Source organism: Streptomyces sp. NPDC001507, from assembly GCF_042894765.1.
Classification (GTDB): Bacteria; Actinomycetota; Actinomycetes; order Streptomycetales; family Streptomycetaceae; genus Streptomyces.
Genome location: NZ_JBIAVV010000005.1, coordinates 418,217 through 473,235, shown reverse-complemented (window position 1 = coordinate 473,235; position 55,019 = coordinate 418,217). Strand labels below are relative to the sequence as shown.

Sequence of the window (55,019 nt, the reverse complement as noted above, 5' to 3'; positions counted from 1 at the left end):
GCGAACAGGTGGCCGAACGGCTGCTGGTCTCCTCCGCGAAGCACTCCTTCGACCCGGACAAGGAGCTGGACTGGGACGCACCCTTCGAGGAGGGCAAGTGGTTCTGGCCGCCGGAGCTGGTGTCGCTGTACGGCACGCCGATGTGGCAGCGGATGAGCGAGGAGCAGCGGATCCTGCTCTCCCAGCACGAGGCCGCCGCGCTCGCCTCGCTGGGCATCTGGTTCGAGCTGATCCTGATGCAGCTGCTGGTCCGGCACATCTACGACAAGGCGGCGACGACCGCGCACGTGCGCTACGCGCTGACCGAGATCGAGGACGAGTGCCGGCACTCGAAGATGTTCGCGCGGCTGATAGCGCGCGGTGACGCGCCCTGGTACCCGGTGAGCCGGGCCCACCAGAACCTCGGCCGCCTCTTCAAGACGATCTCCACGACACCGGGATCCTTCACCGCCACCCTGCTCGGCGAGGAGGTCCTCGACTGGATGCAGCGGCTGACCTTCCCGGACGAGCGGGTCCAGCCGCTGGTGCGCGGGGTCACGCGGATCCACGTGGTCGAGGAGGCCCGGCACGTGCGGTACGCCCGCGAGGAGCTGCGCCGGCAGATGGTGACGGCGCCGCGGTGGTCGCAGGAGTTCACGCGGGTCACCTCCGGTGAGTTCGCGCGGGTGTTCTCGGTCGCGTTCGTCAATCCGGAGGTGTACACGAACGTGGGCCTTGACCGGCGGGAGGCGGTGGCACAGGTGCGGGCGAGCGGGCATCGGCGGGAGGTCATGCAGACGGGCGCGAAGCGGCTGACCGACTTCCTGGACGACATCGGCGTTCTTCGGGGGGCCGGGCGGCGGCTGTGGAAGAGCTCGGGGCTGCTGGCTTGAGTGTTGGGTGCGGGTGAGTGGGGGCTTGTCGCGCAGTTCCTCCCCCAGCGCCCCTTAGGTGGGTGTCGGGGCTGTCGGCTGTCCCGTGCCGAAAGCTTCGTCCGAGCCCTCCGCCGCCGTCTGCGGGATCGTCGGGGGCGTGTAGTGGGGCAGGGAGCCGGCCTTCGGATCGGGGCGTACCGCGCCCAGGATCGGGTTGGCCGCGATCGGGGAGACCTTGATCTTCGCGCCGGGGCGGGGGGCCTGGACGACCTTGCCGTCGCCCAGGTAGAGGGCGACGTGGGTGGCCTCGGGGAAGTACACGACCAGGTCGCCGGGGCGCAGGTGGTTCAGGGGGACGTGGGGCAGGTGGGCCCACTGCTCCTGGCTGGTGCGCGGGATGGGGGTGCCGGCGTGGTCCCAGGCCTGTGAGGTCAGGCCCGAGCAGTCGTACGACACCGGGCCCGCCGCGCCCCACTGGTACGGCTTGCCCAGCTGCTGCACCGCGTAGCGCACCGCGCGGTCCCCTGCCGGGGACGGAGGCGTCGTGGTGCTGCTCAGGGCGCCGGACGTGGTGAGTTTCCGCTGGGCGTCCGCCGTCTTCGTCTTCTCCAGGCCGGCGATCGCGGTGAGCTGGTCGGGGGTGAGGGACACCAGCATGCGCTCCACCTCGGAGAGGCGCGTGCGGACCTCGTCGCGCTGCTTCCGCTGCTTCTCAGCGAGGGCGAGCCGGGTGTCGAGCGCCGCGCGGGCCCGGCGGGCCAGGTCGGCCTGGTTGCGCTCGTCGTCGGCCAGGCGGCCCACCGTCTTCGCCCGCTCGCGGGCCAGCTCGCCGATGACATGGCCCTCGTCGAGCGCGTGCTGCGGGTCACGGGCGAGCAGCAGCCGCAGGTACGGAGAGAGCGAGCCGGCGTTCTGGTACTGCTGCCGGGCCAGCCGGCCCGCCTCGGTGCGGCTGGCGTGCAGGGAGCGCCGGGCGATGGCCAGCTCGTCGTCCAGGCGGGTCACCTCGGCACGCTGCCGCTGCAGCCGTTCCGCCGTGGCGTTGTAGGTCTCGGTGGCCTGTTCGGCCTGCCGGTACGCCTGCTGGAGATCCGTCAGCAGGTCGGCGACCGATTGCGCGGGGGCGGTGGGTGCGGCGAGCGCGGGCGACGGCGCGAGGACGGCCTGGGCCGCCACCGCGGCCGTACAGGCCAGACGCAGGAACCTTCCTGACACGTCATCACCTCCGATGCGGGACGGCCTCTCCGTTCCACATCGCGATGATCACGTGATTATCAGACGTGTATGCGTGGTCCGCGCGGCACGTGTGCGCCGTCCGGCGCAGTCATGTCACCCGTCGGTGTCGTCGGGCCTCCGCGCCGGGTCCTGCTTCGACCACGGCCACTTCGGCCCGCCGCCGGCCCCCTTGCCCGTCGGGTCGTACGCGTACTTCCAGCCCTGGGACAGACCGAGGCGCCTGCTCTGCCCCCGGGGCACGCGGCGGTAGACCAGGACGGTGGGCGGGCCGCCCGCCGGGTCCGGGACCGGGATGCGGTACGTCTTCGGCGGGTGGCCGGTCATGCCCAGCAGCACGGGCAGCACCCGTCCGTCCATGGGGCCGCCCTCGAAGGGGGTGTCCTGACTCTTCACGGCACCAGTTTCAGCCATCCGCCGCGAGGGCGTCGACGAGGGCCGCGGTCTGCGGGTCGCGGCGCGCGGTCACGCTGAGCACGGCGACGAACTGGTCCACCAGCCAGTCCCGCAACTCCTCGAGCGGCGGCTGCTTGTCCTCGTCGAGCCAGATGAGCGAGGCCGCCTCGACGGCGGTGATCCACATCCGGACGGTCATCCGCAGCCGGGGGCCCGGGGCGGCGACGCCCAGGTGGCTGAGAATGTGCTGCGCGGCGGCCCGGCGTACGCCGTCCACGATCGCCGTGGTCCGCGAGGTCTCCACCACGCTGCCGCCCTGGAGCAGGGCGCTGAAGCCGGCGTCGTGCTGGTCGACGAAGGCGAGGTAGCGGTCGAGGGCGCGGGCGAGCCGGGGCAGGAGGGGGCCCTCACGAGGCTCGTCGAAGCAGTGTTCGAGTTCCTCGGCGGCCGACCTGAGGGCGGCCTCGTAGAGCTGCTGCTTGCCGCCCGGGAAGTAGCGGTACACCAGGGGACGCGAGACCCCGGCCGCCTCCGCCACGTCGTCGAGCGACACCTCCTCCGGCGCGCGGTGCGCGAAGAGGGTGAGGGCCGCGTCGAGGAGCTGGCTGCGCCGCTCCTCGACGGAGAGCCTGCGGTAGGCGGGGGTGGCGGCCTGCGGGGTCATGCGATCAGCGTATGCGGTGGGGCGGGGGCGCCGCGACGGGCACCGGCCGGTGGTCGGGTGCGGCGCCGTCGTGGCTGGTCGCGCAGTTCCCCGCGCCCCTTCAGGGGCGCTGTGGAGCCCCCTGCTTTCAGGGGCGCGGGGAACTGCGCGAGCGACCACCGCGCACCCGCGGCCGAGAACCGGTCAGGCGCCTGCGGTCACCGACGCCAGGTAGGCCTCGGTCTTCTCCGGCTCGTAGAAGAAGTTCTCGAAGTCGGCCGGGTCGTTGAAGGCGTTGGCGAAGCGGTCGGCGACCGGCTGGAGCTGGCCTGCCGCGCCGATGAGGTTGAGGATGTGCTCCGGCGGGGGCGCCAGCATGGCGTTCGTCCACTTGGTGACGTGCTGGGCCGTGTTCCAGTAACGGTCGAACGTCTCCTGCATCCAGGTCTCGTCGAACTCCTTCTCGCCCTGTTCGAGGATCGAGGCGAGGTAGGAGGCGGCGCACTTGGAGGCGGAGTTGGAGCCCTGGCCGGTGATCGGGTCGTTGGCGACGACGACGTCCGCGACGCCGAGGACCAGGCCGCCGCCGGGGAGGCGGCCGATCGGGTTGCGGACGGTGGGGGCGTAGCGGCCGGCGAGGGTGCCGCCGGCGTCGGTCAGTTCGGCCTTGGTGGCCCGCGCGTGCTCCCAGGGCGTGTACCGCTCCATGAGTTCCAGGGTCAGGGAGAGGTGCTCCGAGGGATCCTTGACGCCGTTGAAGACGTCCAGCGGGCCGCCGGGTATGCCCTCCCAGAAGAGGATGTCGGCGGGGCCGGAGGTCGTCAGGGTCGGCATGACGAAGAGTTCGCCGACGCCCGGGACCAGGTTGCAGCGGACCGCGTAGAAGTCCGGGTGCTCGGGGCGGGGGCCGAGCCCGTGGACGTAGGAGACGGCCAGCGCCCGCTGCGGCTCGCTGTACGGCGAGCGGGAGGCCTCGCGGCCGAACATCTGGACCAGCTCACCCTTGCCGGCCGAGACCAGCACCAGGTCGTAGGTGCGGGCGAAGTAGTCGAGGTCGCCGACCGCCGCGCCGTGGATGACCAGCTGGCCGCCGCGCTGCGCGAACGTCTCCATCCAGCCGGCCATCTTCACCCGCTGGTCGACCGACTGCGCGTACCCGTCGAGCCTGCCCACCCAGTCGATGGCGCGGGCCGCGGGGCCCTCGCCCCAGGAGCCGGGGGCCGCGACCGAGACGCCGAGTCCTTCGATCTTCGGGGCCTGGGACTCCCAGAAGTTCAGCTGGAGATCGCGCTCGTGCTGCAGTGCCGTGTGGAACATGCACTGCGTCGACATGACCCGGCCGGAGCGGATCTCGTCCGCGGTCCGGTTCGACATCAGGGTGACCTCGTAGCCGTGCGACTGGAGGCCGAGGGCGAGCTGGAGACCGGCCTGGCCGGCCCCCACGACGAGTATCTTCCGCATGCGGTGGTGGCTCCTAAGGGTTCAGAAGATCTACCCGGTGCTACTCGGGAGTTTCGTCCAGCGCGTGGGCGACCAGGGACAGCAGCGTCTCGATGGCCGAGATCCGACGGCGGGCGTCCATGATCATTACAGGTATGCGCGGCGGGATCGTCAACGCCTCCCGCACGTCCTCGGGCTCGAAGCGCTCGCTGCCGTCGAAGTGGTTGACCGCGACGACGTACGGCAGCCCGCAGCTCTCGAAGTAGTCCAGCGCCGGGAAGCAGTCCTTCAGGCGCCGGGTGTCCGCGAGGACGACGGCACCGATCGCGCCGCGCACCAGGTCGTCCCACATGAACCAGAACCGCTGCTGGCCCGGCGTGCCGAACAGGTAGAGCACCAGGTCGTCGTCGAGCGTGATGCGGCCGAAGTCCATGGCCACGGTGGTGGTCAGCTTGCCGGGCGTGGCGGTGAGGTCGTCGGTCTCCTCGCTCGCCTCGGTCATCAGCGCCTCGGTCTGCAGGGGCGTGATCTCCGAGACGGCGGTGACCAGCGTGGTCTTGCCGACGCCGAAACCGCCCGCCACGACTATCTTCGTCGCGATGGGGGCCCGGCTGCGGTCCGTCTGCCAGGACCGCGGCTGCTCCTCCTCTTCGAGGAGCGGGTTGACGCCGGTGGCGTCAGAGACGGCGTAGTCCACTCAGCACCCTTTCCAGCAGAGCGCGGTCCGGGCGGCCGACGCCGTGCCCGGTACCGGTTCCGTACACACGGATCTTTCCCTGGTCCGCGAGGTCGCTGAGCAGGACCCGGACCACGCCGAGCGGCATCTTCAGCAGCGCGGCGATCTCGGCCACCGTCCGCATACGGCGGCACAGTTCGACGATGGCCTGCATCTCGGGCATCACCCGGGTGCTGAGGGAACCATTCGTCAGTTCCTTGCGCTCCTCCGGGGCCTCAAGGGCGGCCACGAAGGTCTCCACCAGCAGGACGTGGCCGAAACGGGTACGGCCGCCGGTGAGGGAGTAGGGGCGGACGCGGGCGGGTTTTCGGTCGCCGCCGCGTACCGGGAGGTTCTGCCCGCGGTTCTTCGGCGCGCTGCTCATCGGCCGCTCCTCGTCGCGTCGGCCTCAAGGGACTTGCGCAGCTCGGTGCGCAGTTCGGGGGTGAGGACGTGGCCGGCGCGGCCCACGAACAGTGCCATGTGATATGCCACCACGCTCATGTCGCACTCCGCGCTGCCGTGCACGCCCAGCAGTGAGCCGTCGCTGATCGACATCACGAAGAGGCTGCCCTCGTCCATCGCGACCATCGTGTGCTTGACCGGGCCGAAGTCCATCAGCCGGGCGGCACCGACGGTCAGGCTGCCGATGCCGGAGACGACGGTGGCGAGGTCGGCCGAGGAGCCGCGGGGGCCCTTGCGCTTCTCGCCCCGTGTCTCGCGGGCCTCCTGGTTCCGGCTGGTGTCCGAGGAGAGCAGGAGCAGTCCGTCGGAGGAGACCACGGCGACGGACTGGATCCCGGGCACCTCCTCGACGAGGTTGCTCAGCAGCCAGTGCAGGTTGCGGGCCTCACTGCTCAGTCCGAAGGTACTGGGCGCGGTCAACTGCTTGCCTCCTCGGATGTGCCCCCCGTGGCTTCTTCGGATACGGCTGTTCCGGGTACGGCCCGTACGGTGCTCGGCACCTGGTTCTGGCCGGTCTGCTCGGCGATCTCCGCCTCGACGTCACGCCGTCCGGCGTCGGCTCCCCGGCGGAAGCCGCCGAGCCTGCGGCGGAGGGCGTCCGCGTCGACGCCGGTGCTGCGCTGGCGGGGTGCCGGGGCGGGGGCGGTGATCCTGGGGGTGCGCTTGGGGAGGCCCTTGCTGGTGACCTCGTCCTCGGCGTCACCGTCGTCTTCGGCCTCGGCGGTCGTGGGCAGGGGCAGCGGGCGGGAGAGCTCTTCGGCTATGCCGAAGTCGTTCCCACCCGTACCACCCGTGCGGGCAGCCAGGTCGGGTGCGGGTGGCCCCGGTGGGGCGTACTCGCCGTCGGCGGCCGCGGGTTGCGGACGCGCGTGCTGCTCGGCGTCCACGGACTGCGGCCTGGGCCAGTCGTCGTCCTCGCCCCGTCGGCGCCGCGGCCGGTCCTCGTCCTCGGCACCCGGCGACCCGGGCCAGTCGTCACCCTCGACCCGCCGGCGCCGCGGCCGGATCCCGGCGTCGGCGGGGTGCGTCCGCTCCTCGGCGGCACCGGCCTGCGTCCGCTCCTCGCCGGGAACGGTCCGTGGCTGCGGCTGGGTCTCCTCGGTCGGCTGGGGACCTTGTTCCGTGAGCGGGACCAGCAGTTCCATCGTGGTCTCGGCGAGCGTCTCCGCCGGTGCCTTCGGCCGCGCCGTCGGCTCGGCGTCCTGGGCCTTCGGCGCCGGCGCCTGCTCGTGGGCGGGCTGCTCGTCGGCCCGCCGTACCGCGTTCTCCGCCAGCGTCACCAGCGGGTCGCCGGACGCCGAGCGGCCGTACAGGACGTTGGAGTTGACCTCGGCGTCCGCGCCGGGGAGGGAGTAGGCGTGGGCGCCGCCCGAGGCCGTCGCGGGTGAGGGGACCGCGGTCCGCGGGGCCTGGGCCAGCAGCGGCTGGGGCAGGACCACGACCGCCGCCACCCCGCCCTGCTTCTGCTCGCGCAGCTGGACGCGGACGCCGTGCCGGTGGGCGAGGCGGGCCACCACGTAGAGGCCGAGACCGAGACCGCCCTCGCCCTCCTGGTCGTAGGGCGACTCGGGGTCGAACTCGGCGAGGCGGCCGTTGAGGCGGACCATGCGGTCGGCGGTCATGCCGATGCCCTCGTCCTGGACGGAGAGCATGACCTCGCCGCTCTCCAGCAGCCAGCCGGAGATCTCGACGGGGACGTCGGGCGGGGAGGACGCGGTGGCGTTCTCCATGAGCTCGGCCAGGAGGTGGGAGAGGTCGTCGGCCGCGAAACCGGCCACGTGCGCGTGCGGGGGCAGGGCGGCGATCCGGACCCGCTCGTAGCGCTCGATCTCGCTGACCGCGGCCCGGACGACGTCCACCAGCGGGATCGGGCCCGCGTGCTGCTGGACGTGTTCGGTGCCGGCGAGGACCAGGAGGTTCTCGCTGTGGCGGCGCATGACCGTGGCGAAGTGGTCGAGCTTGAAGAGGGTCGACAGGCGTTCGGGGTCCTGCTCGCGCTCCTCCAGGGTCTCGATCACGGCGAGCTGACGCTCCACCAGGCCGAGCGTGCGCAGCGCCAGGTTGACGAACGTGCCGCCGATGCTGGAGCGCAGCCGCTCCAGCTGGGCGGCGGCGTCGGTGACCTCGGCGCGCAGCTCCTCGCGGGCGTCGGCCATCTTCTGGCGCTGGCCGACCAGGTGCTTGCGGTCGGTCTCCAGGGTGGCGATGCGGTCGTAGAGTGCGGCGGCGTGCGCGTGCAGGGCGTTGACGGAACGGACGACCTGGGCGAACTCGTCGTTGCGGCCGGTGAAGGTGATCGGTTCCTCGGTGCGCGGGTCCTCGGCCCCGGCGAGGCGGGCCGAGCCCCGGCGGAGCACCGAGAGGGGGCGCGTGAGGGAGCGGGCCATGGCCGTCGCGATGCCGACGGCGACCAGCATCAGGGCGCCGAGCACCGCGATGCGGATCTCCAGCGCGTTGACGTCGTCGTCGCGGAGCGCCGCGAGGTCCTTGGTGCGGTGGTCGTAGAGGGCCGACTCCACGCCCCTCATCAGGTCGACCCGGGCGGACAGCGCCGTGTCCAGCTTCTTGGTGCCGGTGGCGAGGTCGCCGTCGGAGAAGGTCGGCTGGTCGGTGAGGGCGGCCAGGTACTTGTCGGCGTCGTTGACGTCACCGCCGGTGACCGTGGAGTCGTACGAGTCGACCGCGGCCTTGGGCGCGGTGTCGCGGAAGTCGGCGAGGGCCGCGTCGGCGCGCAGCCTGGCCTGCTGGGCGGCGGCGCTGAGCGCGTCGCGCTGCTTCCTGTCGGCGCCGGAGGTGGTGGTGCTGGTGACGGGCAGACCGGTGAGGGGGCTGATCGTGGTCTGGGTGGTGCTGGGGATGTTCAGGGCGGCCAGCAGGAGGCCCCTGGCCGCGGCGGACTGCTGGACGGCGGAGTCGAGTTCGGCGAGCGCGTAGGCGCCGGAGCCGGCCCTGGGGGGCATCTGCTCGGCCAGTTGTTCGGCGAGCCGGTGCAGTTCGGTGATGGTCGCCGAGTACGCCTGGTGCGCTGCGAGGGCGGTGCTCTTGCCGGTGAGGGCGGAGCGGCGGACGGCGGCGATGCCGTCGAGGTCGGTGCGGAGCCAGCCGGGGACGTCGGTGTCCGCGCGGAGGTCCTCGACCTGGCGGTCGACGCGGGCGCTGCGGTCCTCGGAGGGCGCCTTGGACTCGGGGCGGCCGGCCGCGATGTAGGAGGTGACCTCGTCGCGCTCGTCGGCGAGCGAGTTGGCGAGGGCCAGCGCGTCCTGGGTGCGGCCGGACAGGGTCACCAGGTCCTGGGAGTCGCTCAGCTGCCCCGAGGCGGTGAGCAGGGCGGGTGCTCCGGCGCCCGCGATCGCCGCGGCGACCACGGCCACGGCCACGATCAGCCGGGTGCGGACGTGCTTGGGGCGGCCGGTGCCCATGGGAGCCGCGGCGCCCGTTTCGGAGGCCGTCTTCTTGCCTGTGCGCCGAGGCCGCGTCTTCTGCACCGGTGCTCGCATTCCTGAACTCGTGTACCCAAGGGGTTGGGTGGCACCCCGTCATATCCCCGGCATTCGGTGCCAAGTGGTGCGTGCACCCGTCTTGTACGGTCCCCGACCCTCCCAGCGCCGATGGGCGGTGGTCTCACATCACTCCACCCGCCACCCGAAGGAGTGAACATCGGAGGGGAGTTGGCGGGCAAGTTCCGGCGGACTGTGCGGGACCCTTTTCCGGCTGGCCGGTTGGACGCGGACGGCAGGCTTTGACAGGATTCGCCACCGCAGCTTCCGGGAGTACGTCATTCCACCCCAAAACAGGCGGCTGACCTGCGGTGCCGCGCCAATTCCGGGGTGGTTGCCAGCCTTTGGTGAAGCCTGTGGAGGGGTCGTGCAGACTGGCCGAATGCGTACTGAAGTCGTTTCGGAACCCGGCGCCCGCGACCGCCCCAACGAGGACTTCGCCGGTGTCGGACTCCCCGCCTCGGGGCAGGGGGGTTGCGTGATCGTCCTGGACGGGGTCACCCCACCGCGGGACGGCACCGGGTGTCTGCATTCCGTCCACTGGTTCACCGCACGGCTGGGCGGGGCCCTGACCGAACTGACCGTTTCGCGAGGAGATCTGACGCTGCGGGAGATCCTCGAACAGGCGATCGCACGCACAGCCGCCGCACATGGTGGCACCTGTGACCTTTCTCACCCGCGCACCCCTCAGGCGACGGTCGTACTGACCCGCTGGTCCGCGGAGACCGTGGAGTTCCTCGTCCTGTCCGACTCGGCGCTGCTCCTGAGGTCGCCCGACGGCACGGTCACCCCGGTCCTGGACGACCGGCTCGACCGGGTGCCGCGCGCCTCGCTGGCCTCGGACGCGATCGCCGACGCCACGGTCCGCAACAAGGAGGGCGGCTTCTTCACGGCCGCCGCCGATCCCTCGGTGGCCGCCCGCGCGGTCACCGGGACGGTGCCCCGCGCCGAGGTCCGGGCGCTGGCCGCGCTCACGGACGGGGCGACCCGCTGGACGGAGAAGTTCCGGGAGGGCGACTGGACGGCCCTCCTCGACGTCGTGCGCAAGGAGGGCGCGCAGGCGCTGGTCGGCCGGGTGCGGGAGCTGGAGGCGGCCGACCGGGAGGAGCGGGTGTTCCTGCGGCGGAGCAAGACGCACGACGACGCGACGGTGGTGTACGTCGAGCTGTGAGGCACCGGGCGGCCCCAGGGCCCCCATGGCCCCCCGGACGGGCGGCCCGGTGGCGGCTCGGTCGCGGCTCGGGGGGCCCGGGGAGCCCGGGAGCCCGTGGAGCCCCGGAGCCCGTGGAGCCCGCAGGCCGGAGGCCGGAGGCCAGGGTCCCGGAGGCCCGGGGAGCCCAGAGGCCCGGGAGCCCGTGGAGCCCGCAGGCCAGGGTCCCGGAGGCCCGGGGAGCCCGGAGGCCTGGAGGGGCGCTACTTCTCCATGACGCCGTTCAACTGGCTCAGCAGTCGGGCCAGTTCCGCGACCTCGGTGCGGTCCCAGTGGGCGAGCTGACGGACGTAGCGGCCACGGCGAGCCTCGCGGACCGTGCCGACGCGGCGCCGGCCCTCGTCGGTGAGGGCGACCAGCCAGGCCCGCCCGTCGGCCGGGTCGGGCTCCCGGGCGATCAGGCCGAGCTCCTCCAGGGCGCGCAGCTGGCGGGACATGGTGGCCTTGCCGACGCCGACGTAGGCGGCCAGTTCGGTGGCGCGCTGGCCGCCGCACTCGTCGAGCCGTACGAGCAGTCCGTACGCGGCGGACTCCAGGTCGGGGTGGACCTCACGGGCCATCTCGCCCTGGCTGGCCCGGGCGCGGCGCAGCAGCACCGTCAACTCGCGCTCCAGGGCCAGGAACTCCTGGTCCGCGCCGCTCGGCGTCAACCCGGTGGCGGCGCGCCGTTCGACGCCTTCTTCGTCCTCGTGCACGTCAGCACCCCTGATCGGTTTCGCAGTCCTGAAAGTTTCCGTCAAACCCCGTCATCGCCGCAGCTCGCCAAGTATTCCGCAGGCGTAGACCAACGACAGCCTCCGGACCCCCTTCCCCGGGGGTCCGGCCGGTGCGTAGCGTCTGGATCCAGGCAATTGCTGGCATGCCCACGCCATTCGGTGGCGTCGTGCCGTGTGACACTGCGTCGTGTCGCGCCGCGCTGACCGACCGCCTCTGGCATATCTGGGACCCCACCTCACCCCACGGAGGCACGTCATGCCCGTACACAGACCCGCCCCCACACTCCTGACCGGCCTGCTGGCGCTGCTGCTCGCGGCGCTCTGCCCGGCCCCCGCCCACGCCGACGCGTCCGGCCCGGCCCGCGGCTCGGCGTACATGGGCATCGGCGTCCTGGCCCACGACGGCCAGAACGGCACGCCCAGGACCGGCCTCGCCACCCAGACCGAAGGCGTCGACGTCGCCAGCTACCAGGGCGACGTCAACTGGTCGACCCTGCTCGGCAGCGGGGTCAGATGGGCGTACTCCAAGGCGACGGAAGGCACGTACTACACGAACCCGTCCTTCGCCCAGCAGTACAACGGCTCCTACGACGTCGGCATGATCCGCGGCGCCTACCACTTCGCGACCCCGGACACCGCGGGCGGCGCCGCCCAGGCCGACTACTTCGTCGACCACGGCGGCGGCTGGTCGAAGGACGGCCGGACCCTTCCCGGCGTCCTCGACATCGAGTGGAACCCGTACGGCGCCGCCTGCTACGGCAAGTCCAAGAGCGGGATGGTCACCTGGATCACCGACTTCCTGAACCGGTACAAGGCCCGCACCGGCCGGGCCGCCGTCATCTACACGGCGACCAGCTGGTGGACCGACTGCACCGGCAACTACGGCGGGTTCGCCTCCGCCAACCCGCTCTGGATCGCCCGCTACGCCTCGGAGGTCGGCACGCTGCCGGCCGGCTGGTCGACGTACACGATGTGGCAGTACACGTCGACCGGGCCGACGGTCGGGGACCACGACAAGTTCAACGGGGCCCTCGACCGGGTGGTGGCGCTGGCCAACGGCTAGGCGGTTCTGCAGCGCCCCCGACGGGGCGCTGGGGGTACCCCCGGCCGAAGGCTGCAGGACGAACTGCGCGACCAGCCACGACGGCGCCGCGGACGAATAACGGCGCACGGCACGAAGGCCCGGGCCCCCTCGCGGGGACCCGGGCCTTCTTCTGCATCCGGCAGCGTCCGTCACGCCGCTACCGGAACCTCCGGCGCCGCGCCGTTCACGGCGGGCGCGAGCGCCAGCTCCAGGACCTGGCGGACGTCGGTCACGGCGTGGACGTCGAGCTTGTCCAGCACCTCGGCCGGGACGTCGTCCAGGTCGGCCTCGTTGCGCTTCGGGATGATGACGGTCGTCACCCCGGCGCGCTGGGCGGCGAGCAGCTTCTGCTTCACGCCGCCGATGGGCAGCACCCGGCCGGTCAGCGAGACCTCGCCGGTCATCGCCACGTCCGTGCGGACCAGCCGCCCGGAGAGCAGCGACGCGAGGGCCGTCGTCATCGTGACGCCGGCGCTCGGGCCGTCCTTCGGCACCGCGCCCGCCGGGAAGTGGATGTGCACGCCCCGGTCCTTCAGGTCACCGACCGGGAGTTCCAGTTCGGCGCCGTGCGAGCGGAGGAAGGACAGGGCGATCTGCGCGCTCTCCTTCATGACGTCACCCAGCTGGCCGGTGAGGGTCAGACCCGCCGCGCCCGTCTCCGGGTCGGCGAGGGACGCCTCGACGAACAGGACGTCACCGCCCGCTCCCGTGACCGCGAGGCCCGTCGCCACACCCGGGACCGCGGTGCGGCGCTCGGCCGGGTCCTGGGCGGACTCGGGCACGTGGTGCGGCCGGCCGATCAGGGCCCGCAGGTCCTCGTCCCTGATGGTGAACGGCAGCTCCCGCTCGCCCAGTTCGTGCTGGGCCGCGACCTTGCGCAGCAGCCGGGCGATCGACCGCTCCAGGGTGCGGACGCCCGCCTCGCGGGTGTACTCGCCGGCGAGCTTGCGCAGCGCGCTCTCGTCGAGGGTCACCTCGTCCTCGGCGAGCCCCGCCCGCTCCAGCTGGCGCGGGAGCAGGTGGTCACGGGCGATGACGACCTTCTCGTCCTCGGTGTAGCCGTCGAGGCGGACCAGCTCCATACGGTCGAGCAGGGCCTCCGGGATGGCCTCCAGGACGTTGGCGGTGGCGAGGAAGACGACGTCGGACAGGTCGAGCTCGACCTCCAGGTAGTGGTCGCGGAAGGTGTGGTTCTGCGCCGGGTCGAGGACTTCGAGCAGGGCCGCGGCCGGGTCGCCGCGGAAGTCGGAGCCCACCTTGTCGATCTCGTCGAGCAGGACGACCGGGTTCATCGAACCGGCCTCCTTGATGGCCCGGACGATCCGGCCGGGCAGCGCACCGACGTACGTACGGCGGTGGCCGCGGATCTCGGCCTCGTCCCGGACGCCGCCGAGGGCGACCCGGACGAACTTGCGGCCCATCGCATGGGCGACCGACTCACCGAGCGAGGTCTTGCCGACACCGGGCGGGCCGACGAGCGCCAGCACGGCACCGCCGCGACGACCGCCGATGACCCCGAGTCCGCGGTCGCTGCGGCGCTTGCGCACCGCCAGGTACTCGGTGATCCGCTCCTTCACGTCCTCCAGGCCCGCGTGCTCGGCGTCCAGGATCGCCTTGGCGCCCTGGATGTCGTACGCGTCCTCGGTCCGCTCGTTCCACGGCAGTTCGAGGACGGTGTCCAGCCAGGTGCGGATCCACGAGCCCTCGGGCGACTGGTCGCTGGACCGCTCCAGCTTGTCGACCTCCTTGAGGGCGGCCTCGCGGACCTTCTCCGGCAGGTCGGCGGCCTCCACGCGGGCGCGGTAGTCGTCGGACTCCTCGCCGTCCTTGGCGGCGTCGCCGTTCAGCTCGCGCAGCTCCTTGCGGACCGCCTCCAGCTGGCGGCGGAGCAGGAACTCGCGCTGCTGCTTGTCGACGCCCTCCTGGACGTCCTTGGCGATGGTCTCCGCCACGTCCTGCTCGGCGAGGTGGTCGCGCAGGTGCTGGGTGGCCAGCTTCAGGCGGGCGACCGCGTCCACGGTCTCCAGCAGCTCGATCTTCTGCTCGGTGGTCAGGAAGGGCGAGTAACCGGAGTTGTCGGCGAGCTGGGAGACGTCGTCGATGGCCTGCACCCGGTCCACGACCTGCCAGGCGCCGCGCTTGCGCAGCCAGGCGGTGGCGAGGGCCTTGTACTCCTTGACCAGTTCGGTGACATGACCGGGCACCGGGTCCGGGACGTTCTCGTCGACGCGGGTGCCCTCGACCCACAGGGCGGCACCCGGGCCGGTGGTACCGGCGCCGATGCGCACCCGGTAACGGCCGCGGATCAGCGCGCCCGGGTCGCCGTCGGCCAGGCGGCCGACCTGCTCCACAGTGCCGAGCACACCGGTGCCCGGGTAGGTCCCGTCCACCCGCGGCACCAGCAGCACCCTGGGCTTGCCCGGCTCGGTGCGGGCGGCGGCCTGCGCGGCCTCCACGGCGGCGCGTACATCAGGGTCCTTCAGGTCCAGCGGGACCACCATCCCGGGCAGCACGACCTCGCCGTCGAGAGGCAGCACAGGGAGGGTGAGTGATGCGGACGTCGAAGCCATGATCTCCCCTTCGGCAGTCAACTTGAGCTATGCCGACTCAATGTTTAGGAGCCCAGAAATGTTCCCATGCATATGTTCGCTCTGAGCGATCGAGTGCCGACCTGGCCGAACACGGTCCCGCGCCCGTGAAAACAGTTGCTCCGCGCGGGCTCATTCCCCGTACGGTCGGCCGGTGACCGACACCGACCTCGACGCGGCCCTGCTCGCCGCCTACGACGCCCAGATGCGCGCCGTCCAGCCCGTCCCCGCGCCCGGCATCACCTACGAGCACGACGGTCCCGTCCTGCGGGTGGTGGGCCAGCACCGCGGCTTCGTGACCGGGCCGCGCGACTGGGGCGGGGTGCGCGGCCCCGAACTGGACGCGCTGATCGCCCGGCAGCGGGACTTCTTCGCGGCGCGCGGCGAGGCCGTGGAGTGGAAGACGCGCGGGCACGACGACCCGGCGGATCTCCCCGACCGGCTGCGCGCGGCGGGCTTCGTGCCCAGGCCGCGGGAGACGGTCGTGACCGCCCTGGTCGAGGAGCTGGCCGTGGCCGCGCCCGCCCTGCCGCCGGGCGTCACCCTGCGCCGGGTCACCGCCGACGCGGACCTGGACCGGATCGCCGCGCTGGAGACCGCGGTGTGGGGCGAGGACATGTCGTGGCTCGCCGGCTACCTGAGGGGCCGGCTCACGGTCGCCCCCGACGAGAACGAGGTGTTCGTGGCCGAGGCCGCCGGGGAGGTCGTCTCGGCCGCCTGGGTGGCCTTCCGCCCCGGCACGGACTTCGCCATGCTGCTGGGCGGCTCCACCCTGGCCGAGTGGCGCGGCAAGGGCATCTACCGCGCACTGGTCGCCCTGCGAGCGACCCGAGCGGCAGCCAGGAACGCCCCCTACCTCCTCGTGGAGGCCTCGTCCGACAGCGCCCCGATCCTCCAACGGCTGGGCTTCAGGACCCTCACCACAACGACCCCGTACGTCTGGACCCCGGCCCGCTGAAGCGCCCCGTAAGGGGCGCGGGGAACTGCGCGACCAGCCACAACGCACCGGCACCCGACTTCCCGACCGCCCCTCCCCGACGTTGAACCCCCAGCCAACTCAAGCGCCCCGCAAGGGGCGCGGGGAACTGCGCGACCAGCCACGACGCACCGGCACCCGGCTTCCTGACGGCCTGCCACAACGGCGCAGCCCCCGCCGGTCCGGCACCGCCGAACAACGACGTCGGGGCTGAGCGCCGTTGCGGCGGAAAGAGATTGCGGCACCGCCCCACCACCGCCACACAACTCACAGGAAAAGACCCGAAACTGCCGCCGGACGGGCAGGACAAGGCAGTACACAACGCGGCTCGGGGGACACATGGACGAGAAGGAGCCGGCGGCCAAGCACCACGGCACGGCGTGCCGTGGTGACCGGCGCCGCCGTCGTCGCGGCGCGGCTGAGCGCTTAGGGGGCCATGGGGACGGCGCCGGCCAGGGCCAGGGCCTGGACCCGCTCCCGCCGCCAGCGCCGGACCAACGGCCAGAGCCCGGTGCCGATGCCCAGCGAGATCAGGTGCCCCCAGTTGGTCATCGGGTCCTGGAAGGCGATGAGGTCGGTGACGAGGCTGTAGCCGACCAGGGCGAGCAGCGGCCAGCGCACCCAGGGGGCGAGGAGGCCGGAGAGCGCGCCGATGCTGGCGGCCACGCCGAAGCTGATGCCGTAGTCGAGGCGGTGCAGCGAGGTGTCGGGAAGGTGGCCGGCCAGGACCGCGAGGCCGACCGGGACCTCGGTCGCGAGGGTGGCGAGGACATGGCCGGCCAGGAAGACGAAAATCGCGCGGGCACCGCCTATCCGCCGCTCCAGTGCGGTCAGGACGAGCACGAAGGCAAACGCGTACGGCGACAGCAGCCCGCCCGCGATCCACAGCGCGCTGGCCAGCAGGACGAAGACCGGGGTGCGCAGCAGGTGGGCGACGTCGGTGCTGGAGTCCTGGTAGACCGCGTACAGCAGACCGGGGCTTGCCCAGCTCGCGAAGAGCGAGGTGAGGGCCAGGACCGCCGTGTAGGCGAAGGTGACGGGGGTGCCGGTGGGGCTGGGGAGGAGCCGCCAGGGCAGCACGCGCCACTGGTGCGCGGGGAGGGCGGTGCGCGGGAGCCCCGGGGCCGGCGCCGCGGCCGGGCCCCGCTGGCGGGGCACGCCGTCGAGGAGTGCGGCGACGTCCCCGGCAGGAAGGGGCTCGGGCGTGGGCGTCGATGCGACCCTCGCGGTCCGTTCCACGGTGAGGCGCTCCTTCCGTTTCACCCCACCTTTCGTGGTCCCACGAACCGCTGTCTATGACCGAGGCCACCCACGGAACGATTCAAAGGATTTTCTGAAGAACCAAGAGGGGTCAGGAGGAACCATACGAGCCGCTTCCCGTCATCCGCGGGCGCGAAGCGCCGGGCGGCCCCTCGAACGGGTGACACCCGGGCGGCTGCCCGGCACCCGTAATTCGGGTGGCCGCAAAGCCCTGTTGGGGCAGGATGGCCGCCATGACGACCTCGGCCTCCGCACCCGACAGCCGCCCGGTGGTCCTGGACCGGCGCGACGGACCGTACGGCGAGGTGGTGCTGCGCCGGCACGGCGGACACCTGCAGATCATCGCCAACGGCTGCTTCCTGATGGACACCTCCGACGGACGCTCGGAACGGTTGCTGGTGGACGCCGCGTTCCGGGCGCTGGACGGACGGAGCGAGCCGGCGGTGCTGATCGGCGGGCTGGGCGTCGGGTTCTCGCTCGCCCGTGCCGCGCAGGAGCCCCGCTGGGGACGGATCACGGTCGTCGAGCGGGAGACGGCGGTCGTCGGCTGGCACCGGGACGGTCCGCTCGCCGCGGTCTCCGGCCGCGCGTTCGCCGATCCGCGCACGGTGATCGTCGAGAGCGATCTCGTCACTTACGTCAATGAGACATCGGACACGTTCGACGCCCTGTGCCTGGACATCGACAACGGCCCCGGCTGGACCGTCGACGAGGGCAACGAAGGGCTCTACTCACCGGCCGGACTCGCAGGCTGCGCAAGGGTGTTGAGGCCCGGCGGGGTACTTGCCGTATGGTCGGCGCAGCCCTCTGCGGAATTCGAGGGAACCTTGCGGAATGCCGGTTTCCAACGGGTGCGTACCGAAGAGATCCCGGTTGCCCGGGGCGTTCCGGACGTCGTTCACCTTGCCGTCCGCCCTGGATAGCGAGTGCGCCTCCTGTCCCCGTAATGTGCATCCCTGACGCGGATCATTCAAGCGTCAATCGCAGTCATGGGATCACCCCACTGGTTCCGGAAAGCACACAGGGGCGGGCGATGGAGCAGACACACACCTCCCACAACGGCACGGCGACGGCCACTCAGGGCGCCCAGCGCCGGGTTCTGGTCGTCGAGGACGATCCCACGATCGTCGACGCCATCGCGGCCCGTCTGCGCGCCGAGGGGTTCCTCGTGCAAACAGCGGGCGACGGTCCGGCGGCCGTCGACACCGCCGAGGCCTGGCAGCCCGACCTGCTGATCCTCGACATCATGCTGCCCGGCTTCGACGGTCTGGAGGTCTGCCGGCGCGTGCAGGCCGCCCGCCCGGTGCCGGTGCTCATGCTCACCGCGCGGGACGACGAGACCGACATGCTGGTCGGCCTCGGGGTCGGCGCCGACGACTACATGACCAAGCCGTTCTCCATGCGGGAACTGGCGGCACGCGTGCACGTGCTGCTGCGGCGGGTGGAGCGGGCGGCCATCGCGGCCTCCACGCCCCGCTCCGGCATCCTGCGCCTCGGCGAGCTGGAGATCGACCACGCACAGCGCCGGGTCCGGGTGCGCAGCGAGGACGTGCACCTGACCCCCACTGAGTTCGACCTCCTGGTGTGCCTGGCCAACACCCCGCGCGCGGTGCTCTCACGTGAGCAGCTGCTCGCCGAGGTGTGGGACTGGGCGGACGCCTCCGGCACCCGCACGGTCGACAGCCACATCAAGGCGCTGCGCCGGAAGATCGGCGCCGAGCGGATCCGCACCGTGCACGGTGTGGGCTACGCGCTGGAGACCCCGACGCCATGAGCGCCGGGCCGGCCGGACCAAGAGGCCCCGGGGGTCCCGGGGGCCCGGGGGGCTCCGGGGAGGAGCCCTGGGGCGGTGTACGTCCGTTCTCGATCAAGACCAAGCTGGGCGCGCTGGTCGTCGTCTCGGTCCTGATCACCACCGGTCTGTCGATCGTCGCGGTGCACACCAAGACGGAGCTGCGCTTCATCACGGTCTTCTCGATGATCGCCACACTGCTGATAACGCAGTTCGTGGCGCATTCGCTCACCGCGCCGCTGGACGACATGAACGCGGTGGCCCGGTCGATATCGCAGGGCGACTACACGCGCCGGGTGCGCGAGAACCGCCGGGACGAGCTGGGCGACCTGGCCGAGACGATCAACGTCATGGCCGACGAGCTGGAGGCCCAGGACCGCCACCGCAAGGAGCTGGTCGCGAACGTCTCGCACGAGCTGCGCACGCCCATCGCGGGACTGCGGGCCGTCCTGGAGAACGTCGTCGACGGGATCGCCGAGCCGGACACCGAGACCATGCGCACGGCCCTGAAGCAGACCGAGCGCCTCGGCCGGCTCGTGGAGACCCTCCTCGACCTGTCCCGGCTCGACAACGGCGTGGTCCCCCTGCGCCAGCGCCGCTTCGAGGTGTGGCCGTACCTCTCGGGCGTGCTCAAGGAGGCCAACATGGTCGCCGGGGCGCGCGGGGGCATGGCCTCGGGCTCGGGGAACCACACGCGCAAGGACGTCCATCTGCACCTCGACGTCTCGCCGCCCGAGCTGACCGCGCACGCCGATCCGGAGCGCATCCACCAGGTTGTGGCGAACCTCATCGACAACGCGGTCAAGCACAGCCCGGCGCACGGCCGGGTGACCGTGCGGGCGCGGCGCGGGCCGCAGCCGGAGTCGCTCGAGCTGGAGGTCCTGGACGAGGGCCCCGGCATTCCGCGCTCGGAGTGGCACCGCGTCTTCGAGCGCTTCAACCGCGGCGCGGTACGGCGACCGCACGGTCCGGGCAGCGACGGCGGCACCGGGCTGGGCCTGGCGATCGCCCGGTGGGCGGTGGATCTGCACGGCGGCCGGATCGGCGTGGCCGAATCCGACCGGGGCTGCAGGATTATCGTCACCCTCCCGGGGCTTTCATCCATTCCAAGTTGACGTAAAGTTCGAACCGGAGCCTCAAGATCCATCTGCGCTCGGCACGGCCGTCCGCGCAGCCGGACACGTGTGATCAGGTGCGGCCCCCGCGCATGTCGCGCGGGGGTTCGGCGTGAGGCGGTCGCCGGTCCGGCGGAGCCATGCCCGGTTCAGTCCCTGCGTAACGCAACCACGCTTGTTTCCCGCCATATCAAGCCCTGAAACACAGTTTTCGATGTGACTTACGCGACGATGAACCGGCCCGACCTGACCTTCGCGGTCTTGGAGGCGTAGCCTTTATTCCCGCTGTCCATAACCTTGTGAAGCGGAAGAGGGCGGTTGCCGCCGTGTCGCCACAGTCCCCCAGTAACTCGAGCATCTCGACCGACGCAGACCAAGCGGGCAAGAACCCCGCAGCCGCGTTCGGACCGAACGAGTGGCTCGTCGACGAGATCTATCAGCAGTACCTCCAGGACCCGAATTCGGTAGACCGAGCCTGGTGGGACTTCTTTGCCGACTACAAGCCGGGAGCGCCCGCCGCCTCGGCTCCGGCGGGTACCGCGGCCGCGGGGGCCGCGGGCACCACCTCCACGCCCGCGCCGGCCCAGCCGGCGGCTCCGGCGCCCGCCGCGGCCGCCCCGGCCGCCCAGACGCCCGCCGCGCCCGCTCCGGCCGCGCCTGCCGCTCCGAAGGCCGCGGCGCCCGCCCCGGCGCCCGCGAAGCCCGCCGCCGCGCCGGCCCCGGCCGCCGCGAAGCCGGCCGCCGCCGCCAAGGCCGCCGCGCCCGCCGGCCAGGCCCCGGAGGGTCCCGAGCTGGTCACGCTGCGTGGTCCCGCCGCGGCCGTCGCGAAGAACATGAACGCCTCGCTGGAGCTGCCGACCGCCACCTCGGTCCGCGCGGTCCCGGTGAAGCTGCTCTTCGACAACCGGATCGTCATCAACAACCACCTGAAGCGCGCCCGGGGCGGGAAGATCTCCTTCACGCACCTGATCGGCTTCGCGATGGTCCAGGCGATCAAGGCCATGCCGTCGATGAACTGGTCGTTCGGCGAGAAGGACGGCAAGCCGACCCTGGTCAAGCCGGCCCACGTCAACCTGGGCCTGGCCATCGACCTGGTGAAGCCCAACGGCGACCGCCAGCTGGTCGTCGCGGCCATCAAGAAGGCCGAGACGCTGAACTTCTTCGAGTTCTGGCAGGCCTACGAGGACATCGTCCGTCGCGCCCGCGACAACAAGCTGACGATGGACGACTTCACCGGCGTCACGGTCTCCCTGACCAACCCCGGCGGCCTCGGCACCGTCCACTCGGTCCCGCGTCTGATGCCCGGCCAGTCGGTCATCATGGGCGTCGGCTCCATGGACTACCCGGCGGAGTTCCAGGGCACCAGCCAGGACACCCTGAACAAGCTCGGCATCTCGAAGGTCATGACGCTCACGTCGACCTACGACCACCGGGTCATCCAGGGCGCCGCCTCCGGCGAGTTCCTGCGCCAGGTCGCCAACCTGCTCCTCGGCGAGAACGGCTTCTACGACGACATCTTCGAGGCCCTGCGCATCCCCTACGAGCCGGTCCGCTGGCTGAGGGACATCGACGCCTCGCACGACGACGACGTCACCAAGGCCGCCCGCGTCTTCGAGCTGATCCACTCCTACCGGGTCCGCGGCCACGTCATGGCCGACACCGACCCGCTGGAGTACAAGCAGCGCAAGCACCCCGACCTGGACATCACCGAGCACGGCCTCACCCTGTGGGACCTGGAGCGCGACTTCGCGGTCGGCGGCTTCGCCGGCAAGTCGATGATGAAGCTGCGCGACATCCTCGGCGTGCTGCGCGACTCGTACTGCCGCACCACCGGCATCGAGTTCATGCACATCCAAGACCCCAAGCAGCGCAAGTGGATCCAGGACCGCGTGGAGCGCCCGCACTCCAAGATGGAGCGCGAGGAGCAGCTGCGGATCCTGCGCCGGCTGAACGCGGCGGAGGCCTTCGAGACCTTCCTGCAGACGAAGTACGTCGGCCAGAAGCGCTTCTCCCTGGAGGGCGGCGAGTCCGTCATCCCGCTGCTCGACGCCGTCCTGGACTCGGCCGCCGAGTCCCGCCTGGACGAGGTCGTCATCGGCATGGCCCACCGCGGCCGCCTGAACGTCCTCGCCAACATCGTCGGCAAGTCGTACGCGCAGATCTTCCGCGAGTTCGAGGGCAACCTCGACCCGAAGTCGATGCACGGCTCCGGCGACGTGAAGTACCACCTGGGCGCCGAGGGCACCTTCACCGGCCTGGACGGCGAGCAGATCAAGGTCTCGCTGGCCGCCAACCCGTCCCACCTGGAGACGGTCGACCCGGTCATCGAGGGCATCGCCCGCGCCAAGCAGGACATCATCAACAAGGGCGGCACGGACTTCACGGTCCTGCCGGTCGCGCTGCACGGCGACGCGGCCTTCGCGGGCCAGGGCGTGGTGGCCGAGACCCTGAACATGTCGCAGCTGCGCGGCTACCGCACCGGCGGCACGGTCCACATCGTCATCAACAACCAGGTGGGCTTCACCGCCGCCCCGGAGTCCTCGCGCTCCTCGATGTACGCGACGGACGTGGCCCGCATGATCGAGGCCCCGATCTTCCACGTGAACGGCGACGACCCGGAGGCGGTCGTGCGCGTCGCGCGCCTGGCCTTCGAGTTCCGCCAGGCGTTCAACAAGGACGTGGTGATCGACCTCATCTGCTACCGCCGCCGCGGTCACAACGAGTCGGACAACCCGGCCTTCACCCAGCCGCTGATGTACGACCTGATCGACAAGAAGCGCTCGGTGCGCAAGCTCTACACCGAGTCCCTGATCGGTCGCGGCGACATCACCCTGGAAGAGGCCGAGCAGGCCCTGCAGGACTACCAGGGCCAGCTGGAGAAGGTCTTCACGGAGGTCCGCGAGGCCACCGCCCAGCCGGCCGCCGCCCCCGCCCAGGAGCCGCAGGACGGCTTCCCGGTCGCCGTGCCGACCGCGATCTCCACGGAGGTCGTCAAGCGCATCGCCGAGTCCCAGGTCAACATCCCGGACTACTTCACCGTCCACCCGCGGCTGCTGCCGCAGCTGCAGCGCCGGGCGGCGATGATCGAGGACGGCACGATCGACTGGGGCATGGGCGAGACCCTGGCCATCGGCTCGCTGCTGATGGAGGGCACGCCGGTCCGGCTGTCCGGCCAGGACTCCCAGCGCGGCACCTTCGGCCAGCGCCACGCGGTCCTCATCGACCGGGAGACGGGCGCGGACTACACCCCGCTCCTCTACCTGTCCGAGGACCAGGCCCGCTACAACGTCTACAACTCGCTGCTCTCCGAATACGCGGTGATGGGCTTCGAGTACGGCTACTCGCTCGCCCGTCCGGACGCGCTGGTGATGTGGGAGGCGCAGTTCGGTGACTTCACCAACGGTGCCCAGTCGGTCATCGACGAGTACATCTCGGCGGCCGAGCAGAAGTGGGGCCAGACCTCCGGCGTCACGCTCCTGCTCCCGCACGGCTACGAGGGCCAGGGCCCGGACCACTCCTCGGCCCGCATCGAGCGCTTCCTCCAGCTGTGCGCGCAGAACAACATGACGGTCGCGATGCCGACCCTCCCGTCGAACTACTTCCACCTCCTGCGGTGGCAGGTGCACAACCCGCACCACAAGCCGCTGGTCGTCTTCACGCCGAAGTCGATGCTGCGCCTCAAGGCGGCGGCCTCGAAGGCGGAGGAGTTCACGAGCGGGCAGTTCCGCCCCGTCATCGGCGACGCCTCGGTCGACCCGGCCGCGGTCCGCAAGGTCGTCTTCTGCACTGGCAAGGTCTACTACGACCTGGAGGCCGAGCGGCAGAAGCGCGGCGTCACGGACACCGCGATCATCCGCCTCGAGCGCCTGTACCCGCTGCCGGGTGCGGAGCTCCAGGCCGAGGTCAACAAGTACCCGAACGCCGAGAAGTACCTGTGGACCCAGGAGGAGCCGGCGAACCAGGGTGCCTGGCCGTTCATCGCGCTCAACCTGATCGACCACCTGGACCTGGCGGTGGGCGCGGACGTCCCGGCCGGCGAGCGCCTGCGCCGCATCTCCCGCCCGCACTCTTCGTCCCCGGCGGTGGGTTCGGCCAAGCGCCACCAGGCCGAGCAGGAGCAGCTGGTGCGTGAGGTCTTCGAGGCGTAAGCCTCACCAGTACGCCGAAGGGCCCGGTTCCCGCCTCGGGGGCCGGGCCCTTCGGCGTCCGCCTAGGCTGGTAGACGCCCACCACCGGGCATCCACACAGGCAGGCAGCAGGAGAGCGACCCATGTACTTCACCGACCGGGGCATCGAGGAACTGGAGAAGCGGCGCGGAGAGGAAGAGGTCACCTTCGAGTGGCTCGCGGAACAGCTCCGCACCTTCGTCGACCTGAACCCCGACTTCGAGGTCCCGGTGGAGCGCCTGGCCACCTGGCTGGCCCGGCTGGACGACGAGGACGAGGAGTAGGCGCCCCTCGGAGGCGCGGCCCCCGGAGGCGACCTGCCCTGGGGGTTGCCCCGTCAGGGGCGCTGGGGGTACCCCCGGCCGAAGGCTGGGGGAGGAACTGCGCGACCAGCCCCCACCGGCCCGCGCCCTGAAACTGTCAGTCAGTCCCTGGGAAACACCGTCTCGTACGACAGCTCCAGCACCCCGTGCACCATCAGCACCGCCCCCACGGCCGCCCACCCCACGCTGCGCCGCCGCATCCCCCACGCGGCGGCCGGCAGCCCCACCGCCACCTCGGCCAGGGCCAGCCGGTGGGCCCGCGGCACGCACTCCGCGCTCTGCGCCTCAGCCTGCGGGGGCCGGGAGACGGCCCTGGATTCATCCGTCGACATGCACACAAGGTAAGCAATTCGTCCACTTATCGCCCGATATGCCACTCACTCGGACCCCGTCGACGGTCAACACCGCACCCAACCGGCCACACCCACGGGTGTCTTGACTTCCCGCGCCCGCGATATATCGTGTTTCATGGAAGACGCGATATGGCGCGAGCCGTGCATCGCGTTCGCGTCCATCGGCCGCACCCACCGGCCGCGTCCAGCCGTCGTGTCCGGCCCGAGGAGGTCCGCACCATGCCCAAGTCCGAGTGGTCCGTCGCCGAGCCCGAGAAGCTCGACTTCGACACCCCCGTCAGCGACCTGCACGTCCGCATCGTCAACGGAACAGTCAACGTCGTGGGCACCGACGAGGGTTCCACCCGCCTGGAGATCTCCCAGATCGAGGGCCCGCCCCTGGTCGTCACGCAGGAGGGCGGCACCCTCACGGTGGCCTACGAGGACCTGCCGTGGAAGGGCTTCCTCAAGTGGCTCGACCGCAAGGGCTGGCGGCGCAGCGCGGTCGTCTCCCTCGCCGTCCCGGCGGACACCCGCGTGGAGGTGGGCGTGGTGGGCGCGGCGGCCGTCGTCTCCGGGATCACCGGCACCTCGGTGGTCAAGGGTGTCACCGGCGACACCACCCTGGTCGGCCTCTCCGGCGAGGTCCGCGCGGACACGGTGTCGGGGAACCTGGAGGCCCAGGCCGTCACCGGCAACCTGCGGTTCAACTCCGTCTCCGGCGACCTGACCGTCGTCGAGGGCTCGGGCTCGGCCGTGCGCGCCGACTCGGTCAGCGGCTCCATGATCATCGACCTGGACCCGGACGGTCCGACCGACGTCCGGCTGACCAGCGTCTCCGGCGAGATCGCCATCCGGCTGCCACACCCGGCCGACGCCGAGGTCGAGGCCAACACCGCGAGCGGCACGATCTCCAACGCCTTCGACGGGCTGCGGGTGCACGGGCAGTGGGGCGCCCACAAGATCACCGGCCGCCTCGGCGCCGGCACCGGCAAGCTCCGCGCCACCACGGTCTCCGGTTCCATCGCCCTGCTGCGCCGCCCGCCCAAGGAGGACGACGACGAGCGGGCGGCCTGGGCGGCCGAGCCACCCAGGGGTCCGGCGGAACCGGCCGCCGCCCCGGCCGAAGGCACGCCCCAGGGCCCGGCCGACGGCCCGACCGACAAGAAGGTGCTCTGACATGCCTCCCGTCTTCGCCCACGGCCGTCTCCGTCTCTACCTCCTCAAGCTGCTGGACGAGGCCCCGCGCCACGGCTACGAGGTGATCCGGCTGCTGGAAGAGCGCTTCCAGGGCCTCTACGCCCCGTCGGCGGGCACCGTCTACCCCCGCCTCGCCAAGCTGGAGGCCGAGGGGCTGGTCACGCACACCACCGAGGGCGGCCGCAAGGTCTACGCCATCACGGACGCCGGCCGCGCCGAACTGGCCGACCGCAGTGGCGAGCTGGCCGATCTGGAGCTGGAGATCCGGGAGTCGGTGGCCGAACTGGCCGCCGAGATAAGGGCCGACGTGCGCGGAGCCGCCGGTGACCTGCGCCGCGAGGTGCGCGAGGCCGCCTCCGAGGCCCGGCGCGGCGCCGGCACGGGGGCCGGGGAGCACGGCGACCTCGGCGACCTCGGCGACAAGGAGTCGTGGCGGGCCGCCAAGGAGGAGATGCGCCGGGTCAAGCAGGAGTGGAAGGAGCAGGCCCGCCGCGCCAAGGACGAGAGCCGCCGCGCCCGGGACGAGGCCCAGCGGGCCCGCCGGCAGGCCCAGGAGGCACAGGCCCGGGCGCGTGCCCAGGCCCAGGAGGAGATGCAGCGCATCGCCCGCCGGGTGCAGGAGCACGTCCAGGACCACTTCGCGCGCGGCGACTGGCCGACGGGCGTCCGCGAGGGCATCACCGAACTCGCCAAGGAGTTCGGCGACTTCGGAAAGGACTACGGCAAGGAGTTCGGCAGGAACTTCGGCGCCCGCACCGACCCGGACCCCGGCACCGGCCCGAACCTGCGCAAGCCGGCACCGCCGTCCGCACCGGGCCCGGAGTACGCGCAGACCCCGGAGGACTTCCCGGCACAGTACGTCCCCGCGTGGGCGCACGACGAGGAGACCGGCACCGGCGACGCGGCCCGCGACCTCGACCGGCTCCTGGACCGTTTCCGCGACGACATCCGCGACGCGGCCCGCGACCACGGGGTCACCACGGACCAGCTCCGCGAGGCCCGCCGCCACCTCTCGACGGCGGCGGCCCACATAGGAGCGCTGCTGCGCGCCCCGAAGCCCTGAGGACGGTCCGTACGAGTCGGGCCCCTCAGGAATTGGTCAGCACGATCTTCCCGAACTGGTCGCCGGACTCCAGCCGTTCGAATCCCTCGCGGGCGCGGTCGAGCGGGAGGAGTTCGTCGATGACGGGACGTACCCCGGTGGCGGCGCAGAAGGCGAGCAGGTCCTCCAGTTCGTCCTTGGTGCCCATGGTCGAGCCCACGACCTTCAGCTCCAGGAAGAAGATCCGGGTCAGCTCGGCGTGCGAGGGACGGTCACCGCTGGTGGCACCGGAGATGACGATGGTGCCGCCGGGGCGCAGCGACTTCACCGAGTGGGACCAGGTGGCCGCGCCGACGGTCTCGATGACGGCGTCCACGCGCTGCGGCAGCCGGGACCCGGGCTCGACCGCCTCGACGGCACCGAGCTCCAGGGCCCGCTTCCGCTTGGCCTCGTCGCGGCTGGTGGCGAAGACCCGCAGCCCGGCGGCCTTGCCGAGCACGATCGCGGCCGTGGCGACACCGCCGCCCGCGCCCTGGACGAGGACCGAGTCGCCGGGCCGTACGCCCGCGTTGGTGAAGAGCATCCGGTATGCCGTCAGCCAGGAGGTCGGCAGGCAGGCGGCCTCGGCGAACGACAGTTCCCTGGGCTTGGGCAGGATGTTCCAGGTGGGCACGGCGACCTGCTCGGCGAAGGTGCCCTGGTAGCGCTCGGTGAGGATGGACCGGGGCTCGTGGGGTCCGACCCCGTGGCCGCTCTGCCCGATCACGGAGTGCAGGACGACCTCGTTGCCGTCCTCGTCGACGCCGGCGGCGTCACAGCCGAGGATCATCGGCAGCCGGTCCTCGGGAAGACCGACGCCGCGCAGGGACCAGAGATCGTGATGGTTGAGGGAGGCGGCCCGAACGTCGACGGTGCTCCAGCCGGGCCGGGCCACGGGGGCGGGGCGCTCCCCCAACTCAAGGCCGGAGAGCGGCTGGTCGCGGTCGATTCGGGCGGCGTAGACGGCGAACATAGGGCCGACGATAGGTTCCCTGGGCCGCGGGCGAAACCGGGGGCCGCTGTGACACATACCCTCTTGCGCACCGCGAACCGCGCCCCGCAAGGGGCGCGGGGAACTGCGCGCCCAGCCCCCACCCCCTGGCACCCACCCACAACACCGGCCGCCCCGCTCGCGGGGGCCTGGGGGCGGCAGCCCCCAGAACGGCGGACACCTCAGTAGCCACCCGAACGGATGGGCGGGCGGGAAAAGCAAATGGCCCCGCCCAAAAAGAGCGAGGCCATTCGGGTCACCGCCGGGCGACCCCTTCGGCCCGCGCGGCAGCGGCAACCGCCGCGGTCACCGCGGGAGCGACCCGCTCGTCGAAGGGAGACGGAATGACGTAGTCGGCGGCAAGATCGTCGCCGACGACCGCCGCCAGCGCCTCGGCCGCCGCGATCTTCATCCCCTCGGTGATCCGGGAGGCCCGCACCTGCAGCGCGCCCGCGAAGATGCCGGGGAACGCCAGCACGTTGTTGATCTGGTTCGGGAAGTCCGACCGCCCGGTCGCCACGACCGCCGCGTACTTGTGGGCGACGTCGGGGTGCACCTCGGGGTTCGGGTTGGCCATGGCGAAGACGAACGAGCCCTCGGCCATCGAGGCGACGGCCTCCTCCGGGACTGTACCGCCGGAGACGCCGATGAAGACGTCGGCGCCGGCCAGCGCGTCCTCCAGGGTGCCCTTGAGCCCGGCCTTGTTGGTGAAGCCCGCGACCTCGCGCTTGACGGCGGTGAGGTCGTCGCGGTCGGCCGAGATGATGCCCTTGCGGTCGGCGAGGGCGACGTCCCCGATGCCGGCCTCGACCAGCATCTTGGCGATGGCGACCCCGGCCGCGCCGGCGCCCGAGATGACCGCGCGGAGCTGTCCGATCTCCCGCCGGCTGAGCCGCGCGGCGTTCCGCAGGGCCGCCAGGGTGACGACGGCGGTGCCGTGCTGGTCGTCGTGGAAGACCGGGATGTCGACCCGCTCCTGGAGCTTGCGCTCGATCTCGAAGCACCGCGGTGCCGAGATGTCCTCCAGGTTGATCCCGCCGAAGGACGGGGCGAGCCGGACGACGGTCTCCACGATCTCGTCGACGTCGGTGCAGGCCAGGGCGATGGGGACCGCGTCCACGCCGCCGAACTGCTTGAAGAGGATCGCCTTGCCCTCCATCACGGGGAGGGATGCCTCGGGACCGATGTCCCCGAGGCCGAGCACGGCCGTGCCGTCGGTGACGACGGCGACGACGGACGACTTCCACGTGTAGTCGTTGACCAGCTCGGGCTGTTCCGCGATCGCGGTGCACACGCGCGCGACTCCGGGCGTGTACGCGAGGGAAAGGTCGTCCTTGTCACGGAGCGGCACGGTGGCCTGCACGGCCATCTTGCCGCCGCGGTGCAGCGCGAACGCAGGATCGAAGGAATCGAGGGGCTCGGCCCCGCCGTCCTGGTCCGAACTGCCCGGCGCGCTGTCGCTGCGAGGATTGACGATCTCCGCTGCCACTTGTCTTACCCCTTAGGTATGCATGGTTTTGAGGGTCGGCCGCTCCCGGTGAGGGAACGGGCGGGCACCGCGCAGGGCCCGATCACTGATACGTACGAGTGGCACGTACGAGCACCTGCGCGACGGGCGCGCCGCACACGCGCCCTGAGCCCCGGATGAGGGGTGTAAAGAACCTTCTTACCGGACGGACAGCGCTCACGACGAGTCGAATAGGCGCAAGGTCACATCACGGATGTCGTGGAGAGCCGACAGATGAGCGGCCCGGCGACCGGCAGAAGATCACGGGGTGCAGCCCGAGGTGAACCGGCGGTGAACCGAAGATCTTCCGGCCAGAAGGTCGGATTCCCGCAGATGTGCGGGGCGGCGGGTCGGGGAGGGACCGGCCCGACGTGTCACGGGGGTCACCCGTTATCCGATTTTGACATGGTGACACGTCTGCTTGGAGCAATCCCAATGGCAGGATGCCGTAAACCCACGAGGTCGCGACACCCGAAGGTGTGTGTTTCCGTCGACCCATCGGCATATCGACATATCAGACGCATCGGTATATCGGCTTGTCCTACCCACTGCCGGAGGAACCCACCATGACCGCAGGCTTCACCCGTCGTACCACCGCCTCGCGCTCCCAGATTGCCGCGTTCGGTGCGATCGCGGTCGCAGGCGCCCTGATCCTCACCGGCTGCGGTGACCAGACGGACAAGGGCGGCGACAACGGCTCCTCCTCCACGTCCTCGGCCCCGCTGGCGAGCAAGCTGCCGGCCGACATCCGCAAGGTCGGCGTGATCAAGGTGGGCTCGGACATCGCCTATCCGCCGGTCGAGTACATGGAGAACGGCAAGGCCGTCGGTGTCGACCCGGACATCGCGGACGCGCTGGGCAAGCAGCTGGGCGTGAAGTTCGAGTTCCAGAACGGCAAGTTCGACAACCTGATCGTGGGCCTCCAGGCCAACCGCTTCAACGTGATCATGTCGGCGATGAACGACACCAAGGACCGCCAGAACGGCATCGACTCCGACACCGGCAAGAAGGTCGGCAGCGGCGTCGACTTCGTCGACTACTTCACCGCCGGCACCTCGATCCTGGTCCAGAAGGGCAACCCGAAGGGCATCAAGTCCCTGGACGACCTGTGCGGCAAGGTCGTGGCCCTGCAGAAGGGCACCACGTCCGAGGGCATCGCCAAGGCGCAGAGCGAGAAGTGTACGAAGGACGGCAACAAGGCCATCGACCTCCAGACCTTCGACACCGACCCCGAGGCGCTGCTCCGGCTGAAGCAGGGCGCCTCCGTCGCCGACCTGAACGACTTCCCGGTGGCCGCGTACAACGCCAAGACGTCGGGCGGCGGCAAGGACTTCGAGGTCGTCGGCGAGCAGATCGAGGCCGGCCCGTACGGCATAGCGGTCAGCAAGCAGAACACCCAGCTGCGCGACGCGCTGCAGGCCGCGATGGCCGCCATCATCAAGAGCGGCGACTACCAGAAGATCCTGGAGAAGTGGAACGTCACGCAGGGCGCGGTGACCGAGGCCAAGATCAACGGCGGCTCCTGAAACGCCGGGCACGACTGAAGGGCCGTCACTGTGACTGACACGGTCGACAAGACTCCGGCGCCGTCCGTGCCGCCGGAGCAGATCAAGGCCATCCCGGTGCGCCACTACGGGCGCTGGGTGTCCGGCGTCGTGGTCATCGCCCTCCTGGTGCTGATCGGGATCGCCTTCTCCAACGCGAAGATCAACTACAGCGTCATCCCCGACTACCTCTTCGACCAGGGCATCGTCTCCGGCGCCTGGACCACGCTCTACATCTCGGTGCTGGCCATGGTGCTCGGCGTCGCGCTCGGTGTGATCCTGGCCGTGATGCGGCTGTCGTCGAACCCGGTCACCAGCACGGTGTCCTGGTTCTACATCTGGTTCTTCCGCGGCACCCCGGTCCTGGTCCAGCTGTTGCTCTGGTACAACATCGCGCTCGTCTTCCCCATCCTGAACCTGGGGTTCTACAAGGACGAGATGAACCAGGTGATGACGCCCGTCCTCACCGCGCTGCTGGGGCTCGGCCTGAACGAGGCCGCGTACATGTCGGAGATCGTCCGCGCCGGCATCCAGTCGGTCGACGAAGGCCAGACCGAGGCCTCGCACGCACTGGGCATGACCCAGGGCCAGACGCTGCGCCGGGTGATCCTCCCGCAGGCCATGCGGGTCATCATCCCGCCGACCGGCAACGAGTTCATCAACATGCTGAAGACCTCGTCGCTGGCCTACGCGGTCCAGCTCCCCGAGCTGATCAAGAAGGCCACGGACATCTCCAGCACCTCGCTCGCGGTCGTCGAGATGTACTTCGTCGCCTGCATCTGGTACCTGTTCCTGACCACGATCTTCAGCATCGTCCAGTACTACATCGAACGCCGTTACGCCCGCGGCTCCTCGCGCAACCTCCCGCCCACCCCGCTGCAGCGGCTGCGGAAGAATCTGGCCCAGTGGGGTTCGTTCCGTCGCCCGGAGGTGGCCCGATGAGCTCTCTCGCCAAGGACATCACCCCGCCGAGCAGCGGCGCCCCGATGGTCAAGGCCGAGGGCGTGCACAAGTCGTTCGGGCTGTCGCACATCCTCAAGGGCATCGACCTGGAGGTGCTGCCGCGCGAGGTGTTCTGCCTGATCGGCCCGTCCGGTTCCGGCAAGAGCACGTTTCTCCGGTGCATCAACCATCTTGAGAAGATCAGCGCCGGCCGCCTCTACGTCGACGGCAGCCTGGTCGGCTACCGCCAGCACGGCGACAAGCTCTACGAGCTGAAGGAGAAGGAGGTCGCGGCGCAGCGACGGGACATCGGCATGGTGTTCCAGCGCTTCAACCTCTTCCCGCACATGACGGCGCTGGAGAACGTCATGGAGGCGCCGGTCCAGGTCAAGCGCGAGTCGAAGGCGTCGGCCCGGGAGCGGGCCCGGCGCCTGCTCGACCGGGTCGGCCTCGGCGACCGCACCGGGCACTACCCGGCGCAGCTCTCCGGCGGCCAGCAGCAGCGCGTCGCGATCGCCCGCGCGCTCGCCATGCAGCCGAAGCTGATGCTGTTCGACGAGCCGACCTCCGCGCTCGACCCGGAGCTGGTCGGCGAGGTCCTGGACGTGATGCGGGACCTGGCCGAGGACGGCATGACGATGATCGTCGTCACGCACGAGATGGGCTTCGCCCGCGAGGTCGGCGACAGCCTGGTCTTCATGGACGACGGCGTGGTGGTCGAGTCCGGCCACCCGCGCGACGTCCTGACCAACCCCCAGCACGACCGGACGAAGTCGTTCCTGTCCAAGGTGCTGTAGCGGTACGACCCGAAGGGGCGGTACGAGGTTGCTCGTACCGCCCCTTCGGTCCGTCTGCCCAGGGCTACTTGAGGGCGAGCAGCAGCGTGTCCGAGGGCGAGCACCAGACCGCCCGCGCCTCGCCGAACCCCTTCTCGCGCAGCACGCGCGCGTGCCAGGCGGCCGAGGGCATGTCGCCCTCCGCGTGCTCCCCGTAGATCTCGAACCGCCTGGCGGTGGGCCCGGCGAGCACCGGGTCCTGCGCCGCCAGCTGCCACCAGTCGGCCCAGTCCAGCGCCCCCGCCGCCTTGGCCTGATCCATACCCCGGTGCCGCCGCGCCCGTTCCGCGGCGTTGATCCGGGGCGTGCTGTCGTCGATCATGTGGTCCGCGTTCATGAAGACACCGCCGTCGCGGACGAGCTCCGCAACCTGACCGTAGAGGGCCGCGAGGGGTTCGCTGTGCAGCCAGTGCAGGGCCGTGGCGGTCAGGACGGCGTCGTACGAGTCGTACGGCAGCCGCGCGGTCCACTCCGGGTCCTTGAGGTCGGCGGTGACGAGCGTGACCCGGTCGTCGCCCGCGAAGGTGCCCTCGGCGATGGCGAGGAGGGCCGGGTCGAGGTCGACCCCGGTGCTCACCGCGTCCGGGAAGCGGGCGAGCAGCCGGGCGGTGATGCTGCCGGTGCCGCACGCCAGGTCGAGGACCCGGGGTGCCGTACCGACCAGGGCCTCCACCATGTCGAGCATGATCCGGAACCGCTCCTCGCGGTCCGGCATGTACCACTCCTGCTGCCGGTCCCAGCTCTCCTGCCAGGCACCCCAGTCGGCCCCGGTCGTGCCCGTAGCCGTGGTCGTCGGCGCGTCCGTCATGGCAACCCTCCACCGCACAAGTCCCGTAATACCCTGGAAGCACGACCGGCTGTTACCCGACCGCACGACCGACCCTAGAGTGCCCGCGTAAGGACTACAAGTGGAACTGGCCTATTACTCGGATTACGCCGTCCGGCTCGTCAACAGCGAGGAACCGGCCCGGGGCAAGGACTCCCTGACCTCGGTCGAGGCCGTCCGCGACCTGTTCGGCGGCAACCAGCAGGCGGCCCGGCGTGCCACCGAGGCCGACCTCACCCGCTTCCGCTCGGTCCGGGCCCGGCTGCGCGCGGTCTTCGAGGCGGCCGACAAGGGCGAGGAGACCCTCGCGGTGGACCTGCTGAACTCACTCCTGCTGGAGTTCCCGGTCAGCCCGCAGATCTCCGGGCACGACTTCCGGGACGAGGACGGCCGTCCGCTGTGGCACATGCACCTGGCCGACCACCCCTCCAACGCCACCGCGGGCTACACCGCGATCGCGGCGATGGGCCTGGCCTTCCACCTCACCGAGTACGGCGTCGACCGGCTCGGCCTGTGCGAGGCCGTGCCGTGCCGCAACGCCTACCTCGACACCTCGACCAACCGCTCCCGGCGCTACTGCTCGGACCGCTGCGCGACCCGCGCCAACGTGGCCGCCTACCGGGCCCGCAAACGCCTGGAGGCGGAGCGCCCCGACCGGCCGGTGCGCTCGGGCAGCACCGGCCTGGCGGCCGAGACGGCCCAGCGCACCAGCGCCAGCGGCGAACGCTGACCCGCCTTGCGCGGCCGCCAGCGGAACAGGGCCCGGCCGAGGATCAGCTCCGCCGGCACGGTCCCGTAGTCCGTGCTGTCCCCGCCCGCGTACGCGTTGTCCCCGAGCACCCACCAGCCGCCCTCGCGCGGCTCCGCGGCCCGCTTGACGACCAGCAGGTCCTGCTGGAACGGATGACGCAGGACGACGACGTCTCCGGCCCGTACCCGGGCCCCGTACCACACCAGGAGCTGATCCCCCTGGTACAGCGTGGGCACCATGGACGGGCCGGTCACCTCGGCCAGTCCGAAGAGCGCGGCGCCCCTCCCCCGCTCGGTCTCCTGCGACAGCTCCGGCATCCCCGGCACCTCCCCGGTCCGTTCCTCCACCAGTCTCAGTCTGACCCTGGACTTTTGTCCTAAGCCCATGGGGGCACTCGCGAAATCAGGCTTCCCAGGGAGTAATGTCCCACCTGAGAAGACGATCACGAGGAAGGAATGCTCCATGCTTTCCCGCCTGTTTGCCCCCAAGGTCAAGGTCAGCGCGCACTGCGACCTGCCCTGCGGTGTGTACGACCCGGCCCAGGCCCGCATCGAGGCGGAGTCGGTGAAGGCCGTGCAGGAGAAGATGGCCGCCAACGACGACCCGCACTTCCAGGCGCGCGCCACCGTCATCAAGGAACAGCGTGCCGAGCTCGCGAAGCACCACGTCTCGGTGCTCTGGAGCGACTACTTCAAGCCCCCGCACTTCGAGAAGTACCCCCAGCTGCACCAGCTGGTCAACGACACCCTGAAGGCCCTGTCCGCCGCCAAGGCGTCCACGGACCCGAAGACCGGTGAGAAGGCCCTGGAGCTCATCGCCGAGATCGACAAGATCTTCTGGGAGACCAAGAAGGCCTGACCCGCACCCGCACCGGTTGCCAAGGCCTCAACGGACCGCACCCGGCCCGACGGACCGCCGTTCACGGTGGTTCCGGAGGGTTCGGGTGCGGTCCTTTTTCCGGGTGCGGGCCGCTTTCCGCGGACGAAGGCCTAGGACGCGGCGGCCAGTTCCTTGAGCGGATCGCCGGTCAGCCGGCAGATGCGCCACTCGTCCAGGAACTCCGCGCCGAGCGACCGGTAGAGGCCGATCGCAGGTTCGTTCCAGGCCAGCACCCACCACTCGAAACGCTCGAAGCCGCTGCGCAGGCAGAACGCGGCGAGGGCGGCGAGCAGGGCCCGGCCGTGGCCGCCGCCGCGGGCGTGCGGTCGTACGTAGAGGTCCTCCAGGTGCATGCCCCGGGTTCCGGTCCAGGTCGAGAAGGTGGGGAACCACAGGGCGTAGCCCGCGAGTTCGCCCGTGGTCTCGTCCTCGGCGACCAGCGCGCCAGCCGCCGGGTGCGGGCCGAACAGCGCCGCGCGGAGCTGCTCATCGGTGGCCCGGGCCTGCTCCTCGGCCCGTTCGAAGGCGGCGAGTTCGCGGATCATGGCGCGGATCTCGGGGACGTCGTTCTCGGTGGCGGCGCGGATCATGCAAGGGATCATCGGTCACCGGGCCGAACCCTGTCCATCCGGTCCCCCCGGCCCACGGCGCGGGGCCCTGCGCGGTCGTTCACGAGCGCAATCCCGATCACGAGGTCCGCCTCGGGCGGGCGAGGCACGAGGAGGGGCCGGCCGGATGTCCGGCCGGCCCCTGTCGGGTGACGGGCGCTACTGCCCGCCGTGGTCGTCCTCGCCCGCCTCCAGCAGGCCGGCCGCCGCACCCACGACCCGCGGGTCCGGGCTGCCGACGACCTCCTCGTCCTTGTCGGCGTAGTCGAAGCGGGCCAGCACGCTGCGCATGGCCTCGACCCGGGCCCGCTTCTTGTCGTTGCTCTTCACCACGGTCCAGGGCGCGTACTCGGTGTCCGTCTCGCGGAACATCGCGACCTTCGCGGCCGTGTAGTCGTCCCAGCGGTCCAGCGAGGCCACGTCCATCGGGCTCAGCTTCCACTGCCGTACCGGGTCGACCTGGCGGATGGTGAAGCGGGTCCGCTGCTCGCCCTGCGAGACCGAGAACCAGAACTTCACCAGGTCCACCCCGTCGTCCACCAGCATCCGCTCGAAGAGCGGGGCCTGGCGCATGAAGCGGCGGTACTGGTCGTCCGAGCAGAAGCCCATGACCCGCTCGACGCCGGCCCGGTTGTACCAGGAGCGGTCGAACATCACGATCTCTCCGGCGGTCGGCAGGTGTTCGACGTAGCGCTGGAAGTACCACTGACCGCTCTCGCGCTCGGTGGGCTTCTCCAGGGCCACCACGCGCGCGCCACGGGGGTTCAGGTGCTCCGTGAAGCGCTTGATGGTGCCGCCCTTTCCGGCCGCGTCCCGGCCCTCGAAGACGATGACTATCCGGCGTCCCGTCTCCTTGACCCAGGTCTGCAGCTTCAGCAGCTCGATCTGCTGCAGCCGCTTGTGCCACTCGTACTCCTTGCGCTCCATGCGCTGCGCGTACGGGTAGTTCTCCCGCCAGGTGTCGATCGGGGATCCGTCCGGGCGGATGAGCACGGGGTCGTCGGGGTCGCTGTAGTCGACCTTCAGATGGGCCAGGTCGGCCAGGTCGGACAGCAGGTCCGGCGTCGTCATCCAGTCCTCCTCAGCGGCTCGGTGTGTCTCAGTGGAACTGCGGCACGATCAGGTAGATGCCGTACGCCACCACTGCCACGCAGGCGAGGAAGCACAGCCCTGCCTGGGCGACGCCGGTTGCGCTGGTGCCGCCCTGCTCCTTGGCTCCCTCGTAGCGGGCGAGCCCGAGGACGCCGAAGGCGAAGACGACCACCACAGCGAATGTAACTCCGATGCTCACCGCGGTGACCTGGCCCAGTGCGGTCCAGTCGATGGTCATGGGAACTCCCTCGGTCAGGCGGCGGTGCCGACGCTGGACGGCGGCGTGCTGCGGATGGCGACCTCGTGGCCGTCGTTGACGTTCTTCGCGTCGATCGGGTTGCGGCGCGACAGCATGACGATGCCGGCCGCGAGCGCGGCGCCGACCAGCGCGACCACGACCGTGCCGAAGTTGCCGCCGTGCTTGACCGCGTACGCGGAGATGCCGCCGACCAGCGCGGCACAGGGCAGCGTGATCACCCAGGCGGCCACCATGCGGCCGGCGACGCCCCAGCGGACCTCCGCGAGCCGCCGGCCGATGCCCGCGCCGAGGATGGAACCGGAGGCGACCTGCGTGGTGGACAGCGCGAAGCCCATGTGGGCGGAGGTCAGGATGACGGCCGTGGAGGCGGTCTCCGCCGCGAAGCCCTGCGGGGACTGGATCTCGGTCAGGCCCTTGCCCATGGTGCGGATGATCCGCCAGCCGCCGATGTAGGTGCCGAGGGCGATGGCGAGACCGGCGCTGAAGATCACCCAGACCGGCGGGCCGGCGTCGCCCGGGAGGGCGCCGACGGAGATCAGGGTCAGGGTGATGATGCCCATGGTCTTCTGGGCGTCGTTGGTGCCGTGCGCGAGCGAGACCAGCGAGGCCGAGCCGATCTGCCCGAGCCTGAAGCCCTTGGTCACGGAGCCCTCGCGGCCGCGGGCGGTGAGCTTGTAGGCGCAGTACGTCGCGATCAGCGCCGCGACACCGGCCACCACCGGCGAGGCGAACGCCGGGATGATGATCTTCTCGACAACCTTGCCGAAGTTGACCGCGCCGGAGCCCGCGCCGACCCACACGGCTCCGATCAGCCCGCCGAACAGCGCGTGCGAGGAACTGGACGGCAAGCCGACCAGCCAGGTCATCAGATTCCACAGGATCGCACCCACGAGGCCGGCGAAGATCATCGCTGGGGTCACCTTGGCGTCGTTCACGATGCCGCCGGAGATCGTCTTGGCGACCTCCGTGGAGAGGAAGGCTCCGACCAGGTTCAGCACGCCGCTGATCAGAACCGCGGTCTTCGGTTTGAGCGCGCCGGTCGCGATGGACGTGGCCATCGCGTTCGCCGTGTCGTGAAACCCGTTGGTGAAGTCGAACGCAAGTGCAGTGACGATCACGACCGCCACGAGGAACGTGATGTGGTCCATTCCTTTATGCAAACAAGGGCGGGCCAATTACGCGAGAACCGGAGGCAAACGCACGTCCAAAAACAAACCCCCGTCGTGTGTGCGATGTGCATGCCATGCTGGGCGGGTGACCCCCCTGGAGGACCTGAGGCGGCTGCGCCGGGCGCGCGACCGCATGGACCGCGAGTACGCGGAGCCGCTCGACATGGCCGAGCTCGCCCGTACCGCGCTGATGTCCCCGGGCCATTTCCAGCGCAGCTTCCGCAAGGCCTTCGGGGAGACGCCGTACAGCTACCTCATGACCCGGCGGGTCGAGCGGGCCAAGGCGCTGCTGCGCCGCGGCGACCTCACGGTGACCGAGGTGTGCATGGCCGTCGGCTGTACGTCGCTGGGGTCCTTCAGTTCGCGGTTCACCGAGCTGGTCGGGGAGACGCCGAGCGCGTACCGGGCGCGGGACCACGAGGAGAGCACGGTCGTCCCGTCCTGCGTGGCCCGTACGTTCACCCGGCCGCGCCGCCGGCCGTACTGACGGCACGCGACGGCCCCGCAGACGCCCGGCCGCTCCGCAGACGCCCGACCGCACGCACGGCCGGGCGTTTCCTCCTAGCCTGACCCCATGGACGTAAAACTCGCGCAGTGTTTCATCGCCGTCGACGACCACGACAAGGCGCTGGCCTTCTACCGGGACGTTCTGGGCCTGGAGGTCCACAACGACGTGGAGTTCGAGGGGATGCGGTGGGTGACCGTCGGGTCGCCGCAGCAGCCGGGTGTGGAGATCGTGCTGGAGCCGCCGGGCGCCAACCCGGACGCCTCGCCCGCCGACCGGCAGGCCATGGCCGAACTGCTCGCCAAGGGCATGCTGCGCGGGGTGATCTTCTCCACCACCGACTGCGACGCGCTGTACGAGCGGGTGCGGGAGCACGGCGGTGACGTGATCCAGGAGCCCACGGACCAGCACTGGGGCGTGCGGGACTGCGCGTTCCGGGACCCGGCGGGGAACCTGCTGCGCTTCACGGAGCGCCGGGAGGCCGATTAGCGCACTTACGATCACCGTATGAGCATCCGCTGGACGTACGCCTTCGCCGACCGGCCCGCCGCGCATCTCGCCTCCGCCCAGGCGTTCTGGACCGCTGTCACCGGCACCTTCCTGTCCACGCCCCGTGGCGAGGACGACGAGTTCGTGACGCTGCTGCCGGCCTCCGGCGTCGACGCCTGCGTCAAGCTCCAGGGGGTCTGGTCCGGCCCCGGCGGGGCCCACCTGGACCTCTGCGTCGAGGACGTGCCGGGCCTGGTGAAGCGGGCCCGGGAACTCGGCGCCGAGACCGTCACCGAGCACGACGGGTGGGCCGTGCTGCGGTCGCCCGGCGGGCAGTTGTGGTGCGCGGCGCCGTGGCACGGGGAGTCGGTGCGGCCGCCGGTCGTGGCGGGCAGCAGGCTCGACCAGGTCAGCCTGGACATCCCGCCGTCCGTGTACGAGCCGGAGACCGCGTTCTGGGCGGAGCTGACCGGCTGGGAGCTGCTGACCGGCTCGCTGCCGGAGTTCCGGGTGCTCAGGCCGCCGGCCGGGCTGCCGGTGCGGATCCTGCTCCAGCGGCTGGACGACGAGCAGCCCGCCGCCGCCCACCTCGACCTGGCCTGCGCGGACATCCCGGCGACCCGCGCCCGGCACGAGGAACTCGGCGCCGTGCACGTGGCCGACGGCCGCCACTGGACGGTGATGCGCGACCCGGCGGGCGGCGTCTACTGCCTCACCGGCCGCGACCCGCAGACCGGCGGCCTGCCGAGCCCGGATCAGGTGCCGGGGGCCGGGAACTAGCCGGCCGGGCGCGGGGGCCAGGGCTCCACGTCCACCACGGCCGTGACCGGTATCGGTCCGTACACGTGCGGGAACTCCTCACCGCCCGGCTCCGGCGCCTCCCACTTCACCGGGGCGCCGATCCGGGCCGGGTCCACGACCAGCACCACCAGTTCGTCCGGGCCCTCGTAGGCGCCGTACAGGAAGGCCGCGATGCGCGGGAGCTGGTCGCGGGTGGAGCAGTGGATGAAGCCCTCCTCCTGGAGCGTGCGGCCGCGGGTGGACATCTCGTAGCCGCCCCGGGCGCGGGCCTCCTCCCACAGGGCGCGTTCGGTGATGTGCAGGATGTTCGGGAGTCCGGTCATGCGGACACGCTACGGCGTGGGCCGGCCGGCGGATTCGGGCGGGGAGGGCGCCGGCGGGGGCGCCTCCCGCGTGCGGGACGGTCCCGGGTACCGGGCGCAGTCGGGATTGCGGCAGGGACCGGGTCCCCAGACCGGAACCCAGGCACCCAGCGTCTTGTGCCGCCGCACCACACGCTCGACGGACTGTCCGCAGGCCGGACAGACCTGGTCCTGGCTGTCCATGCACCCAGCGTAGGCCGGGCCCGGCAGCCGCGCCCGCCGCGACGGGAGGCGTCCCGGCGGTAGTCGGCGGGCCCCGCACACCGTGGGGATGCGCGGGACCCGTCGGGCCGGAGCCCCCGGAGAACCGTGCGGGGTCAGGAGCCGCACGGTCCCGGGGGCTCCGGGGTCTTCACCTGCTGCGCCGGGTCACGAACTCGGCGAGCGCGAGCAAACCGCCCGCCGCCTCCGGGCCGGGCACGGCGCGGGCGAGTTCCTGCAGCGCCCGGGCCATCCGGTCGGCCGCCTCGGACTGCGCCCAGTCCCGGCCGCCCGCCCGCTCCACGGCCTGTGCGGTCCGCGCGATCTCGTCGGCGTCGGACCGCACGTGCGGCTTGGCGTACAGCTCGGCGAGGTCGGCGGCAGCCGCGGTGCCGGAGGTGAGGGCCGCGACGACCGGCAGGGACTTCTTGCGGGCCGCCAGGTCCGCACCGGCCGGCTTGCCGGTGCGCCCGGGATCGCCCCATATCCCGATGACGTCGTCGATCAGCTGGAAGGCGAGCCCGGCCTGGCGGCCGAAGCCGTCGAGCGCCGCCACCTCCGCCGCTCCCGCCCCCGCGTACAGCGCGCCCAGGGCGCAGGCGCAGCCGAGCAGCGCCCCGGTCTTGGCCTCGGCCATGGCAAGCACCTCGTCGAGGGTGACCTCGTCGGGCGCCCGGTCCTCCATGGCGGTGTCCGCGTGTTGTCCCGCGCACAGTTCGAGGACGCAGTCCGCGAGCCGGACGGCGGCGGCCGCGGCCGCCGGGTGCGGGTCCTCGGCGAGCAGCCTGAGGGCCAGCGCCTGGAGGGCGTCGCCGGCGAGGATCGCGTCCGCGTCGCCGAACACGGTCCACGCGGTGGGCCGGTGCCTGCGGGAGGTGTCCCGGTCCATGACGTCGTCGTGCAGCAGGGTGAAGTTGTGCACCAGCTCCACGGCGGCCGCGGCCCGTACGGCGGCCGCGCGGGCCGCCGGGCCGCCGAGCGCGTCGGCGGCGGCGAGGACCAGCGCGGGCCGGATGGCCTTGCCCGCGTTGCCGTCCGCCGGGGTGCCGTCCGCGTGCTCCCAGCCGAAGTGGTAGCGCGCGATGCGCCGCATCGAGCCGGGCAACGATGCCACGGCGGTGCGCAGTTCGGGGTCGACGGACGCCCGGACCCGCTCCAGGATCACCGCCGCCTCGGCCCCGTCGAGCGGCTCCGGCCTCCCCTGCGGCAGCTGCGTGGCACGCTGCTGCCGTTCCGTCACGAACTCGGCCATGGCCTCCCCCTCGCGGAGCACGCGGACGGTGGCGTCTCCGCCCCGCCTCGGCACGTACCCCGAGGATGTACCCGCCCCGGAGGGCGGGGACACGGCCACCAAGTGCGGAAACGTCACCTCCAGCGGCCGATCTCGACGTTCTCCAGCACACCGAGGGCGTCCGGGACCAGTACGGCGGCCGAGTAGTAGGCCGTGACCAGGTAACTGATGATCGCCTGCTCGTTGATGCCCATGAAGCGCACCGAGAGGCTCGGCTCGATCTCGTCGGGGAGACCGGACTGCCGAAGTCCGACGACGCCCTGGTTGTCCTCGCCGGTACGCATGGCGATGATCGAGGTGGTCCGGGCCTCGGTGACCGGGATCTTGTTGCAGGGGTAGATCGGGACCCCGCGCCAGGTCGGGATGCGGTTGCCGGCGATCTCGACGGTCTCCGGGACCAGTCCGCGCTTGTTGAGCTCCCGGCCGAAGGCGGCGATCGCGCGCGGGTGGGCGAGGAAGAGCTTGGTGCCGCGCCGGCGGCTGAGCAGCTCGTCCATGTCGTCCGGGCTGGGCACGCCGTCGTGCGGCTGCAGCCGCTGGTCGTACTGGCAGTTGCTGAGCAGGCCGAACTCCCGGTTGTTGACGAGCTCGTGCTCCTGGCGCTCCTTCAACGCCTCGACGGTGAGCCGCAACTGGTGCTCGGTCTGGTTCATCGGCTGGTTGTAGAGGTCGGCCACGCGGGTGTGGATACGCAGCACGGTCTGGGCGATGCTCAGCTCGTACTCACGCGGCCGGGCCTCGTAGTCGACGAAGGTGTGCGGGATGTCGGGCTCGCCGCTGTGGCCGGCCGCGAGGGCGACCTCCTTCTCGCCGTACTTGTTGGTGCGCTGCTCGGGGATCGCGCGCAGCTGCTGAAGGTGCTCGCGCAGCGAGTCGGCCCGCTCGGCGACCTGCTCGAAGTCCTGCCGGGACAGGGTCAGCACGGTGCAGGCCGTGGCCGCGCGGGCGGTGTACTCCCAGATGGCGTCCGGGTCGATCAGGCCCTGCTCGCCGAAGTACGAGCCGTCACCGAGGACGCCGAGGACCGCGTCGTCGCCGTAGGGGCCGGTGCCGATCTTCTCGACGCGGCCGTGGGCCAGCAGGTGGACCTCGTCCGTCCCGTTGCCGAACGAGGCGATGATCTCGCCCGCGGCGAAGTCGCGCTGCCGGCAGCGCTGGGCCAGCTCGGCCAGCACCTCCTCGTCGTCGTACGACCGCAGGATGGGCAGCTCGCCCAGCTCCGCGGGGATGACCTCGACACGGTCGCCGGTCTTCAGGAACGTGATGCGGCCGTCGCCGACCGTGTAGGTGAGCCGTCGGTTCACCCGGTACGTCCCGCCCTGGACGTCCACCCAGGGCAGTGTGCGCAGCAGCCAGCGGGAGCTGATCTCCTGCATCTGGGGCGCGGACTTGGTAGTGGTGGCCAGGTTCCGCGCTGCCGCCGTGTCCAGAGACTGCTGCGGCTTGCCCTGATCCGTGCGGACCTCTTCGCCTACCGACATAAGGAAATGCCCTCCCATACCTGCGCGGGCGCCGAACTGCCCACGCATCGGTCTCACGGGCCACCCTGTCATCACGGAGTGTGCCGGGACCATTACCCGAAAGAGCGGGAATAGATCATCGCACTACTGGGCATGCCGACATATCACCTCATCCCCCACCCCTCGACAGGCGACTTGTCCCGATCGACTCGCACAGGATCCGAACAGCTCGAACGAGGCTGGCCCGGTAAGCCCGACTTCTGTAGAAAGCCCAGAAGATCTGGAAGATCCGGATAGTTCAGATGCGAAGGAGGCGGTCATGGCCCCACCCATGTCCGCGGACGCTTTCCTCGACGCGCTGCGGGACGAGGGCGTCACGGTCGTCGAGGTCGGCGACTGGAGGGACCACAACCGGAACCACAAGGGCCCCTGGGGCCCCGTCCACGGCGTGATGATCCACCACACGGTGACCCAGGGCGCCGGGACCACGGTCCGGATCTGCCGCGACGGCCACCCCGACCTCCCCGGCCCGTTGTGCCACGGGGTCATCACCAAGGACGGCACGGTCCACCTGGTCGGCCACGGCCGCGCCAACCACGCGGGCCCGGGCGACGACGACGTGCTGCGCGCGGTGATCGCCGAGAAGGCCCTGCCCCCCGACAACGAGGCGAACACCGACGGCAACCGGCACTTCTACGGCTTCGAGTGCGAGAACCTGGGCGACGGCGAGGACCCCTGGCCCGAGGCCCAGCTGGAGGCGATCGAGCGGGTGGCCGCGGCGGTGTGCCGGCGGCACGGCTGGTCGGAGCGGTCGGTGATCGGGCACCTGGAGTGGCAGCCGGGAAAGGCGGACCCGCGCGGCTTCTCGATGGCCTGGCTGCGTGACCGCGTCGGGGAGCGGCTGAAGTGAGCCCGCACCGGCGCCCCGGGCGACAATGACGACGTGACCAGCGCCGACATACTCGCCCCCCGGCTTCCCTCCCCGCTCGAGGCGGTGGCCGACGACCGTTTCGCCCGGCACGGCGTCCGTCTCCTCCTCAAACGGGACGACCTGATCCACCCGGAGCTGATCGGCAACAAGTGGCGCAAGCTGGTCCCGAACATCGAGGCGGCGGCCGGCCGTCCGGTCCTCACCTTCGGTGGCGCGTACTCCAACCACCTGCGCGCGACGGCCGCCGCGGGCCGCCTGCTGGGCTTTCCGACGGTGGGGGTGGTGCGGGGCGAGGAGCTGGCCGCCCGGCCGCTGAACCCGTCACTGGAGCGGTGCGCGGCCGACGGGATGCGGCTGCACTTCGTCGACAGGTCGGCGTACCGGCGCAAGTCCGAGCCGGAGGTACTGGCCGGCCTGCTGCGGGCCGCGGCGGCCGAGGACGCCTACGTGGTGCCGGAGGGCGGCAGCAACGCGGCCGCGGTACGCGGCTGCCGGGCCCTCGGCGCGGAGCTGCGCGGACGGGCCGACGTGGTGGCGATCGCCTGCGGCACCGGGGGCACGCTCGCCGGACTGGCCGCCGGACTGGGTCCGGCGCAGCGGGCATTGGGGGTTCCGGTGCTGCGGGGCGGGTTCCTGGCGGGCGAGATACGGCGGCTGCAGGCGGAGGCGTTCGGGGGGCGGCGCGGGCAGTGGTCGCTCGACGAACGGTTCCACTTCGGCGGCTACGGGCGCACGACGCCCGAACTCGACTCCTTCGCGGACGACTTCGAGGAGCGGCACGGAGTGCGGGTGGAGCGGCTGTATGTCGCCAAGTTGCTGTACGGACTTGTCGAGCTGGCGCGGGAGGGCGGCCTGGGGCGGGACGTGTCCGTGGCGGCGGTGCTGACGGCCTGACCGGCGGGCGGGCACGCGGACCGCGTCCGTCTTACGCCCTCTCGTTTCCGCTGCTCACTCGGCCTCCCGGTACGCCGCCGCCTCCTCCAGGTCCAGCCGGCGCAGCAGGGTGCGCAGCATCTCGTCGTCGATGTAGCGGTGGTCGCGGAGCCGGACGAAGACCGTGCGCTCGGCGCTGATCATCTCGCGGGAGAGGCGGCGGTAGGTCTCGTCGACCGACTCGCCGGTGACCGGGTTGGTCTGGCCCAGGCGCTCCCAGACGGCGTTGCGGCGCCGCTCCAGGACCGTGCGGAGGCGGTCGGCGAGCGGCGGGGGCAGATCGTTGCGGTCGTCGGTGAGGAGCTCGTCGAGGCGGGCCTCGGCCGCGCGCGAGGCCTGGGCCTGGGCGTTCGCCTCGGCGAGGGTCTCGGCCTGGGCGTCCCGGGGCGGGAATTTCATCAGGCGGATCAGCGGGGCCAGGCTGAGGCCCTGCACCACCAGGGTGCCGATGACCGTCGTGAAGGTCAGGAACAGGATCAGGTTGCGCTGCGGGAAGGGGCCGCCGCCGTGCACGGTGAGCGGGATCGAGAAAGCGATGGCCAGCGAGACCACGCCCCGCATGGCCGCCCAGCCGGCGACCGCCGGGCTGCGCCAGGTGGGGTTGTCCTCCCGCTCACGGATCCGCCGCGACAGGATGCGCGGCAGGAAGGCCGCCGGGTATATCCACACGAACCTGGCCGCCACCACGACCAGGAAGAGGGCGAACGCGTACCAGGCGGCGTCGAGGCCCTCGTACGCGCCGAGGCCCTTGAGGACGACCGGCAGCTGCAGCCCGATCAGCGCGAAGACCGCCGACTCCAGCACGAACGCCACCATCCGCCAGACGGCCTCCTCCTGGAGGCGGGTGGCGAAGTCGACCTCCCAGGCGCGGTGGCCGAGGTAGAGGGCGACCACGACGACCGCCAGCACGCCGGAGGCGTGGAACTGCTCGGCGACGCTGTAGGCGACGAACGGGATCAGCAGCGACAGCGTGTTCTGCAGCAGCGGCTCCTTGAGATGCAGGCGCAGCCAGTGGATCGGCACCATCAGCACCACGCCGACGAGCACACCGCCGACGGCGGCCAGCAGGAACTCCCCGATGCCGGCGGCCCAGGAGGCACCCTCGCCGACGGCGGCCGCGACGGCCACCCGGTACGCGGTGATCGCCGTGGCGTCGTTCAGCAGGGACTCGCCCTGCAGGATCGTGGTGAGCCGGGACGGCAGCCCCACCCGGCGGGCGATCGCGGCGGCCGCGACAGCGTCCGTGGGCGCGACGACGGCGCCCAGCGCGAGCGCCGCGGGCAGCGGCAGCCCGGGCACGATCGCGTAGGCGGCCCAGCCGACGACGAACGTCGCGAAGAGCACGTATCCGACCGAGAGCAGGGCCACCGGCCGCATGTTCGCCCGCAGGTCGAGATACGAGCTCTCGGTGCCCTCCTTGTACAGCAGTGGGGGCAGCACCAGAGGCAGGACGATGTCCGGATCGAGGGTGTAGCCGGGCACCCCGGGCACGTACGAGACCAGCAGGCCGACCGCGACCAGCAGCAGCGGCGCGGGCACCGGAGTGCGCCGGGCCGCTCCGGCGATCGCCGCGCTCCCCGCCACCAGCAACAGCAGTGGCATCACGTCCATCGTCCTCGCCCGCCCTCTTTTTCCGCGCGGCCACCCGCACACCCGTCGTAATCTGGCAATCATGAAACAGTGCACGCACCGCGACGCGCTGCCGCTCCCGGAACCCGAGCCACTGAACGAGACCTGCCCGGAGTGTCTCGCCAAGGGCTGGCACCCGGTGCAGCTGCGGCTCTGCCTGACCTGTGGCCACGTCGCCTGCTGCGACTCGTCGCCCGGAAGACACGCGACAGGCCACCACGAATCGTCCGGTCACCCGATAATGCGGACGTTCGAGCCCGGCGAGGACTGGCGCTGGTGCTTCGTCGACCACGTCCTCGTGTGACACTGCACTACGGCTGCTGAAGACGACAGCGGCGACGGTTCGACGGTTCGGCGCCGGGGTACGTCAACCCGGCGCGCGCTCTTCCCAATTGAGCAAGGCAGACCTCTAGACACGGAGCGTATCCACAGGTTTACTGTGAGTGACGCCAGGGGGTTGGGGTCCCGGGGACAGAGAAGTTCGGAGCGCGGTAGCGTCACCGCTGAACCACGTAGTGCGTTACCCCGGGGGGCGACCCTCGGCCCCGAAAAGCTTGTACCACCATGGAGGTGAGGGTGTCCCAGATCGCAGGCGAGCCCGCGACCCAGGACTTCGTGGAAGTCCGGCTGCCGGCTGCGGGTGCCTACCTGTCGGTGCTGCGCACGGCCACGGCCGGTCTCGCCGCCCGCTTGGACTTCACCCTGGACGAGATCGAGGATCTGCGCATCGCGGTCGACGAGGCCTGCGCGATCCTGCTCCAGCAGGCCGTTCCCGGCTCGGTGCTCAGCTGTGTCTTCCGCCTCGTCGACGACTCGCTGGAGGTCACGGTCTCCGCTCCGACCACGGACGGCCACGCCCCCTCGCGCGACACTTTCGCCTGGACCGTGCTCTCGGCCCTGGCGGGCAAGGTCTCGTCGGCCGTCGACGAGGACAAGACCGTGTCGATCAGCCTCTACAAACAGCGCGGCGCGGGACCCGGGCCGGCGTGAGGAACGGGGACGGGCCGGTGCGGGACGAAGAGCGCGGCACACGGGAGCTGCCGGCCGGGGGCGAAGACCCCGGGGCCGGCTCCCGCCGCATGGCTGACGGCATCGACGGCATCCCGGAGCAGGCCAGGCCGCACCCGGAGGACCCCTCCGCGCGGGCCGGTCTGGAGGGTGCCGTGCAGAGCGCGCCCCCGGAAGGGCGGAACGGGGTCGCGGCCCCGCACCGAGCCGGGGCGAAGGCTCGCGGAAGGGCGACGGGCGGGACGATGAGCGAGCACGAGCGATACGCCGAGGACGAGGCGCTGGCCGCGGAGGTGGTGCAGGCGACCCAGCACGAACCTCAGGACCGCGCCGAACCTCAGGACCGCAGCGGCGCGCGCGCCCTGTTCGTCGAGCTGCGCGGGCTGAAGGAGGGCAGCGCCGAGTACGCGGAGCTGCGCAATCGGCTGGTCCGCATGCATCTGCCGCTCGTGGAGCACCTCGCTCGCCGGTTCCGGAACCGCGGCGAGCCGCTGGACGACCTGACCCAGGTCGCCACCATCGGCCTGATCAAGTCCGTCGACCGGTTCGACCCGGACCGGGGCGTGGAGTTCTCGACGTACGCCACCCCGACCGTGGTCGGCGAGATCAAGCGCCACTTCCGCGACAAGGGCTGGGCCGTCCGCGTTCCACGCCGTCTGCAGGAGCTGCGCCTCGCGCTCACCACCGCCACGGCGGAGCTGTCCCAGCAGCACGGCCGCTCCCCCACGGTGCACGAGCTGGCCGAGAAGCTCGCGATCTCGGAGGAGGAGGTACTGGAGGGCCTGGAGTCGGCCAACGCCTACTCCACGCTGTCCCTGGACGTCCCCGACACCGACGACGAGTCGCCCGCGGTCGCCGACACCCTGGGCGCGGAGGACGAGGCCCTGGAGGGCGTCGAGTACCGCGAGTCCCTCAAGCCCCTCCTGGAAGACCTCCCGCCCCGCGAGAAGCGCATCCTTCTCCTGCGCTTCTTCGGCAACATGACCCAGTCCCAGATCGCCCAGGAGGTCGGCATCAGCCAGATGCACGTCTCACGCCTGCTGGCGAGGACCCTGGCTCAGCTGCGGGAGAAGCTGCTGGTGGAGGAGTAGGGCGCCCCGCAGGTCAGCTACTACGCCCGGGTCCCTTGATCCCGAGGGCCTGGGTGGTGGCGGAGTTCACCAGCAACACCAGCGAGGCGATCGCCACCACCGCGAGCACGATGCCCACCGGAATCGCCACGCTGTCGGCCTGCAGCAGGTTGTACGCCACCGGCAGCGCCATGATCTGCGTGATCACCGCCGGCCCCCGGCTCCAGCTCTTGCGCAGCAGCAGCCCGCGTGCGGCGAGCAGCGGCAGCAGCGCCAGCACGACGACGGTGATTCCTCCGGTGATCGCCTGTCCCCGGTCGTCCGGACTGCCGGTTACCCCGAGCACGGCCAGCCACACCCCGCCGGCCAGCAGGGCGAGCCCTTCCAGCCCGACCAGCGCGGCGGCGTACGTCAGCCGCCGCGGACGGGACTCCTCGATTCCGCCGGTCTTCTCAGCCGTAGGTGCTTCACTCACCCCAGAAGGGTAGCCCTCGGCCGCCACCCGTAAGTGTCGAGGCTCACGCCCCTGTCTCTTACCGGATCCCTAACTCGGTCTGGGATCGGTACTTTCCAGTAGGTACGCTGCAATCCATGCGTGCACTTCTCGTGGTCAATCCGGCGGCAACCACCACAAGCGCACGTAGGCGCGACGTCCTCATCCACGCGCTCGCGAGCGAAGTGAAGCTGGAGGCGGTCACCACCGAGTACCGCGGCCACGCCCGCGACCTGGCGCGGCTCGCGGCCGAGAGCGACGACATCGACCTCGTCGTGGCACTCGGCGGCGACGGCACGGTCAACGAGGTGGTCAACGGACTCCTCCACAACGGACCCGCCCCGGACCGGCTGCCCGGCCTCGCTGTGGTCCCAGGCGGCTCCACCAACGTCTTCGCCCGCGCCCTGGGCCTGCCCAACGACCCGGTCGAGGCCACCGGCGACCTGCTGGACGCGCTGCGCGAGAAACGCGAGCGCCTCGTCGGCCTCGGCCTGACCGCCGGCACGCCCGGCACCGAGGACGAGGCGGTCCCGGCCCGCTGGTTCACCTTCAACGCGGGACTCGGCTTCGACGCGGGCGTCGTCGGCCGGGTCGAGCAGCAGCGCGAACTCGGTAAGAAATCCACACACGCGCTGTACGTTCGTCAGGTCGTCCGGCAATTCCTCGGCGAGCAGCACCGCCGGCACGGATCGATCACACTGGAGCGGGCCGGCGCCGACCCGGTCACGGATCTTGTCGTGGCGATAGTCTGCAACACCTCGCCCTGGACGTATCTCGGCAATCGTCCGATGTACACGTCACCTAAGGCCTCGTTCGATAAGGGCATCGACGTACTCGGTCTCAGCCGCCTGTCGACGGCCGCGGCTGCCCGGTATGGCACGCAGTTGCTCACTTCGTCCCCCGAGAAGGGACCCCACGGCAAGCACGCCGTGTCCCTGCACGATCTGGACCAGTTCACCTTGCATTCGAAGGTGCCCCTCCCCCTCCAGATGGACGGCGACCACCTAGGACTGCGTACGAGCGTGACGTTCACAGGCGTACGCCGCGCACTGCGTGTGATTGTGTGAGCGGAACCGGCTAAAGTCCTTTCACTCGAACGTTTAGGCCAGGATCCACCCCATGGAAGTACGGCTGTGACCCAGTCGACACCGAGGAATCAAAAAAAACTTTCCGGAAGGGGTTGTATCCGTCGCTGAGGTTTGCGAGTCTCTACGTGGCGGTCGGGACAGCCCGCAACACCGGCGTCCGCTGATCACCGGAATCCCCCTTCAACTCACAGGACCCCTGCCAGGGAACCTGGCGGTCGGCCCTTCACTTGTTGAGGGATTCGTGAAAGCGTTCACATTCACAAGCAACGTGCATGTAATACCAAGGAGAGGTAGCAGCCATGGACTGGCGTCACAACGCCGTTTGCCGCGAGGAAGACCCCGAGCTCTTCTTCCCCATCGGCAACACCGGTCCTGCGCTGCTGCAGATCGAGGAAGCCAAGGCCGTCTGCCGGCGCTGCCCCGTTATGGATCAGTGTCTGCAGTGGGCGCTCGAGTCCGGTCAGGACTCCGGCGTCTGGGGTGGTCTCAGCGAGGACGAGCGTCGCGCGATGAAGCGCCGTGCCGCCCGCAACCGGGCCCGTCAGGCCACCGCCTGACAGTCCCACCCCTGATGACAGCCTGAGCTTGGCGGCGCGTACAGCGAGTACGCATCTCCCGCCCCCGAGCCGCAGCGCGCAGTACCCCCGATGCGCTTAGCAGTAAGAGCAGCAACGAGCGAGCAGCCCCGGACCCACCAGGTCCGGGGCTCTTTGCTGCCCGGGAGCCGCCCCGTGAGGCTCACTTCTGCGGGCGCACCGGCACGTCCAGGATCACCCGGGTCCCGCGCCCGGGGGCGGGCACCATGTCGAAGGTGCCGCCCAACTCGCCCTCCACCAGCGTTCGTACGATCTGCAGGCCGAGGTTGCCTGAGCGGTGCGGGTCGAAGCCCTCGGGCAGGCCGACGCCGTCGTCCTGGACGGTGACGAGGAGCCGGGCCTCCTTCGTGGTGCCGCCGCGGACCGCCGAGACCTCGACGGTTCCGGTGTCGCCCTCACGGAAGCCGTGTTCGAGGGCGTTCTGCAGGACTTCGGTGAGCACCATCGACAGCGGGGTGGCGACCTCGGCGTCGAGTATCCCGAAGCGGCCGGTGCGCCGGCCCGTGACCTTGCCCGGCGAGATCTCGGCGACCATCGCGAGCACCCGGTCCGCGATCTCGTCGAACTCGACGCGCTCGTCCAGGTTCTGGGACAGCGTCTCATGCACGATGGCGATCGAGCCGACCCGCCGTACGGCCTCCTCCAGGGCCTCCCGGCCGCGTTCCGAGTCGATGCGCCGGGCCTGCAGGCGCAGCAGCGCGGCGACCGTCTGCAGGTTGTTCTTCACCCGGTGGTGGATCTCCCGGATGGTCGCGTCCTTGGTGATCAACTCACGCTCGCGGCGCCGCAGTTCGGTGACGTCCCGGAGCAGCACCAGGGAACCGATGCGGGTGCCCTTGGGCTTGAGCGGGATCGCCCGGAACTGGATGACGCCGTCCTCGGACTCGATCTCGAACTCGCGCGGCGCCCAGCCGCTGGCGAGTTTGGCGAGCGCCTCGTCCACCGGCCCCATGGTCGGGGCGAGTTCGGCCGTGGTCTGGCCCAGGTGGTGCCCGAGCAGGTCGGCGGCGAGGCCGAGGCGGTGGTAGGCGGAGAGGGCGTTCGGGGAGGCGTACTGGACGATGCCGTCGCCGTCCACCCGGATCAGGCCGTCGCCGACGCGTGGCGAGGCGTCCATGTCGACCTGCTGGTTCGGGAAGGGAAACGATCCGGCAGCGATCATCTGCGCCAGGTCGGAAGCGCTCTGCAGGTAGGTGAGCTCCAGGCGGCTCGGAGTGCGCACGGTGAGCAGGTTGGTGTTGCGGGCGATGACCCCGAGGACCCGGCCCTCGCGCCGTACCGGGATGGACTCGACCCGTACGGGGACCTCTTCGCGCCACTCCGGGTCGCCCTCGCGGACGATCCGGCCCTCGTCCAGGGCGATGTCCAGCATGGGCCGGCGCCCGCGCGGGACCAGGTGGCCGACCATGTCGTCCTGGTAGGAGGTGGGGCCGGTGTTGGGGCGCATCTGCGCCACCGAGACGTACCGGGTGCCGTCCCGGGTGGGGACCCACAGAACCAGGTCGGCGAAGGAGAGGTCGGAGAGCAGCTGCCACTCCGAGACCAGCAGATGGAGCCACTCGAGGTCGGAGTCGTCGAGGGCGGTGTGCTGGCGGACCAGTTCGTTCATGGAGGGCACGTCTGTGAGCGTACCTGGGGGTATGTGGATGGCCGAAAACCGGCGAGTACGGCGGGAAGGGCAGGCCCGGAAACACCCGCGGGCCGCGGCGCCTGAGAGGGACCCTCAACCCTCCCGGCACCGCAGCCCGGAGCAGCAACGGCCGCGGGGTGTGCGGTCCCGGTCGGCCGAAGGTGAGGAGCCGGGGCAGTCAGGGCAGAGAGCTCCGGTTCCTCGGTCCGCCTTCCTGTGCGGGGAAGACGGAAGAGTGTGACTGTGCCGTACGGCTGATGCCGTACTCGTTCAGCCCTCGTACGCAATTGTGGACTAGACCACGGTGTGTGTCCATGCGTTGGAGACTGTTCACAGTTGATGCGATCGCAGCGTAGCCCGCCGGGGGCGGCCGTGGGGGCGGATGTCCGGGGCAATTTTCGGCGGCCCGGGCGAGACACGGCCTCCCGTTGCGGAAATTTTCCTCAATTCACCCCATCTGACGTATTCACGTAACCTCGCACTTGTCCCCTTTCTCTGCGCCCGACCTCCGGCGACAGGGGTCGGTTCTGTTAGATTGGTCCCATCAGATTGGTCTAAACCACATAGACCTTCCAGACCCTCCAGCCCTCTTCAGAACGGCAGGCCCAGCGTGGAAGTTGTCATCGTTCCGGACGCCGCCGCGGGTGGCGAGCTGATCGCGGAGGCCATGGCTCAGCTGCTCCGGCACAAGCCGGCCGCGCTGCTCGGGGTGGCCACGGGCTCGACCCCGCTCCCCATCTACCAGGCGCTCACCGCCAAGGTCCGGGACGGGGCGGTGGACGCCTCACGGGCGCGCATAGCCCAGCTCGACGAGTACGTGGGGCTGCCGGCCGACCACCCGGAGTCCTACCGGTCGGTGCTGCGGCGCGAGGTGCTGGAGCCGCTCGGGATCGGGATGGACGCCTTCCTCGGCCCCGACGGTGCGGCCGAGGACGTGCAGGCCGCCTGCGAGGCGTACGACGCGGAGCTGGCGATGGCGGGCGGCGTGGACCTGCAGTTGCTCGGGATCGGGACCGACGGGCACATCGGGTTCAACGAGCCCTGCTCGTCGCTGGCCTCACGGACCCGGATCAAGACGCTGACCGAGCAGACGCGCATCGACAACGCGCGGTTCTTCGACGGGGACATCACGCAGGTGCCGCACCACGTCATCACCCAGGGGATCGGGACGATCCTGGAGGCACGGCACCTGGTGCTGCTGGCCACGGGCGAGGGGAAGGCCGACGCGGTCGCGGCGACGGTGGAGGGACCGGTCGCCGCGGTGTGCCCGGCGTCGGCGCTGCAGCTGCACCGGCACGCCACGGTCGTCGTCGACGAGGCCGCCGCGTCCAAGCTGAAGCTGGCGGACTACTTCCGGTACACCTTTGCCAACAAGCCGGAGTGGCAGGGGATCTGACGGTTCCGTCTGCCGGGTTCGGTGCGATGCGGACTTGCGGCGGGTGGTGGGTTGCTCGCGCAGTTCCCCGCGCCCCTTGCGGGGCGATCGGCTCGTGCTCCGTGAGGCGGAGGCGCGGGACCGTGCGGCGGTCATCGGCCGCGTGCCGAGCTCGAACGCGTGGTCCCCGAGGTCCCCGGTCGGCGCCCCGGCTGGTTCGTGGTCGAGCTCGACGGAGCGATGATCGGCACCGTTCAGCTCGAACCGCACGCCCCCGAGGCGCCGGGCAGCGAACACCGTCGGGCGGCCGGCCGGACCGACCTCGGCTACCTGTTCCTGCCCGAGGCGTGGGGACACGGGTACGCCTTCGAGGCGTGCGCGGCGGCTCTCGACTGGTTCCCCGGCGTACGGCCCGGTGAGCCGGTGGTGCTCTACACCCAGACCGCCAACGTCCGCTCGATGCGTCTCGCGGCCAAGCTCGGCTTCACCGAGCTGGAGCGGTTCGAGGCGTACGGCGCCGAGCAGTGGTTCGGGGTGGGGGGGCCCCGGGGGGGCCCCCCCCCCCCCCCGCCCCCCGCACCCCGCCCCCCCCCCCCGAACACGCCCCCCCCCCCACCCCCCACCCCGGCCCCCCCCGGCCGCGCCCCGGAAAAGGCGCCCCCCGGGG

General features: G+C 71.2%; 53 protein-coding genes and 1 pseudogene (1 of these 54 cut by a window edge). 28 read left to right on the top strand and 26 right to left on the bottom strand.

The features are described 5' to 3' along the window. Positions 1 to 872, top strand: partial view of a diiron oxygenase gene (locus ACFY0K_RS19370; protein WP_093499118.1) — the 3' portion only. 67 nt of this gene lie to the left of the window's left edge; 872 of the gene's 939 nt are visible here — the last part of the coding sequence; the start codon falls outside the window, past its left edge; the stop codon is at positions 870 to 872. 54 nt (positions 873 to 926) lie between these two features. On the opposite strand, the gene ACFY0K_RS19365 is transcribed toward ACFY0K_RS19370, so the two are convergent. From ACFY0K_RS19365 to ACFY0K_RS19330, 8 genes are all read right to left on the bottom strand, one after another. Then, complete coding sequence (locus ACFY0K_RS19365) at positions 927 to 2,069, bottom strand: NlpC/P60 family protein (protein WP_390640848.1); 1,143 nt, start codon at positions 2,067 to 2,069, stop codon at positions 927 to 929. A gap of 114 nt (positions 2,070 to 2,183) precedes the next feature. Next, positions 2,184 to 2,483: a hypothetical protein gene (locus ACFY0K_RS19360; RefSeq protein WP_382731414.1), complete on the bottom strand. Its 300-nt coding sequence runs from the start codon at positions 2,481 to 2,483 to the stop codon at positions 2,184 to 2,186. A gap of 10 nt (positions 2,484 to 2,493) precedes the next feature. Continuing rightward, positions 2,494 to 3,147, bottom strand: coding sequence for a helix-turn-helix domain-containing protein (locus ACFY0K_RS19355; RefSeq protein ID WP_351957849.1), 654 nt, complete (start codon positions 3,145 to 3,147; stop codon positions 2,494 to 2,496). A 183-nt stretch (positions 3,148 to 3,330) separates the two neighbouring features. Then, positions 3,331 to 4,587: a styrene monooxygenase/indole monooxygenase family protein gene (locus tag ACFY0K_RS19350; RefSeq protein WP_390640847.1), complete on the bottom strand. Its 1,257-nt coding sequence runs from the start codon at positions 4,585 to 4,587 to the stop codon at positions 3,331 to 3,333. Positions 4,588 to 4,627: 40 nt separating this feature from the next. Then, positions 4,628 to 5,263: an ATP/GTP-binding protein gene (locus tag ACFY0K_RS19345; RefSeq protein WP_390640846.1), complete on the bottom strand. Its 636-nt coding sequence runs from the start codon at positions 5,261 to 5,263 to the stop codon at positions 4,628 to 4,630. Further along, a complete protein-coding gene (locus ACFY0K_RS19340) occupies positions 5,244 to 5,666 on the bottom strand; it encodes a DUF742 domain-containing protein (protein WP_093499124.1) in 423 nt (140 codons plus the stop codon). The genes ACFY0K_RS19345 and ACFY0K_RS19340 overlap by 20 nt, the downstream gene beginning before the upstream one ends. Beyond that, positions 5,663 to 6,166 (bottom strand): roadblock/LC7 domain-containing protein, encoded by a 504-nt coding sequence (locus ACFY0K_RS19335; RefSeq protein WP_390640845.1) that lies wholly within the window; start codon positions 6,164 to 6,166, stop codon positions 5,663 to 5,665. The genes ACFY0K_RS19340 and ACFY0K_RS19335 overlap by 4 nt, the downstream gene beginning before the upstream one ends. Then, entirely contained in the window at positions 6,163 to 9,231 is a 3,069-nt protein-coding gene (locus ACFY0K_RS19330) for a nitrate- and nitrite sensing domain-containing protein (RefSeq protein ID WP_390640844.1), read from the bottom strand. The genes ACFY0K_RS19335 and ACFY0K_RS19330 overlap by 4 nt, the downstream gene beginning before the upstream one ends. A 394-nt stretch (positions 9,232 to 9,625) precedes the next feature. Here ACFY0K_RS19330 and ACFY0K_RS19325 point away from each other — a divergent pair, with 394 nt between their 5' ends. Beyond that, complete coding sequence (locus tag ACFY0K_RS19325; protein ID WP_390640843.1) at positions 9,626 to 10,414, top strand: protein phosphatase 2C domain-containing protein; 789 nt, start codon at positions 9,626 to 9,628, stop codon at positions 10,412 to 10,414. A gap of 242 nt (positions 10,415 to 10,656) precedes the next feature. On the opposite strand, the gene ACFY0K_RS19320 is transcribed toward ACFY0K_RS19325, so the two are convergent. Then, positions 10,657 to 11,148 carry a MarR family transcriptional regulator gene (locus tag ACFY0K_RS19320; RefSeq protein ID WP_351957855.1) on the bottom strand — a complete coding sequence of 164 codons (492 nt, stop codon included), beginning with the start codon at positions 11,146 to 11,148 and terminating at the stop codon, positions 10,657 to 10,659. A 277-nt stretch (positions 11,149 to 11,425) separates the two neighbouring features. On the opposite strand from ACFY0K_RS19320, the gene ACFY0K_RS19315 reads away from it, so the two are divergent. Beyond that, complete coding sequence (locus ACFY0K_RS19315; RefSeq protein ID WP_390640842.1) at positions 11,426 to 12,232, top strand: lysozyme; 807 nt, start codon at positions 11,426 to 11,428, stop codon at positions 12,230 to 12,232. A gap of 170 nt (positions 12,233 to 12,402) precedes the next feature. On the opposite strand, the gene lon is transcribed toward ACFY0K_RS19315, so the two are convergent. Further along, positions 12,403 to 14,823, bottom strand: a complete 2,421-nt coding sequence (lon, locus tag ACFY0K_RS19310; protein ID WP_390640841.1) for an endopeptidase La — start codon at positions 14,821 to 14,823, stop codon at positions 12,403 to 12,405. A gap of 223 nt (positions 14,824 to 15,046) precedes the next feature. On the opposite strand from lon, the gene ACFY0K_RS19305 reads away from it, so the two are divergent. Then, positions 15,047 to 15,799: a GNAT family N-acetyltransferase gene (locus ACFY0K_RS19305; RefSeq protein WP_390640970.1), complete on the top strand. Its 753-nt coding sequence runs from the start codon at positions 15,047 to 15,049 to the stop codon at positions 15,797 to 15,799. A 444-nt stretch (positions 15,800 to 16,243) separates the two neighbouring features. Here ACFY0K_RS19305 and ACFY0K_RS19300 read toward each other — a convergent pair whose 3' ends face one another. Continuing rightward, positions 16,244 to 17,056: a rhomboid-like protein gene (locus tag ACFY0K_RS19300; protein WP_390640840.1), complete on the bottom strand. Its 813-nt coding sequence runs from the start codon at positions 17,054 to 17,056 to the stop codon at positions 16,244 to 16,246. Positions 17,057 to 17,310: 254 nt separating this feature from the next. On the opposite strand from ACFY0K_RS19300, the gene ACFY0K_RS19295 reads away from it, so the two are divergent. The 5 genes from ACFY0K_RS19295 (at position 17,311) to ACFY0K_RS19275 (ending at position 24,434) form a co-directional block, all read left to right on the top strand. After that, positions 17,311 to 18,000 (top strand): spermidine synthase, encoded by a 690-nt coding sequence (locus ACFY0K_RS19295; RefSeq protein WP_390640839.1) that lies wholly within the window; start codon positions 17,311 to 17,313, stop codon positions 17,998 to 18,000. A 110-nt stretch (positions 18,001 to 18,110) separates the two neighbouring features. After that, positions 18,111 to 18,851 (top strand): response regulator transcription factor, encoded by a 741-nt coding sequence (locus ACFY0K_RS19290; RefSeq protein ID WP_093499134.1) that lies wholly within the window; start codon positions 18,111 to 18,113, stop codon positions 18,849 to 18,851. Next, positions 18,848 to 19,984: an ATP-binding protein gene (locus ACFY0K_RS19285; RefSeq protein ID WP_390640838.1), complete on the top strand. Its 1,137-nt coding sequence runs from the start codon at positions 18,848 to 18,850 to the stop codon at positions 19,982 to 19,984. The genes ACFY0K_RS19290 and ACFY0K_RS19285 overlap by 4 nt, the downstream gene beginning before the upstream one ends. A gap of 326 nt (positions 19,985 to 20,310) precedes the next feature. Next, the gene (locus ACFY0K_RS19280) at positions 20,311 to 24,132 is read left to right on the top strand and encodes a multifunctional oxoglutarate decarboxylase/oxoglutarate dehydrogenase thiamine pyrophosphate-binding subunit/dihydrolipoyllysine-residue succinyltransferase subunit (protein WP_390640837.1); all 3,822 of its coding nucleotides are present in this window, start codon (positions 20,311 to 20,313) and stop codon (positions 24,130 to 24,132) included. Positions 24,133 to 24,254: 122 nt separating this feature from the next. Further along, positions 24,255 to 24,434, top strand: a complete 180-nt coding sequence (locus ACFY0K_RS19275; protein ID WP_023586593.1) for a DUF6104 family protein — start codon at positions 24,255 to 24,257, stop codon at positions 24,432 to 24,434. Between the two features lie 140 nt (positions 24,435 to 24,574). Here the strand turns inward: ACFY0K_RS19275 and ACFY0K_RS19270 are convergent, their stop codons facing one another. Continuing rightward, on the bottom strand, positions 24,575 to 24,805 hold the full coding sequence (locus ACFY0K_RS19270; RefSeq protein ID WP_390640836.1) for a hypothetical protein: 231 nt from the start codon (positions 24,803 to 24,805) through the stop codon (positions 24,575 to 24,577). 240 nt (positions 24,806 to 25,045) lie between these two features. Between ACFY0K_RS19270 and ACFY0K_RS19265 the strand changes: the two genes are divergently transcribed. Then, complete coding sequence (locus ACFY0K_RS19265; RefSeq protein WP_390640835.1) at positions 25,046 to 25,984, top strand: DUF4097 domain-containing protein; 939 nt, start codon at positions 25,046 to 25,048, stop codon at positions 25,982 to 25,984. A 1-nt stretch (position 25,985) separates the two neighbouring features. Further along, on the top strand, positions 25,986 to 27,068 hold the full coding sequence (locus ACFY0K_RS19260) for a PadR family transcriptional regulator (RefSeq protein ID WP_390640834.1): 1,083 nt from the start codon (positions 25,986 to 25,988) through the stop codon (positions 27,066 to 27,068). 25 nt (positions 27,069 to 27,093) lie between these two features. On the opposite strand, the gene ACFY0K_RS19255 is transcribed toward ACFY0K_RS19260, so the two are convergent. Both ACFY0K_RS19255 and ACFY0K_RS19250 read right to left on the bottom strand, forming a co-directional pair. Further along, on the bottom strand, positions 27,094 to 28,059 hold the full coding sequence (locus tag ACFY0K_RS19255) for a zinc-binding dehydrogenase (protein WP_390640833.1): 966 nt from the start codon (positions 28,057 to 28,059) through the stop codon (positions 27,094 to 27,096). A 274-nt stretch (positions 28,060 to 28,333) separates the two neighbouring features. Beyond that, the gene (locus ACFY0K_RS19250) at positions 28,334 to 29,566 is read right to left on the bottom strand and encodes an NADP-dependent malic enzyme (RefSeq protein ID WP_351957866.1); all 1,233 of its coding nucleotides are present in this window, start codon (positions 29,564 to 29,566) and stop codon (positions 28,334 to 28,336) included. Between the two features lie 584 nt (positions 29,567 to 30,150). Between ACFY0K_RS19250 and ACFY0K_RS19245 the strand changes: the two genes are divergently transcribed. The 3 genes from ACFY0K_RS19245 to ACFY0K_RS19235 are packed head-to-tail and all read left to right on the top strand — an operon-like array spanning position 30,151 to position 32,867. Beyond that, positions 30,151 to 31,110, top strand: coding sequence for an ABC transporter substrate-binding protein (locus ACFY0K_RS19245; protein WP_390640832.1), 960 nt, complete (start codon positions 30,151 to 30,153; stop codon positions 31,108 to 31,110). A 30-nt stretch (positions 31,111 to 31,140) separates the two neighbouring features. Continuing rightward, positions 31,141 to 32,070 carry an amino acid ABC transporter permease gene (locus tag ACFY0K_RS19240; protein WP_390640831.1) on the top strand — a complete coding sequence of 310 codons (930 nt, stop codon included), beginning with the start codon at positions 31,141 to 31,143 and terminating at the stop codon, positions 32,068 to 32,070. After that, complete coding sequence (locus tag ACFY0K_RS19235; protein WP_390640830.1) at positions 32,067 to 32,867, top strand: amino acid ABC transporter ATP-binding protein; 801 nt, start codon at positions 32,067 to 32,069, stop codon at positions 32,865 to 32,867. Before ACFY0K_RS19240 ends, ACFY0K_RS19235 begins: the two co-directional genes overlap by 4 nt. A gap of 64 nt (positions 32,868 to 32,931) precedes the next feature. Here ACFY0K_RS19235 and ACFY0K_RS19230 read toward each other — a convergent pair whose 3' ends face one another. Then, the gene (locus tag ACFY0K_RS19230) at positions 32,932 to 33,714 is read right to left on the bottom strand and encodes a class I SAM-dependent methyltransferase (RefSeq protein ID WP_390640829.1); all 783 of its coding nucleotides are present in this window, start codon (positions 33,712 to 33,714) and stop codon (positions 32,932 to 32,934) included. A gap of 100 nt (positions 33,715 to 33,814) precedes the next feature. On the opposite strand from ACFY0K_RS19230, the gene ACFY0K_RS19225 reads away from it, so the two are divergent. Beyond that, positions 33,815 to 34,462 carry an ABATE domain-containing protein gene (locus tag ACFY0K_RS19225; RefSeq protein WP_143063666.1) on the top strand — a complete coding sequence of 216 codons (648 nt, stop codon included), beginning with the start codon at positions 33,815 to 33,817 and terminating at the stop codon, positions 34,460 to 34,462. On the opposite strand, the gene sodX is transcribed toward ACFY0K_RS19225, so the two are convergent. Continuing rightward, positions 34,348 to 34,800, bottom strand: coding sequence for a nickel-type superoxide dismutase maturation protease (gene sodX / locus ACFY0K_RS19220; protein WP_351958042.1), 453 nt, complete (start codon positions 34,798 to 34,800; stop codon positions 34,348 to 34,350). The two genes, ACFY0K_RS19225 and sodX, sit on opposite strands and share 115 nt — an antisense overlap. Before the next feature lie 145 nt (positions 34,801 to 34,945). Here sodX and sodN point away from each other — a divergent pair, with 145 nt between their 5' ends. Beyond that, positions 34,946 to 35,341: a superoxide dismutase, Ni gene (sodN, locus tag ACFY0K_RS19215; protein ID WP_020130742.1), complete on the top strand. Its 396-nt coding sequence runs from the start codon at positions 34,946 to 34,948 to the stop codon at positions 35,339 to 35,341. 131 nt (positions 35,342 to 35,472) lie between these two features. Here the strand turns inward: sodN and ACFY0K_RS19210 are convergent, their stop codons facing one another. From ACFY0K_RS19210 to ACFY0K_RS19195, 4 genes are all read right to left on the bottom strand, one after another. Continuing rightward, complete coding sequence (locus ACFY0K_RS19210) at positions 35,473 to 35,952, bottom strand: GNAT family N-acetyltransferase (protein WP_390640828.1); 480 nt, start codon at positions 35,950 to 35,952, stop codon at positions 35,473 to 35,475. Positions 35,953 to 36,129: 177 nt separating this feature from the next. Continuing rightward, positions 36,130 to 37,041, bottom strand: a complete 912-nt coding sequence (ppk2, locus tag ACFY0K_RS19205; RefSeq protein WP_390640827.1) for a polyphosphate kinase 2 — start codon at positions 37,039 to 37,041, stop codon at positions 36,130 to 36,132. A gap of 28 nt (positions 37,042 to 37,069) precedes the next feature. Next, positions 37,070 to 37,300, bottom strand: coding sequence for a hypothetical protein (locus ACFY0K_RS19200; protein ID WP_390640826.1), 231 nt, complete (start codon positions 37,298 to 37,300; stop codon positions 37,070 to 37,072). A 14-nt stretch (positions 37,301 to 37,314) separates the two neighbouring features. Next, complete coding sequence (locus tag ACFY0K_RS19195; protein WP_390640825.1) at positions 37,315 to 38,469, bottom strand: anion permease; 1,155 nt, start codon at positions 38,467 to 38,469, stop codon at positions 37,315 to 37,317. A 154-nt stretch (positions 38,470 to 38,623) separates the two neighbouring features. On the opposite strand from ACFY0K_RS19195, the gene ACFY0K_RS19190 reads away from it, so the two are divergent. The 3 genes from ACFY0K_RS19190 to ACFY0K_RS19180 all read left to right on the top strand — a co-directional run bounded on the left by ACFY0K_RS19190 (position 38,624) and on the right by ACFY0K_RS19180 (position 40,264). Next, complete coding sequence (locus ACFY0K_RS19190) at positions 38,624 to 38,977, top strand: helix-turn-helix transcriptional regulator (protein WP_390640969.1); 354 nt, start codon at positions 38,624 to 38,626, stop codon at positions 38,975 to 38,977. Between the two features lie 87 nt (positions 38,978 to 39,064). Continuing rightward, positions 39,065 to 39,484: a VOC family protein gene (locus ACFY0K_RS19185; RefSeq protein WP_390640824.1), complete on the top strand. Its 420-nt coding sequence runs from the start codon at positions 39,065 to 39,067 to the stop codon at positions 39,482 to 39,484. Positions 39,485 to 39,502: 18 nt separating this feature from the next. Beyond that, on the top strand, positions 39,503 to 40,264 hold the full coding sequence (locus tag ACFY0K_RS19180; protein ID WP_390640823.1) for a VOC family protein: 762 nt from the start codon (positions 39,503 to 39,505) through the stop codon (positions 40,262 to 40,264). Here ACFY0K_RS19180 and ACFY0K_RS19175 read toward each other — a convergent pair. The 3 genes from ACFY0K_RS19175 to ACFY0K_RS19165 form a co-directional block, all read right to left on the bottom strand. Further along, entirely contained in the window at positions 40,261 to 40,608 is a 348-nt protein-coding gene (locus ACFY0K_RS19175) for a DUF952 domain-containing protein (protein ID WP_390640822.1), read from the bottom strand. The genes ACFY0K_RS19180 and ACFY0K_RS19175 overlap by 4 nt on opposite strands. A 391-nt stretch (positions 40,609 to 40,999) precedes the next feature. Further along, a complete protein-coding gene (locus tag ACFY0K_RS19170) occupies positions 41,000 to 42,100 on the bottom strand; it encodes a family 2 encapsulin nanocompartment cargo protein polyprenyl transferase (RefSeq protein ID WP_390640821.1) in 1,101 nt (366 codons plus the stop codon). Between the two features lie 113 nt (positions 42,101 to 42,213). After that, positions 42,214 to 43,620, bottom strand: coding sequence for a family 2B encapsulin nanocompartment shell protein (locus tag ACFY0K_RS19165; protein ID WP_390640820.1), 1,407 nt, complete (start codon positions 43,618 to 43,620; stop codon positions 42,214 to 42,216). 298 nt (positions 43,621 to 43,918) lie between these two features. Here ACFY0K_RS19165 and ACFY0K_RS19160 point away from each other — a divergent pair, with 298 nt between their 5' ends. Together ACFY0K_RS19160 and ACFY0K_RS19155 are read left to right on the top strand one after the other, a co-directional pair. Continuing rightward, positions 43,919 to 44,509 carry an N-acetylmuramoyl-L-alanine amidase gene (locus ACFY0K_RS19160; RefSeq protein WP_390640819.1) on the top strand — a complete coding sequence of 197 codons (591 nt, stop codon included), beginning with the start codon at positions 43,919 to 43,921 and terminating at the stop codon, positions 44,507 to 44,509. 33 nt (positions 44,510 to 44,542) lie between these two features. Continuing rightward, a complete protein-coding gene (locus ACFY0K_RS19155; protein WP_390640818.1) occupies positions 44,543 to 45,424 on the top strand; it encodes a 1-aminocyclopropane-1-carboxylate deaminase/D-cysteine desulfhydrase in 882 nt (293 codons plus the stop codon). 54 nt (positions 45,425 to 45,478) lie between these two features. On the opposite strand, the gene ACFY0K_RS19150 is transcribed toward ACFY0K_RS19155, so the two are convergent. Further along, on the bottom strand, positions 45,479 to 47,074 hold the full coding sequence (locus ACFY0K_RS19150) for a Na+/H+ antiporter (protein ID WP_390640817.1): 1,596 nt from the start codon (positions 47,072 to 47,074) through the stop codon (positions 45,479 to 45,481). A 61-nt stretch (positions 47,075 to 47,135) separates the two neighbouring features. Here ACFY0K_RS19150 and ACFY0K_RS19145 point away from each other — a divergent pair, with 61 nt between their 5' ends. The 3 genes from ACFY0K_RS19145 to ACFY0K_RS19135 all read left to right on the top strand — a co-directional run bounded on the left by ACFY0K_RS19145 (position 47,136) and on the right by ACFY0K_RS19135 (position 49,191). Next, positions 47,136 to 47,396, top strand: coding sequence for a UBP-type zinc finger domain-containing protein (locus ACFY0K_RS19145; RefSeq protein ID WP_382719331.1), 261 nt, complete (start codon positions 47,136 to 47,138; stop codon positions 47,394 to 47,396). A gap of 272 nt (positions 47,397 to 47,668) precedes the next feature. Further along, positions 47,669 to 48,082 (top strand): anti-sigma regulatory factor, encoded by a 414-nt coding sequence (locus ACFY0K_RS19140; protein WP_004925829.1) that lies wholly within the window; start codon positions 47,669 to 47,671, stop codon positions 48,080 to 48,082. Then, positions 48,079 to 49,191 (top strand): RNA polymerase sigma factor SigF, encoded by a 1,113-nt coding sequence (locus ACFY0K_RS19135; RefSeq protein WP_390640816.1) that lies wholly within the window; start codon positions 48,079 to 48,081, stop codon positions 49,189 to 49,191. Before ACFY0K_RS19140 ends, ACFY0K_RS19135 begins: the two co-directional genes overlap by 4 nt. A gap of 13 nt (positions 49,192 to 49,204) precedes the next feature. Here ACFY0K_RS19135 and ACFY0K_RS19130 read toward each other — a convergent pair whose 3' ends face one another. Continuing rightward, on the bottom strand, positions 49,205 to 49,645 hold the full coding sequence (locus ACFY0K_RS19130; RefSeq protein WP_390640814.1) for a hypothetical protein: 441 nt from the start codon (positions 49,643 to 49,645) through the stop codon (positions 49,205 to 49,207). Positions 49,646 to 49,761: 116 nt separating this feature from the next. On the opposite strand from ACFY0K_RS19130, the gene ACFY0K_RS19125 reads away from it, so the two are divergent. Further along, a complete protein-coding gene (locus ACFY0K_RS19125; RefSeq protein ID WP_351957892.1) occupies positions 49,762 to 50,730 on the top strand; it encodes a diacylglycerol kinase family protein in 969 nt (322 codons plus the stop codon). Positions 50,731 to 51,050: 320 nt separating this feature from the next. Continuing rightward, positions 51,051 to 51,308, top strand: a complete 258-nt coding sequence (locus ACFY0K_RS19120) for a WhiB family transcriptional regulator (protein WP_010353616.1) — start codon at positions 51,051 to 51,053, stop codon at positions 51,306 to 51,308. Positions 51,309 to 51,489: 181 nt separating this feature from the next. Here ACFY0K_RS19120 and ACFY0K_RS19115 read toward each other — a convergent pair whose 3' ends face one another. After that, a complete protein-coding gene (locus tag ACFY0K_RS19115; RefSeq protein WP_351958044.1) occupies positions 51,490 to 52,956 on the bottom strand; it encodes a PAS domain-containing sensor histidine kinase in 1,467 nt (488 codons plus the stop codon). Positions 52,957 to 53,587: 631 nt separating this feature from the next. Here ACFY0K_RS19115 and nagB point away from each other — a divergent pair. Together nagB and ACFY0K_RS19105 are read left to right on the top strand one after the other, a co-directional pair. Beyond that, the gene (gene nagB / locus ACFY0K_RS19110) at positions 53,588 to 54,373 is read left to right on the top strand and encodes a glucosamine-6-phosphate deaminase (protein WP_390640813.1); all 786 of its coding nucleotides are present in this window, start codon (positions 53,588 to 53,590) and stop codon (positions 54,371 to 54,373) included. A 43-nt stretch (positions 54,374 to 54,416) separates the two neighbouring features. Next, a pseudogene (locus tag ACFY0K_RS19105) lies at positions 54,417 to 54,898 on the top strand (GNAT family N-acetyltransferase); the annotation flags it as partial. Positions 54,899 to 55,019: the final 121 nt, after the last annotated feature.

What these genes read in the sequence shown, in the direction of transcription:
- ACFY0K_RS19275 (WP_023586593.1), top strand. Translation starts at nt 24,255, where the DNA reads ATGTACTTCACCGACCGGGGCATCGAGGAACTGGAGAAGCGGCGCGGA.
- ACFY0K_RS19295 (WP_390640839.1), top strand. Translation starts at nt 17,311, where the DNA reads ATGACGACCTCGGCCTCCGCACCCGACAGCCGCCCGGTGGTCCTGGAC.
- ACFY0K_RS19235 (WP_390640830.1), top strand. Translation starts at nt 32,067, where the DNA reads ATGAGCTCTCTCGCCAAGGACATCACCCCGCCGAGCAGCGGCGCCCCG.
- sodX (WP_351958042.1), bottom strand. Translation starts at nt 34,800, where the DNA reads ATGCCGGAGCTGTCGCAGGAGACCGAGCGGGGGAGGGGCGCCGCGCTC.
- ACFY0K_RS19255 (WP_390640833.1), bottom strand. Translation starts at nt 28,059, where the DNA reads ATGTTCGCCGTCTACGCCGCCCGAATCGACCGCGACCAGCCGCTCTCC.
- ACFY0K_RS19260 (WP_390640834.1), top strand. Translation starts at nt 25,986, where the DNA reads ATGCCTCCCGTCTTCGCCCACGGCCGTCTCCGTCTCTACCTCCTCAAG.
- ACFY0K_RS19355 (WP_351957849.1), bottom strand. Translation starts at nt 3,147, where the DNA reads ATGACCCCGCAGGCCGCCACCCCCGCCTACCGCAGGCTCTCCGTCGAG.
- ACFY0K_RS19150 (WP_390640817.1), bottom strand. Translation starts at nt 47,074, where the DNA reads ATGGACGTGATGCCACTGCTGTTGCTGGTGGCGGGGAGCGCGGCGATC.
- ACFY0K_RS19230 (WP_390640829.1), bottom strand. Translation starts at nt 33,714, where the DNA reads ATGACGGACGCGCCGACGACCACGGCTACGGGCACGACCGGGGCCGAC.
- ACFY0K_RS19340 (WP_093499124.1), bottom strand. Translation starts at nt 5,666, where the DNA reads ATGAGCAGCGCGCCGAAGAACCGCGGGCAGAACCTCCCGGTACGCGGC.
- ACFY0K_RS19350 (WP_390640847.1), bottom strand. Translation starts at nt 4,587, where the DNA reads ATGCGGAAGATACTCGTCGTGGGGGCCGGCCAGGCCGGTCTCCAGCTC.
- ACFY0K_RS19265 (WP_390640835.1), top strand. Translation starts at nt 25,046, where the DNA reads ATGCCCAAGTCCGAGTGGTCCGTCGCCGAGCCCGAGAAGCTCGACTTC.
- lon (WP_390640841.1), bottom strand. Translation starts at nt 14,823, where the DNA reads ATGGCTTCGACGTCCGCATCACTCACCCTCCCTGTGCTGCCTCTCGAC.
- ppk2 (WP_390640827.1), bottom strand. Translation starts at nt 37,041, where the DNA reads ATGACGACGCCGGACCTGCTGTCCGACCTGGCCGACCTGGCCCATCTG.
- ACFY0K_RS19270 (WP_390640836.1), bottom strand. Translation starts at nt 24,805, where the DNA reads ATGTCGACGGATGAATCCAGGGCCGTCTCCCGGCCCCCGCAGGCTGAG.
- ACFY0K_RS19210 (WP_390640828.1), bottom strand. Translation starts at nt 35,952, where the DNA reads ATGATCCGCGCCGCCACCGAGAACGACGTCCCCGAGATCCGCGCCATG.
- ACFY0K_RS19115 (WP_351958044.1), bottom strand. Translation starts at nt 52,956, where the DNA reads ATGAACGAACTGGTCCGCCAGCACACCGCCCTCGACGACTCCGACCTC.
- ACFY0K_RS19185 (WP_390640824.1), top strand. Translation starts at nt 39,065, where the DNA reads ATGGACGTAAAACTCGCGCAGTGTTTCATCGCCGTCGACGACCACGAC.
- ACFY0K_RS19125 (WP_351957892.1), top strand. Translation starts at nt 49,762, where the DNA reads ATGCGTGCACTTCTCGTGGTCAATCCGGCGGCAACCACCACAAGCGCA.
- ACFY0K_RS19195 (WP_390640825.1), bottom strand. Translation starts at nt 38,469, where the DNA reads ATGGACCACATCACGTTCCTCGTGGCGGTCGTGATCGTCACTGCACTT.
- ACFY0K_RS19325 (WP_390640843.1), top strand. Translation starts at nt 9,626, where the DNA reads ATGCGTACTGAAGTCGTTTCGGAACCCGGCGCCCGCGACCGCCCCAAC.
- ACFY0K_RS19305 (WP_390640970.1), top strand. Translation starts at nt 15,047, where the DNA reads ATGCGCGCCGTCCAGCCCGTCCCCGCGCCCGGCATCACCTACGAGCAC.
- ACFY0K_RS19180 (WP_390640823.1), top strand. Translation starts at nt 39,503, where the DNA reads ATGAGCATCCGCTGGACGTACGCCTTCGCCGACCGGCCCGCCGCGCAT.
- ACFY0K_RS19160 (WP_390640819.1), top strand. Translation starts at nt 43,919, where the DNA reads ATGGCCCCACCCATGTCCGCGGACGCTTTCCTCGACGCGCTGCGGGAC.
- ACFY0K_RS19315 (WP_390640842.1), top strand. Translation starts at nt 11,426, where the DNA reads ATGCCCGTACACAGACCCGCCCCCACACTCCTGACCGGCCTGCTGGCG.
- sodN (WP_020130742.1), top strand. Translation starts at nt 34,946, where the DNA reads ATGCTTTCCCGCCTGTTTGCCCCCAAGGTCAAGGTCAGCGCGCACTGC.
- ACFY0K_RS19165 (WP_390640820.1), bottom strand. Translation starts at nt 43,620, where the DNA reads ATGTCGGTAGGCGAAGAGGTCCGCACGGATCAGGGCAAGCCGCAGCAG.
- ACFY0K_RS19120 (WP_010353616.1), top strand. Translation starts at nt 51,051, where the DNA reads ATGGACTGGCGTCACAACGCCGTTTGCCGCGAGGAAGACCCCGAGCTC.
- ACFY0K_RS19245 (WP_390640832.1), top strand. Translation starts at nt 30,151, where the DNA reads ATGACCGCAGGCTTCACCCGTCGTACCACCGCCTCGCGCTCCCAGATT.
- ACFY0K_RS19290 (WP_093499134.1), top strand. Translation starts at nt 18,111, where the DNA reads ATGGAGCAGACACACACCTCCCACAACGGCACGGCGACGGCCACTCAG.
- ACFY0K_RS19190 (WP_390640969.1), top strand. Translation starts at nt 38,624, where the DNA reads ATGGACCGCGAGTACGCGGAGCCGCTCGACATGGCCGAGCTCGCCCGT.
- ACFY0K_RS19200 (WP_390640826.1), bottom strand. Translation starts at nt 37,300, where the DNA reads ATGACCATCGACTGGACCGCACTGGGCCAGGTCACCGCGGTGAGCATC.
- ACFY0K_RS19285 (WP_390640838.1), top strand. Translation starts at nt 18,848, where the DNA reads ATGAGCGCCGGGCCGGCCGGACCAAGAGGCCCCGGGGGTCCCGGGGGC.
- ACFY0K_RS19145 (WP_382719331.1), top strand. Translation starts at nt 47,136, where the DNA reads ATGAAACAGTGCACGCACCGCGACGCGCTGCCGCTCCCGGAACCCGAG.
- ACFY0K_RS19170 (WP_390640821.1), bottom strand. Translation starts at nt 42,100, where the DNA reads ATGGCCGAGTTCGTGACGGAACGGCAGCAGCGTGCCACGCAGCTGCCG.
- ACFY0K_RS19175 (WP_390640822.1), bottom strand. Translation starts at nt 40,608, where the DNA reads ATGACCGGACTCCCGAACATCCTGCACATCACCGAACGCGCCCTGTGG.